The organism is Gilliamella sp. ESL0405, assembly GCF_019469205.1.
Lineage (GTDB): Bacteria > Pseudomonadota > Gammaproteobacteria > Enterobacterales > Orbaceae > Gilliamella.
Genome location: NZ_CP048265.1, coordinates 230687 through 288357, shown reverse-complemented (window position 1 = coordinate 288357; position 57671 = coordinate 230687). Strand labels below are relative to the sequence as shown.

The 57671-nt window shown below is 37.5% G+C and carries 52 protein-coding genes (1 of these 52 cut by a window edge); 22 read left to right on the top strand and 30 right to left on the bottom strand.

From position 1 onward, the window contains the following. Positions 1–27: the 5' portion of a GNAT family N-acetyltransferase gene (locus GYM74_RS01355; RefSeq protein WP_220218713.1), read on the bottom strand. Its footprint begins 1023 nt before the window's first position; only the first 27 of its 1050 coding nucleotides appear in the window; it begins with the start codon at positions 25–27; the stop codon falls past the left edge of the window. Between the two features lie 69 nt (positions 28–96). Next, on the bottom strand, positions 97–1506 hold the full coding sequence (locus GYM74_RS01350) for an aspartate aminotransferase family protein (protein ID WP_220218712.1): 1410 nt from the start codon (positions 1504–1506) through the stop codon (positions 97–99). A 156-nt stretch (positions 1507–1662) separates the two neighbouring features. Between GYM74_RS01350 and GYM74_RS01345 the strand changes: the two genes are divergently transcribed. The 8 genes from GYM74_RS01345 (at position 1663) to GYM74_RS01310 (ending at position 11243) form a co-directional block, all read left to right on the top strand. Beyond that, a complete protein-coding gene (locus tag GYM74_RS01345; RefSeq protein ID WP_220218711.1) occupies positions 1663–2427 on the top strand; it encodes a MipA/OmpV family protein in 765 nt (254 codons plus the stop codon). Positions 2428–2552: 125 nt separating this feature from the next. Then, complete coding sequence (locus tag GYM74_RS01340) at positions 2553–3461, top strand: recombination-associated protein RdgC (RefSeq protein WP_220218710.1); 909 nt, start codon at positions 2553–2555, stop codon at positions 3459–3461. A 151-nt stretch (positions 3462–3612) separates the two neighbouring features. Then, complete coding sequence (gene ompA, locus GYM74_RS01335; protein WP_220218709.1) at positions 3613–4713, top strand: porin OmpA; 1101 nt, start codon at positions 3613–3615, stop codon at positions 4711–4713. A gap of 160 nt (positions 4714–4873) precedes the next feature. Next, positions 4874–6229, top strand: coding sequence for a chromosomal replication initiator protein DnaA (gene dnaA, locus GYM74_RS01330; RefSeq protein WP_220218708.1), 1356 nt, complete (start codon positions 4874–4876; stop codon positions 6227–6229). Between the two features lie 14 nt (positions 6230–6243). Beyond that, on the top strand, positions 6244–7347 hold the full coding sequence (dnaN, locus tag GYM74_RS01325; RefSeq protein ID WP_220218707.1) for a DNA polymerase III subunit beta: 1104 nt from the start codon (positions 6244–6246) through the stop codon (positions 7345–7347). Positions 7348–7397: 50 nt separating this feature from the next. Beyond that, a complete protein-coding gene (gene recF / locus GYM74_RS01320; RefSeq protein WP_220218706.1) occupies positions 7398–8471 on the top strand; it encodes a DNA replication/repair protein RecF in 1074 nt (357 codons plus the stop codon). A gap of 42 nt (positions 8472–8513) precedes the next feature. Further along, positions 8514–10925 (top strand): DNA topoisomerase (ATP-hydrolyzing) subunit B, encoded by a 2412-nt coding sequence (gene gyrB, locus GYM74_RS01315; RefSeq protein ID WP_220218705.1) that lies wholly within the window; start codon positions 8514–8516, stop codon positions 10923–10925. A gap of 153 nt (positions 10926–11078) precedes the next feature. Continuing rightward, positions 11079–11243 carry a hypothetical protein gene (locus tag GYM74_RS01310; RefSeq protein ID WP_220218704.1) on the top strand — a complete coding sequence of 55 codons (165 nt, stop codon included), beginning with the start codon at positions 11079–11081 and terminating at the stop codon, positions 11241–11243. A 103-nt stretch (positions 11244–11346) separates the two neighbouring features. Here GYM74_RS01310 and GYM74_RS01305 read toward each other — a convergent pair whose 3' ends face one another. The 9 genes from GYM74_RS01305 to gss all read right to left on the bottom strand — a co-directional run bounded on the left by GYM74_RS01305 (position 11347) and on the right by gss (position 23981). Further along, entirely contained in the window at positions 11347–11832 is a 486-nt protein-coding gene (locus tag GYM74_RS01305) for a hypothetical protein (RefSeq protein WP_220218703.1), read from the bottom strand. 2 nt (positions 11833–11834) lie between these two features. Further along, positions 11835–12524, bottom strand: coding sequence for a hypothetical protein (locus GYM74_RS01300; RefSeq protein WP_220218702.1), 690 nt, complete (start codon positions 12522–12524; stop codon positions 11835–11837). Next, entirely contained in the window at positions 12521–14140 is a 1620-nt protein-coding gene (locus tag GYM74_RS01295; protein ID WP_220218701.1) for an SUMF1/EgtB/PvdO family nonheme iron enzyme, read from the bottom strand. The genes GYM74_RS01300 and GYM74_RS01295 overlap by 4 nt, the downstream gene beginning before the upstream one ends. Continuing rightward, positions 14097–15320 carry an ABC transporter permease gene (locus GYM74_RS01290; RefSeq protein WP_220218700.1) on the bottom strand — a complete coding sequence of 408 codons (1224 nt, stop codon included), beginning with the start codon at positions 15318–15320 and terminating at the stop codon, positions 14097–14099. The genes GYM74_RS01295 and GYM74_RS01290 overlap by 44 nt, the downstream gene beginning before the upstream one ends. A gap of 2 nt (positions 15321–15322) precedes the next feature. Continuing rightward, entirely contained in the window at positions 15323–16039 is a 717-nt protein-coding gene (locus tag GYM74_RS01285; RefSeq protein ID WP_220218699.1) for an ABC transporter ATP-binding protein, read from the bottom strand. Between the two features lie 2 nt (positions 16040–16041). Next, positions 16042–17997 carry a vWA domain-containing protein gene (locus tag GYM74_RS01280; RefSeq protein WP_220218698.1) on the bottom strand — a complete coding sequence of 652 codons (1956 nt, stop codon included), beginning with the start codon at positions 17995–17997 and terminating at the stop codon, positions 16042–16044. A 12-nt stretch (positions 17998–18009) separates the two neighbouring features. Beyond that, positions 18010–21012 (bottom strand): hypothetical protein, encoded by a 3003-nt coding sequence (locus GYM74_RS01275; protein WP_220218697.1) that lies wholly within the window; start codon positions 21010–21012, stop codon positions 18010–18012. A gap of 111 nt (positions 21013–21123) precedes the next feature. Next, complete coding sequence (locus tag GYM74_RS01270; RefSeq protein WP_220218696.1) at positions 21124–21948, bottom strand: virulence factor SrfC family protein; 825 nt, start codon at positions 21946–21948, stop codon at positions 21124–21126. Positions 21949–22085: 137 nt separating this feature from the next. Next, entirely contained in the window at positions 22086–23981 is a 1896-nt protein-coding gene (gss, locus tag GYM74_RS01265; protein ID WP_220218695.1) for a bifunctional glutathionylspermidine amidase/synthase, read from the bottom strand. 198 nt (positions 23982–24179) lie between these two features. Between gss and ybeD the strand changes: the two genes are divergently transcribed. Both ybeD and GYM74_RS01255 read left to right on the top strand, forming a co-directional pair. Further along, positions 24180–24449, top strand: coding sequence for a DUF493 family protein YbeD (ybeD, locus tag GYM74_RS01260; RefSeq protein WP_294954205.1), 270 nt, complete (start codon positions 24180–24182; stop codon positions 24447–24449). 66 nt (positions 24450–24515) lie between these two features. Further along, positions 24516–25793 (top strand): bifunctional O-acetylhomoserine aminocarboxypropyltransferase/cysteine synthase, encoded by a 1278-nt coding sequence (locus tag GYM74_RS01255; RefSeq protein ID WP_220218693.1) that lies wholly within the window; start codon positions 24516–24518, stop codon positions 25791–25793. A 59-nt stretch (positions 25794–25852) separates the two neighbouring features. On the opposite strand, the gene adk is transcribed toward GYM74_RS01255, so the two are convergent. The 11 genes from adk to putP form a co-directional block, all read right to left on the bottom strand. Then, a complete protein-coding gene (gene adk / locus GYM74_RS01250; protein ID WP_220218692.1) occupies positions 25853–26497 on the bottom strand; it encodes an adenylate kinase in 645 nt (214 codons plus the stop codon). Between the two features lie 38 nt (positions 26498–26535). Then, on the bottom strand, positions 26536–26787 hold the full coding sequence (locus tag GYM74_RS01245) for a zinc-ribbon domain-containing protein (protein WP_220218691.1): 252 nt from the start codon (positions 26785–26787) through the stop codon (positions 26536–26538). 3 nt (positions 26788–26790) lie between these two features. Continuing rightward, positions 26791–28257 (bottom strand): ribosome biogenesis GTPase Der, encoded by a 1467-nt coding sequence (gene der, locus GYM74_RS01240; protein ID WP_220218690.1) that lies wholly within the window; start codon positions 28255–28257, stop codon positions 26791–26793. Positions 28258–28275: 18 nt separating this feature from the next. Further along, complete coding sequence (bamB, locus tag GYM74_RS01235; protein WP_220218689.1) at positions 28276–29448, bottom strand: outer membrane protein assembly factor BamB; 1173 nt, start codon at positions 29446–29448, stop codon at positions 28276–28278. Between the two features lie 46 nt (positions 29449–29494). After that, positions 29495–30199: a tetratricopeptide repeat protein gene (locus tag GYM74_RS01230; RefSeq protein ID WP_220218688.1), complete on the bottom strand. Its 705-nt coding sequence runs from the start codon at positions 30197–30199 to the stop codon at positions 29495–29497. 23 nt (positions 30200–30222) lie between these two features. Next, complete coding sequence (gene hisS, locus GYM74_RS01225) at positions 30223–31500, bottom strand: histidine--tRNA ligase (RefSeq protein WP_220218687.1); 1278 nt, start codon at positions 31498–31500, stop codon at positions 30223–30225. A gap of 24 nt (positions 31501–31524) precedes the next feature. Continuing rightward, positions 31525–32634, bottom strand: coding sequence for a flavodoxin-dependent (E)-4-hydroxy-3-methylbut-2-enyl-diphosphate synthase (gene ispG / locus GYM74_RS01220; protein WP_220218686.1), 1110 nt, complete (start codon positions 32632–32634; stop codon positions 31525–31527). An 86-nt stretch (positions 32635–32720) separates the two neighbouring features. Continuing rightward, on the bottom strand, positions 32721–33161 hold the full coding sequence (locus GYM74_RS01215; RefSeq protein WP_220218685.1) for a RodZ family helix-turn-helix domain-containing protein: 441 nt from the start codon (positions 33159–33161) through the stop codon (positions 32721–32723). Between the two features lie 59 nt (positions 33162–33220). After that, the gene (pdxY, locus tag GYM74_RS01210; RefSeq protein ID WP_220218684.1) at positions 33221–34087 is read right to left on the bottom strand and encodes a pyridoxal kinase PdxY; all 867 of its coding nucleotides are present in this window, start codon (positions 34085–34087) and stop codon (positions 33221–33223) included. Between the two features lie 4 nt (positions 34088–34091). Then, positions 34092–35363, bottom strand: coding sequence for a tyrosine--tRNA ligase (gene tyrS / locus GYM74_RS01205; RefSeq protein ID WP_220218683.1), 1272 nt, complete (start codon positions 35361–35363; stop codon positions 34092–34094). Positions 35364–35413: 50 nt separating this feature from the next. Then, positions 35414–36907, bottom strand: a complete 1494-nt coding sequence (gene putP / locus GYM74_RS01200) for a sodium/proline symporter PutP (protein WP_366518715.1) — start codon at positions 36905–36907, stop codon at positions 35414–35416. Between the two features lie 259 nt (positions 36908–37166). On the opposite strand from putP, the gene nth reads away from it, so the two are divergent. Both nth and smrB read left to right on the top strand, forming a co-directional pair. Beyond that, on the top strand, positions 37167–37805 hold the full coding sequence (nth, locus tag GYM74_RS01195) for an endonuclease III (protein WP_255556188.1): 639 nt from the start codon (positions 37167–37169) through the stop codon (positions 37803–37805). Between the two features lie 6 nt (positions 37806–37811). Further along, the gene (gene smrB, locus GYM74_RS01190) at positions 37812–38342 is read left to right on the top strand and encodes an endonuclease SmrB (RefSeq protein WP_220218681.1); all 531 of its coding nucleotides are present in this window, start codon (positions 37812–37814) and stop codon (positions 38340–38342) included. A 573-nt stretch (positions 38343–38915) separates the two neighbouring features. Here smrB and cgtA read toward each other — a convergent pair. From cgtA to rplU, 4 genes are all read right to left on the bottom strand, one after another. Continuing rightward, entirely contained in the window at positions 38916–40085 is a 1170-nt protein-coding gene (gene cgtA / locus GYM74_RS01185) for an Obg family GTPase CgtA (protein WP_220218680.1), read from the bottom strand. Then, positions 40085–41050, bottom strand: coding sequence for a DMT family transporter (locus tag GYM74_RS01180; protein ID WP_220218679.1), 966 nt, complete (start codon positions 41048–41050; stop codon positions 40085–40087). The genes cgtA and GYM74_RS01180 overlap by 1 nt, the downstream gene beginning before the upstream one ends. A gap of 86 nt (positions 41051–41136) precedes the next feature. Next, entirely contained in the window at positions 41137–41397 is a 261-nt protein-coding gene (gene rpmA / locus GYM74_RS01175) for a 50S ribosomal protein L27 (protein ID WP_025314437.1), read from the bottom strand. 15 nt (positions 41398–41412) lie between these two features. After that, positions 41413–41721, bottom strand: coding sequence for a 50S ribosomal protein L21 (gene rplU / locus GYM74_RS01170; protein ID WP_220218678.1), 309 nt, complete (start codon positions 41719–41721; stop codon positions 41413–41415). Between the two features lie 214 nt (positions 41722–41935). Here rplU and narX point away from each other — a divergent pair, with 214 nt between their 5' ends. Continuing rightward, positions 41936–43759 (top strand): nitrate/nitrite two-component system sensor histidine kinase NarX, encoded by a 1824-nt coding sequence (gene narX / locus GYM74_RS01165; RefSeq protein ID WP_220218677.1) that lies wholly within the window; start codon positions 41936–41938, stop codon positions 43757–43759. A gap of 4 nt (positions 43760–43763) precedes the next feature. Further along, complete coding sequence (narL, locus tag GYM74_RS01160) at positions 43764–44417, top strand: two-component system response regulator NarL (protein ID WP_220218676.1); 654 nt, start codon at positions 43764–43766, stop codon at positions 44415–44417. A 142-nt stretch (positions 44418–44559) separates the two neighbouring features. Here the strand turns inward: narL and cysG are convergent, their stop codons facing one another. The 4 genes from cysG to nirB are packed head-to-tail and all read right to left on the bottom strand — an operon-like array spanning position 44560 to position 49605. Continuing rightward, on the bottom strand, positions 44560–45933 hold the full coding sequence (gene cysG / locus GYM74_RS01155) for a siroheme synthase CysG (RefSeq protein ID WP_220218675.1): 1374 nt from the start codon (positions 45931–45933) through the stop codon (positions 44560–44562). Positions 45934–45943: 10 nt separating this feature from the next. Next, positions 45944–46717, bottom strand: coding sequence for a nitrite transporter NirC (gene nirC, locus GYM74_RS01150; protein ID WP_220218674.1), 774 nt, complete (start codon positions 46715–46717; stop codon positions 45944–45946). A gap of 25 nt (positions 46718–46742) precedes the next feature. After that, positions 46743–47078: a nitrite reductase small subunit NirD gene (nirD, locus tag GYM74_RS01145; protein ID WP_220218673.1), complete on the bottom strand. Its 336-nt coding sequence runs from the start codon at positions 47076–47078 to the stop codon at positions 46743–46745. A 1-nt stretch (position 47079) separates the two neighbouring features. Next, complete coding sequence (nirB, locus tag GYM74_RS01140; RefSeq protein ID WP_220218672.1) at positions 47080–49605, bottom strand: nitrite reductase large subunit NirB; 2526 nt, start codon at positions 49603–49605, stop codon at positions 47080–47082. Positions 49606–50164: 559 nt separating this feature from the next. On the opposite strand from nirB, the gene GYM74_RS01135 reads away from it, so the two are divergent. The 8 genes from GYM74_RS01135 (at position 50165) to GYM74_RS01100 (ending at position 57665) form a co-directional block, all read left to right on the top strand. After that, complete coding sequence (locus GYM74_RS01135; protein WP_220218671.1) at positions 50165–50662, top strand: MarR family winged helix-turn-helix transcriptional regulator; 498 nt, start codon at positions 50165–50167, stop codon at positions 50660–50662. 76 nt (positions 50663–50738) lie between these two features. Further along, complete coding sequence (locus GYM74_RS01130; RefSeq protein ID WP_220218670.1) at positions 50739–51851, top strand: HlyD family secretion protein; 1113 nt, start codon at positions 50739–50741, stop codon at positions 51849–51851. Continuing rightward, positions 51848–53017, top strand: coding sequence for an ABC transporter permease (locus tag GYM74_RS01125; RefSeq protein ID WP_220218669.1), 1170 nt, complete (start codon positions 51848–51850; stop codon positions 53015–53017). The genes GYM74_RS01130 and GYM74_RS01125 overlap by 4 nt, the downstream gene beginning before the upstream one ends. Before the next feature lie 431 nt (positions 53018–53448). After that, positions 53449–54231, top strand: coding sequence for a transcriptional repressor AgaR (gene agaR, locus GYM74_RS01120; protein ID WP_220218668.1), 783 nt, complete (start codon positions 53449–53451; stop codon positions 54229–54231). 49 nt (positions 54232–54280) lie between these two features. After that, positions 54281–55447 (top strand): SIS domain-containing protein, encoded by a 1167-nt coding sequence (locus GYM74_RS01115; RefSeq protein WP_220218667.1) that lies wholly within the window; start codon positions 54281–54283, stop codon positions 55445–55447. Positions 55448–55492: 45 nt separating this feature from the next. After that, positions 55493–55981 (top strand): PTS N-acetylgalactosamine transporter subunit IIB, encoded by a 489-nt coding sequence (gene agaV / locus GYM74_RS01110; protein ID WP_220218666.1) that lies wholly within the window; start codon positions 55493–55495, stop codon positions 55979–55981. 15 nt (positions 55982–55996) lie between these two features. After that, the gene (gene agaW, locus GYM74_RS01105) at positions 55997–56779 is read left to right on the top strand and encodes a PTS N-acetylgalactosamine transporter subunit IIC (RefSeq protein ID WP_220218665.1); all 783 of its coding nucleotides are present in this window, start codon (positions 55997–55999) and stop codon (positions 56777–56779) included. Further along, a complete protein-coding gene (locus GYM74_RS01100) occupies positions 56769–57665 on the top strand; it encodes a PTS system mannose/fructose/sorbose family transporter subunit IID (protein ID WP_220218664.1) in 897 nt (298 codons plus the stop codon). The genes agaW and GYM74_RS01100 overlap by 11 nt, the downstream gene beginning before the upstream one ends. Positions 57666–57671: the final 6 nt, after the last annotated feature.

Below are 57671 nucleotides of genomic sequence, written 5' to 3'. Positions count from 1 at the left end.
AGGTTCTAGCTGATTGATATATTTCATATTTTTTAATGATTGGTGTAAATTGTGTTCCCGCCAACGAATGTTGACGGGATGATCAGAATTTAATAATTAAAGTTCTTTTTTCGCTCGTGTAATTAATTGATCAAGTAATTCGATACCTTGATCAATCTCTTGACGGGTAATATGTAGAGACGGTGCAAAAGTGATGACGTTTTTATAATAACCACCAATATCAAGCACTAAGCCCATTTTGTTACCTTTCCAATCAAGATCGCCTGACATACCGATATCAACCATTTTATCAACTAAAGCCTTATTAGCTGTAAAACCATCTTCAGTACAAATTTCAGCACGAAGCGCAAGACCTAAGCCATCAACTTCACCAATTTCTTTATGTTTTTTCTCAAGTGTTTTAAGACCTTCAAGGAAGTAAGCTCCACTCTCCATAACCATTTTTTCGTAATCAGTTTCAGAGGTCATTTTTAACACTTCAAGACCAACTGCCGTACCTAGTGGGTTTGAGGCAAATGTTGAATGCGTTGAACCAACAGGGAAGACTTCTGGATTAATCAACTCTTCACGAGCCCATAAACCACCTAATGGGTTTAGACCATTGGTTAATGCTTTAGCAAACACCACAACATCAGGCTTAACATCGAAATGTTCAATAGACCAAAGTTTACCTGTACGATAAAAGCCCATTTGGATCTCATCAACAACTAATAAGATACCATATTGATCTAAAACTTTTTTGAGTCCTTTAAAGTAGTTACGTGGTGGAACAATATAACCGCCCGTTGCTTGTAAAGGCTCTGCATAAAATGCTGCGTATTCTGCTTGTCCTACTTTCGGATCCCACACACCGTGATACTCTGTTTCAAATAGGCGGGCAAACTCAGCAACTAAGTGTTCGCCATATTCTTCTGCCGTCATACCTTTAGGACGACGGAACGGATAAGGGAATGGTACAAACATTGCACGATCGCCAAAATGGCCATAACGACGACGATAACGGTAACTTGAGGTAATAGAAGATGCCCCTAAAGTACGTCCATGGTAACCACCTTGGAAAGCAAACATTAACGATTTACCGCCAGTTGCATTACGCACAACTTTTAATGAATCTTCAATACATTGTGATCCACCAACGTTAAAATGGACTCGTCCTTGGTAACCAAAACGCTGTTCCATACCTTGGGCTATGGTTTTAGCTAATTCAATTTTAGTTGGGTGTAAATATTGGCTAGCACATTGTGGTAGGGTATCAATTTGCTTTTTAAGAACGTTATTTAAACGCTCATTAGCGTAACCAAAGTTACATGCCGAGTACCACATTTGTAAGTCAAGGTAAGGTTTACCTTCTTTGTCATACATGTAGCTACCTTCACAACCATCAAAAATCTTTGGCGGTTCAACATAGTGTACAGTATCACCAAAAGAACAATATTTTGCTTCGTCGGCAAGTAGTGTTGCATCATCAGGACGACGATTAATCATTTCTAAAGTTGGTTTACTCATAATTTATCTCACTAATCCATATTCAAACACGATAAAATGTGGCATTATTATTCAAGAAAATTGATTGTTACAATGTACATTTAATGTATAGATTGTGTGACGACAAATCACAGCTAACAAAACCATAATAATATTTGATGATAAATAGGTCAGTTTATGAGGATCAATAAATTTACTAACAAACGCTGTGTGATTGCGATATTATCCATCATTACTCTAGGCTACACTCAATTTACCTTTGCTGATCCCACTTCAATTGGTGTCGGTGTTGGTTGGTCAAATTCACCTTATAAAAGTTATAGCGCCAGTTTTTATCCGGTGCCACATATAGATTACGATAATGGTCTATTTTTTATTGATGATTTATCTGCCGGTTTTTATCTTTATAATGAGAATAACCAAAGTATTTCCCTAGGTGCCCGCTATTTATCAAATGAATTTAAACCACATGATTCAGATAATCATCGACTCAAACAACTTGATACTCGACATACAACCGTACTGGCTGAAATTGAATACTCGATCGTAACCGATTGGGGAGGCTTTTCGACCAGTATTGGGGCTGATGTGCTTAATGAAAGTAATAGCATTTTGTTTAATGCTGATTATACCGTACCTTATATACAAGGCGATTTAATTATCGCACCTACCATTGGTGTCAGTTGGGCTAATAGTAAACATAATAATTATTACTATGGTGTGTCGAATAAAGAGTCGCTCCGATCAGGTTTACATCATTTTAGTGCGAACAGCTCTTTTACACCTTATCTGGAAGTAGTAGCACAATATACATTAACCGATAATATTGCCACTTTTGGCGGCGTCCATATTGAAAAATTAACCGGTGATGCAGCAGATAGCCCAATGGTTGACAATAGTATCTTAACTTCAGTTTATATGGGGTTATCTTATAAATTTTAATCATTTTATTTTAGTTTTATTTAACTTTAACAATAAAATGATAACGACTTAATTTTTGATAAACCTTTATTTGAAACGCTTCATGTTAAAATGAATTTCACCCAAAATTTAGGAAATAGTTAAATATGCTTTGGTTTAAAAATGCCATTATTTACCAGCTTAATAGTGATAGTTTGCTTGATAAAGCTGTCATTGAAAAGGCGCTTAAATCCGCACCTTTCACGCCATGTGGCAACTTAGATACCTCTAAAACTGGTTGGGTGTCTCCTTATAATGATAATAATAATGAAGATTATATTGTTGATATGCAGGGGCATTTACTACTACGGATTAAAAAAGAGTCTAAGATTCTACCCGCTCCGGTAATCAAACAAGCATTATTAGAAAAAATTGATAAACAAGAACAAGCGTTAAGTCGAAAATTAACCAAAAACGAAAAAGCAACATTAAAAGATGAAGTGATGATTGACTTAATGCCCAGAGCATTTAGCAAATATAATCATTATTGGCTTTGGATTGATACGCATAATAAACGAATCATTATCGACTGTAGTAGTTTCAAGCAAGCAGAAGATATTCTAGCCATTTTGCGTAAACAATTAGGGGCGTTGGCACTAACACCACTATCTATTGATACCCCTCTTGAGCAAGTAATGACAACTTGGGTTAAAGAAAAACTCAACTTCGCTCCATTTTTATTAGGCGATCAAGCCGAATTAAAAGATCCGCTGGAAGGAAACGGCATTATCAGTTGTAAAAATCAAGATATTACCAGTGATGAAATGTTTGTTCACTTTGAATCGGGAAAATGGATATCTAAAATCAAAATCATTGATGAACGAGGCGTTAATTTTATCGTTAATAGTGATTTAACTTTGAAGCGAATCAAATTTGACTCAGCTATTTTAGATGAAAATGAAGATATCGGATCTGATGAAATGGATAAACGACTCGAAGCTGATTTTTTCATTATGGCTAATACGTTAGCAAATACAATTAACGATTTTTATATTACAATTAATCAAATAATTTAACGATAAGATAATATCTTTTTAACACATTAGTATCTTTTGTTATGGATTTGTATATTATATGTGCTATAATCGATATTAGATTATGTGTATCATAATTAAATAAAAACAAATTAAACAACGTCTATTACAACATAATAAGTTGAGGCAAAAAATGAAAAAAACAACTCTAGCTCTAGCAATTGCTGTTGCAAGTTTAACTGCTACTGCAGCTAATGCAGCATATGAAGATAACACTTTTTATACAGGTGCTAAATTAGGTTGGTCAGAACTTTACAGATTAGATGCGAACAAAGTTCGTGCATTTGATGATACTGGTATCAAAACTTCTAACCGCAGCAATGTTGCTGGTGGTGCATTCCTTGGTTTCCAAGCTAACCCATACTTAGCATTTGAATTAGGTTACGACTGGTTAGGTTCTGCTAAATATAAAAGATCTTACAACCGTACAGGTAATGGCCATGCTGCTGGTAACAGCAAAATCAATGCACAAGGCGTATCTTTAACTGGTAAATTAAGCTACCCATTATCATTCATCTCTGATGATTTTGATATCTACGGTCGTGCAGGTGCAATGGTAACTATCGCTAAATGGAAAAATGGCGGCGATGTTAAAGATGTTTATGGTCGTGGCGGTACAAAAACTGACGTATCTCCAGTTTATGCGTTAGGTCTTGACTATCGTCTTGATGAAAACTTCTCTACTCGTTTAGAGTACCAATATGTTCAACATATTCATACTAAAACTGACGCATCGCCAGACGCTGGTACTGTTAGCTTAGGTATTACTTACCGTTTAGCTTCTCCTGCTGTTGCGGCACCAGTTGAAATCAAAACTGAAGTAAATCGTTATGTATTAAATGAAGACGTTCTATTTGCTTACGCTAAAGCTGACTTAAAAGCAGAAGGTCGTCAAGCATTAGATAATCTATTAGCTACTTTAGTGAAAATTAATCCATCTCAAAGTGCTATCGTTGTAATTGGTCACACTGACCGTATCGGTTCAGAACATTACAACCAAAAATTATCTGAACAACGCGCTCACTCTGTAATGAAATATTTAGTTGCTAGAGGCGTTCCTGCAGAGATCATCAGTGCACGTGGTATGGGTAAATCTCAACCAGTTACTGGAACTAAATGTAATGCACTTCGTGGCGCTGAATTAAAAGCATGTTTAGCACCAGATCGTCGTGTTGAAATCGAAGTTAAAGCACGTAACGTTCAAGAAGTTCAAGTAACTAATACAACAAATTAATTTTTGTTTATTTCTCAAAAACCCGGTTTTCACCGGGTTTTTTGTTCCGCTATTGTTGTTAGCAACTAAATAATATCTTACCTTTGATCTATAATTTATCCACAAAACAGATTATAATTATTACCAACGTTGTTAGTAATATAAAGTTAAAGGAGTTACTGTGCCTACCGCTATTTGGCAAGATTGTCTTTCTCAATTACAAGAAGAGCTTCCTACAACGGAATTCAACTTATGGATACGCCCGTTGCAAGCGGAAATGGTCGATGACAAACTTTATATTTATGCACCTAATAGATTTGTATTAGATTGGGTAAAAAATAAATACCTATCTGCTATTTCTCAACTATTAAATAAACTTTTTGATAATGATTCACTAAAATTATATCTTGAAGTTGGATCGACTTTATCTTTAGAGAAAAAATCTCAACAAAGCAAACCTAAAACCGATATTGTTCCGGCATGGAAAACAACGAAAGAAACGAACAATCACACTTATCATTCCGGTATTAACCATAAGCATACTTTTAGTAGCTTTGTAGAAGGTAAATCAAACCAACTTGCCGTTGCGGCAGCCAAACAGGTTGCTGAAAATCCGGGGAAAGCTTATAACCCGCTATTTTTATATGGTTCAACCGGTTTAGGAAAAACCCATTTATTGCATGCAGTTGGTAATCAAATCATGGATGAAAAAATGAATGCCAAAGTTGTTTACATGCATTCAGAACGTTTCGTTCAAGATATGGTAAAAGCATTGCAAAATAATGCTATTGAAGAGTTTAAAAATTATTACCGTTCAGTTGATGCTTTACTCATTGATGATATTCAATTCTTTGCTAATAAAGAACGTTCTCAGGAAGAATTTTTTCATACCTTTAATTCATTATTAGAAGGTAATCAACAAATTATTTTAACATCTGACCGTTACCCGAAAGAAATTAATGGCGTTGAAGATCGTTTAAAATCACGCTTTGGCTGGGGATTAACTATTGCCATTGAACCGCCAGAACTTGAAACTCGCGTTGCTATTTTAATGAAAAAAGCAGAAGAGAATAAAATAAAATTACCTGAAGAAGTGGCTTTTTTTATAGCTAAACGATTACGTTCTAACGTGCGTGAATTAGAAGGCGCGCTTAACCGGGTCATTGCGAATGCAAATTTTACTGGTAAATCAATTACCATTGATTTTGTAAAAGATGCTTTAAAAGATTTACTTGCCTTGCAAGAAAAATTGATTACTATTGAAAATATTCAAAAAACGGTGGCTGAGTATTATAAAATCAAAGTTTCAGATTTATTATCTAAACGCCGTTCTCGCTCAGTTGCCAGACCTAGACAAGTGGCAATGGCTCTTGCTAAAGAATTAACCAATAAAAGCCTCCCTGAAATTGGAGATGGATTTGGTGGAAGAGATCATACCACGGTACTACATGCATGCCGTAAAATTGCCGATTTAAAAGAAGAAAGCAATGATATTAAAGAGGATTACTCCAATTTAATTCGAACATTATCAACTTAACAAGAATAAACACTATGAAATTTATTATAGAACGAGAAAAACTGATTAAGCCATTGCAACTTGTTAGTGCACCACTAAGCAGTCGACCAACATTACCCATTTTGGGCAATTTATTACTACAAGTCAGTGACAATACATTATCAATGACAGGTACTGACCTTGAAATAGAGATGATAGCGCATTTACCGTTAACACAAGCATGTGAACCGGGTGCAACAACAGTGCCAGCAAGAAAGTTTCTCGATATCTGTCGTAATCTTCCCAATGATGCTCAGATTTCGATCAGCGTTGATGATAATCGATTAATAATCCAGTCTGGTCGGAGTAAATTTTCTTTAGCAACTTTGCCGGCGAGTGATTTTCCAAATTTAGAAAATTGGCAAAGTGATGTTGATATTTCTGTTCCACAAAAAACGATAAAACGTCTTATCGATGCTGTTCAATTTTCAATGGCAAATCAAGATGTGCGATATTATTTAAATGGAATGCTATTTGAAATTGAAGACGGGTTATTAAAATCTGTTGCCACCGATGGTCACCGATTAGCAGTTTGTGCACAACCTGTTGGGCAAAATATTACTGAAACTTGCTCGGTGATATTACCTCGAAAAGGGGTTATTGAACTGGCGAAATTGGTAAGTGATAGCGACGATCCGATTAATATGCAAATTGGTAACAATAATCTGCGTGTCAATCTTGGTGATTTTACTTTTACCTCTAAGCTGATTGACGGTAGATTTCCTGATTATAAACGTGTATTGCCACGTAACCCTGATAAGCCACTAGAAGTATCCTGTGATGAGCTGAGAAATGCATTGTCTCGTGTAGCAATTTTATCCAACGAGAAATTCCGTGGGATCCGATTATATGTACACAATAATCAAATAAAAATTACTGCTAATAATCCGGAGCAAGAGGAAGCTGAAGAAGTCATTGATGTAAAATATGAGTCCTCAGAGCTTGAAATTGGCTTCAATGTGACCTATTTATTAGATATATTAAATACTTTGAAATGTGATAGCGTACAACTGCTATTCACCGATGCAACATCAAGCGTGCAAATTGAAGATATTAATAATCAATCTGCAACTTATGTTGTGATGCCAATGCGCTTATAACATACGCCTATTCAACTTCCGGCTTCGGCCGGAGATTGTATTTTAACCCTATGACTCTTGCACAAATTAATATTCACCATTTCCGTAACATTAGCCACGCTCAATTATCTTTATCTCGCCATTTTAACTATGTGGTTGGTGATAATGGTAGTGGTAAAACTAGCCTACTTGAAGCGATTTACATGTTAGGTCATGGACGTGCATTTAGGCATATACAATCAAATCGAATTATACAACACGAACAACCAGAGCTGGTGTTATATAGCCAATTAGAATCATTAAATCAGCAATGTCGTACAATAGGATTGGCAAAAGCTCGTAACAATGAAAACAAGATAAAAATTGATGGCGATGAAGGCTTTCGGTTAACTGATTTAGCAAAATTATTACCCATTCAGCTCATTACGCCGGAAGGTTTTGATTTGTTAACAGGCGGCCCTAAATATCGACGTTCATTTCTTGATTGGGGGTGTTTTCATCATTATCCGGAGTTTGTCCAGCTTTGGAATAATTTGAAACGTCTGTTTAAACAACGTAATGCATTATTAAAACAATCCCAAAACTATAATCAACTGTTACCTTGGGATAAACAATTAGTCCCCATCGCTGAAAAAATAAGTGAAATTCGAGCTGACTATGCTGAAAATATTTTTCCTGAAATTATAAAAACAACGAAAGACTTTCTACCTGAGTATGAACTTAACTGTTCATACTATCAAGGTTGGGAGTATGGTGTAGATTATGCAGAGATATTACAAAGACAATTTGAACGAGATAAATTGCTTAATTATACATCGCTAGGTCCACATAAAGCCGATATCAAATTACGTGTTGATAATATACCGGTTGAAGATCTTCTATCACGAGGCCAATTAAAATTGTTAATGTGTGCCTTACGTTTGTCACAAGGTGAGTATTACACTAAACAAACAAACCAATCATGTATTTACCTGATTGATGACTTTGCTTCCGAACTGGATAAAAATAAACGTAACTTATTGGCAAAACGTTTAAAATCAGCCCATTCACAAGTTTTTATCACGGCTGTCAGTGAAGAGCAAATTAGCCACATGATTGATGAAAATGATAAGATTTTTCACATAAAATCTGGTATAATTTCATAAATATACGAAATGATAAAAGAAATTAAATAGGTCGAGAAATCCATGTCTAACTCTTATGATTCATCTAGCATTAAAGTGCTTAAAGGACTTGATGCAGTCCGAAAACGTCCTGGTATGTATATTGGAGACACCGATGATGGAACAGGCCTTCATCATATGGTTTTTGAAGTAGTTGATAACGCCATTGACGAAGCATTAGCAGGATATTGTAACCATATCGAAGTAATCATTCATCCCGATAACTCTGTGTCGGTACGTGATGATGGGCGTGGTATTCCTACCGGAATACATGAAGAAGAAGGAATTTCTGCTGCCGAAGTGATTATGACCGTGTTACATGCAGGCGGTAAATTTGATGATAATTCCTATAAAGTATCTGGTGGCTTGCATGGCGTTGGTGTTTCAGTGGTAAATGCACTATCAGATAAATTAGAACTCGTGATTTACCGTGAAGGAAAAATTCATAAACAAACCTATCATTTAGGTGTTCCGCAAGAACCCCTTAAAGTCATAGGTGAGACAACTGAATCGGGTACATACGTTCGTTTCTGGCCAAGTCCACAGACATTTACCAATATTGAATTTGTCTATGAGCATTTAGCGAAACGGCTGCGTGAACTTTCATTCTTAAATTCCGGTGTTTCAATTAAACTGATTGATGAACGCACAGGTAAAAGCGAACATTACCACTATGAAGGTGGTATTCAAGCTTTTGTTGAATACTTGAATAAGAATAAAAACCCGATTCATCCCAAAATTTTCTATTTTAGTACTGAAAAAGACGGGATTGGCGTTGAAATTGCCTTGCAGTGGAATGATGGTTATCAAGAAAATATCTACTGCTTTACCAATAATATTCCACAACGAGATGGCGGTACGCATTTAGCTGGTTTTCGTGGTGCAATGACACGTACCTTAAATAACTATATGGAAAGTGAAGGATATAGTAAAAAAGCTAAAATCAGTGCAACCGGTGACGATGCTCGTGAAGGTTTGATTGCGGTAGTATCGGTAAAAGTACCTGATCCTAAGTTTTCATCACAAACCAAAGATAAACTCGTTTCATCTGAAGTTAAATCAGCGGTTGAATCTGTTATGGGTGAAAAACTGTCTGAGTATCTGCTGGAAAACCCAACTGATGCTAAAATTGTTGTTGGTAAGATCATCGATGCAGCAAGAGCCCGTGAAGCGGCACGAAAAGCACGTGAAATGACACGCCGTAAAGGTGCATTAGATTTAGGTGGTTTACCGGGTAAACTTGCTGATTGCCAAGAAAAAGACCCTGCCTTATCTGAACTGTATCTGGTGGAAGGGGACTCTGCGGGCGGCTCGGCAAAACAGGGGCGTAACCGCAAAAACCAAGCGATTTTACCGTTAAAAGGAAAAATCCTAAATGTAGAAAAAGCCCGTTTTGATAAGATGCTCTCTTCTCAGGAAGTGGCAACCTTAATCACGGCATTAGGCTGTGGAATTGGTCGTGATGAATATAATCCGGATAAAATGCGTTATCACAGTATCATCATCATGACTGATGCCGACGTTGACGGATCACATATCCGAACACTACTGTTAACATTCTTCTATCGTCAAATGCCAGAAATTATCGAACGTGGGTATGTATATATTGCTCAACCACCACTATATAAAGTGAAAAAAGGTAAGCAAGAACAATATATTAAAGATGATGATGCCATGACGCAATTCCAAATTGCTTTGGCGCTTGAAGATGCATCATTGCATGTTAATGATCATGCGCCGGCATTGGCAGGAGAAGCATTAGAAAGACTGATTGCTGAATATCAAAAAGTTGAAAAATTAATCACCAAAATGGAACGTCGTTATCCTAAAGCATTACTTGCTGAATTGGTGTATCAAGATGTATTAGACGAAAACATTTTGCAGGATCAGCAAAAAGCTGAACATTGGGTAACAACCATTGTTGAAAAGTTAACAAATAAAGAGCAACACGGTAGTAGTTATTCGTACTCAGTGCAGTACAATGATAAAACACAACTATATGTGCCAATCATTAAAGTCAGAACACACGGTGTTGATACTAACTATGCGCTCGATCAAGTCTTCATTCATAGTAATGAATATCGTAATATCTGCCATTTAGGTAAGCAACTAAAAGATTTACTTGAAGATAGTGCATTTATTCAAAGAGGCGAACGCAAACAACCTGTTAGCTCTTTTGAAGAAGCTGTAGATTGGCTAATCAAAGAATCGCGTCGAGGATTAACTATCCAACGTTATAAAGGTCTGGGTGAAATGAATCCGGAACAATTATGGGAAACGACAATGGATCCGACCAGCCGTCGCATGTTGCAAGTCACCATAAAAGATGCGATAGAAGCGGATCAGTTGTTTACCACCTTAATGGGTGATGAAGTTGAACCTCGTCGAATGTTTATTGAAGAAAATGCATTAAAAGCGGCTAATTTAGACTTCTAAAAGCATTTCAATACAGCATTTAACAACAAAAAACCAGACTTAATGTCTGGTTTTTTTATTATTAAAATCTCAGATAATTTTATTGCCCAAAATTCGACAATAATCCTAGATACCTATAATTTTCTTATATATTGAAAGTTTCTACTGGCAAACATGCCTACTAGTTTACAACGTGGCAAGGCTGATTTTGGCGCTTTTAGGATAATACCATGGCAATATATTGATAATAACCAATATATTGCCATGTTTAAGATAGGAAAAGCTCATTCAGTTAAATATGGTTTGAATAATAGTAACAAGAAAATATTAATCGAATAAAAACACTTTGTTTCCCATTATGATGATCTTTATTTCTTATTATTCACTCATTGATCATAGTTAACTTCCCGTTTTTACTTCACTAATTTATCAAACTAAATCATTATATATTTAATGCTTTTTGTAATTGTTGAAGTTTTTTATGTAATTTTTCCAACTCAATTTGCTTTTCAAGTTCTGAGCCATATGAACTATTCACTTTTTTAATGAGTTGCTGTTCAATATCGTTAACTTGAGCTTGCAAATCATCACGACCTTTTGCCTTTTGTTTCACTTCATCAGTTAACTGAGATACCTCAGTTTCCAGTTTTTGCTGTAGTGACCGTCTTTGTTTTATCGTTAATGAAGTATCATTTTTCTGTTTCTCAATAATGGCATAAATCTGTCTAAACTGTCGATTAGCTCTTTTTTCATTCTCTAGAATTTGCACTTTTCGATCAACTCGAGCTTGATAATTGCCCGAATTATGACAACCCATTTTATGGAAAAAACTAATGTCTTCATTAGTTGGATCACATTGTTCAACTGTAGTTGAACAACCAGTTAAAAATATAAACGGACAAAGTAATAACAGATATCTTTTTTTCATAATTAACTTACCTTAACTGCTGAGCGCTGTTTAGACACAATATTTATTTGATTTTCAAGTACTGCAATTTGTTTATTTAATTGATTGATTTGTTTATCTAGTTGAGAGACATTGACACCAGCTTGTTTTTCTTCAGAAGATACTGTCACCCAATCTCTTTCGATTTTTTTCATACGTTGTAACTTATCGTTTAGATAAGTAATATTGGCATCAATTTGGGTCAAATCATTTTCAGCCTGTTTTTTATTTACCGTATCGTTTTTAATTTGATTTCTTAATGCGTTAAGTGTCATCAAATTCTTGTCTAACACTGCTTTAGCTACTTGTGTCACAGCTTGCACCTCGTAAGTATCTTTCTGAATATCTTGAATATAGATATCAAGACGCGCTTCAGTATTAGCATAGTCTGCGCGTTTAGAGTCAAGATAATAATTTACGCCCATCGCTAAACCACAACTTACAGCCGCAGAAGCGACACAAGTACCAGCTCTACCACCTAGTAACAAACAACCAACACCACCTATACCTGCACCGACTGCACAAGCTTGCCATGCAGATTTACTAAAAAATTTAGCTGTATGGCTTTTAGTCAATGCGGGATCAACATTTCGAGTATTTACACCACCAACACCTTGACATCCAGCTAAAACAAGAGATACACATAAACTAAGGACTACTAAAATTTTATTCATCGTTTGTTTCCTTTTATTTCATTACAAGTTTGTAGCCAAGCTGTTCGCTCAACTTTTCCTGATTCAATATATTCGTTGATGTGTTTGAAATAGAGCGCCAAGTAGTCGCTCATATTTGCTTTTCCACTATTCTCAAGAATAAATTGAGTCGATTTGGATTGATCGTTGATTGTTTTTTTCTCGTAGTTCGAGGCTGTGTTAACAATGGTGTCGGAATAGTATTTCAAGATAAAATCCCGAGCACTTTTGGACTCATCAACAACCTGTTTTAAATTTTCCAACTTCACTTTTGAACACATATTATCGTCATTCAAAGTATTAGTCTCGTTTGCATCACAAACTTCATTGACCATTGTTTCATAGAGATTATTATTATATTCGTACTTACTATGTAAATCAGATACATTGGCACATAAAAAGGCTCCGAGTTGCAAAGCAGATTGAATAGAGCGATCACGTTGCTCATCACGGGCTTGATTAGCACTCCTTAAAAGTATATTGAGTTGATTTAATTCTTGTTTAGTTTTCTCATCCTCAACTTGTTTAGTGATTTTTTCAAGCTCATTAACTACATTGCCATTTTGGTTATTATTTGTTTCGTTACCTAGCTCGTTCCATTCTTTTTCAAGCTCTTTGATTTTTTCATTCGAACTCATCACATTTGTGGTATAGACTAAACGGATCCCAACATCCTTACTTTTATAGGCAGTTTTATCATCATAAAAAGGTTTCTCAATACGAAAATAACTGGTAATTGATGATTCCGGTGTCAAATAGCTACCACCACGAACAATAATGCCACCTTGCTGACCATGATAACGATCCAATTTATTCATTTTAAATGAATCAAACATCATTTCGTGTACATTACCTAAGATATCATAAAGATCTAAAGGGTTAGGCTCAAGCCGACCTATAAGCTGTAATTTCCCATTGGCTGACTTAGATCCGGAAAACCAGGCATAACTTTCAACATTACTGGTCATCGGGAATCGTGATTCACGAAATTCTGATTCCGTCACTTTCGCTCCTCCCCGTGCTGCATATTCCCACTCGGTGTTACTAGGTAAACGGACATAGCCGTTAGGTAAACCCTTTTCATTCAACTTAGCAGCGTTTTCAATCAACCAGCGATTATATTTATCGGTAAAAGCGACTGCATCAAACCAGCTAATATCTGTAATAGGAAAAGAAAGATTGATCTTAGGTTTTGGGCAGGTATCATTCATTACCGATTGATATTGTAATGCGGTAATCTCATACTTACCTATTAAATAATAACGCTCTTTACCAGAATCTGAAAAACTGCCCGCAATATAGTTTGGTGTTGCATACTCAGCAAAACCAAGCTCTTTTTGATTACTGCCCAAAATAATTTTGACATCATCTAACGGCTTGTTTGTTGGTGTAAATACCTTTTTCATTACCAAACTACCGTCACAAGGCATTGGTAAAATAACATCATCTTTTGCTGGTTTAGGATTATAGAATTTTTCATCCCAAGCTTGAGCGTAACCGAAGGATGGAAATAAGCTAATTGCAGCCAAACCCCAACTAGCTAATCTGAGACTGTTAGGCTTCACGTAAGCTTTCTGCTGGTTGAATTTTAACAGCACGACGCCCTCCTATAACCACAACGGTACTTGAAATGAGTAAAGTCAATAAAAATGCAAAAATAAAATGGTAAAATTGTAATTGACTCACAACAGATTGTGAAACCAAATTTTCACCTAAAACTAAATTGAACGCATAATTTCCTGCCATAAAAAGTATGCAGGACAGAATAAAAGCTAAACAACTAAGCATCATAGCTTGATTGAGTAGATAAAGCATAATATCTCGGGAGCGAAAACCAAGTAATCGCATAAAAGCAATATCTTTACGCTTCCGTTCAATATTGGATAAAAACGAACCGGTAAATGATAAAACACATCCAAATACGGCTGTCATTGCAATCACACTAAAAATAAAATTAAGTACGCGATCAATTGCTTGCATATTTTCAATTGCTTTAGCTTGAGTGCGAGTATCAATATTCTTTTCTCGTAATTTAAATGCTAATGGTGCAACATTCTCAAGTGCTTTAGCATATATTCGGGCACGAGCAAAGGAAGTATGAGAGGGAGGGTTAATATTTCCTTTAGATGTTATAAAAACATTACTTACATAACCATCATAATAATTTTCCATTTCTATTAGTAAATCTAATGTAACAAATGCGGCTGCTCGGCTGTAATTAATTTCGGGAATAATACCAATAACCTCTAATTCTGCAATGCCTTTCTCCAGCTTCCCGTCTAGCTGTCGGGTAATTACCATTTTCACACGATTCCCAACGTCTACCTGCATTTTTTCGGCAGATAATGAACTCAATAAAATTTGATTTTTGTGATTGAGTAACGGTAAATTTTCGGTTATTGGATCGCCCTTCGCAGTGGGAATAACTTCTGCATTATTAACAAAATGACTGGCATCTTTCATTAAGTCTGCTTGTGTATTTAATGAACGTGTCAATGGAATCACAAAAGCGGTCTCTGGTTGTTGCTCTATCCATTTAAACATTTCATCATCGAGTTGTAAATTACCCACAATTTTTACTTCTAAATTTTGCGGATCATTAAGTAATTGTTGTCTAAGTTGTGAAACAATGCCATATTTTAAACTAAATAGTAATAGTAACGGTGTGATGACCGATATTACCGACGCAATAATACAAAATGAAACTTTTTTGTCGTACCATAAGTCTGCCAAGGATAAACGAGCGATAAAAAGCCATTTTGAAAACGTTTTAATCATTTTTACGCCCTATCCTGTAATGGCAGAAAAACGGATGATTGCGGGGAAGTTAACTTAGCTGATAAAGTATAAAGCCCTTTATTTGCTATTCGTTTCCAATCATGCGTAACAATCATTGCTGCAATATTATCTTGCAAAGCCTGTTCAATAATTAATTCAAAAAGCAAATTAGCATTATAAGGATCTAACGCTGACGTTGGTTCATCTGCCAGTAATAACGCCGGTTTATGAATAATAGAACGAATAAAAGAAGCACGTTGTCTTTCACCAATAGAGAGCTGATTAGGATACTTATTGATTAAATGTGCAATATTAAGCTTCTGCACTAAGTAATCAAAGCGTTGGTTATCAACGTTTTTTTGTAATAACTTAAAGGACATTAATATATTGTCACGAACAGTCAAAAATGGCAGCAATCCACCTGTTTGCAACATAAAACCTAAATAGTGAGCTCGTATATCGGCTAATTGCTCCCATTTATCATGCTTAATTAATTTAGCAATATCAATATCATTATCCCCTACCAGCAGGTTGTAGCAACCCACTTCGGCAGGTTTTAGAATCATACCCACCATTTCAAGTAAGGTGCTTTTTCCAGCACCACTATCACCCTGAATAACCACAACTTGACCCGCGTTTACTCTCAGTTGTGGCAGGCAAACACTAAAAAAGGATTTGCCGGTTGTTCTTGAAATGGACAATTGATTAATGACTAACATTTTTACGGTAACATTTCTAATGGAATAGGATAAACATTTTCACGCGGATCACTTCCTTCGGATAATGAGATCCAGCGATCGACATCGGCATTACATTTTTGATAATAACGAATCTTACTGTTTAAATTCCGGATAAATTTTTCTTGTTCAAGCCCACTCATACTTTTCCAAGCATCTTGATCAAGTCCTGTTACGTCACTTTTATAAGGAATATTATCCAAATATTCACCTAATAAACCTAAATCAGCAATTTTAGTCACAGAATCAGATTTTAACTTACTTGGATCTTGCCCCATAGCCGCTGCAACAGAACGAAGTTGGGAAAACATATCATCGGCAGAAATCAAACCATCATTGGCGGCATTAGCAATCTTGCTAACAACATCACTTAAATCACTTAGTTGCGATTTGGTTAACAAAATGCGTGGCTCTGCTGTCGGAATGGTTGGTTTAACAAAGTCTTTATCAGCAATCCAAGCCTTGAAAACTGTTGGGGCTTTAGCGCCTTTAGTATCCCCAAGATATGCAAGCTGCATGGCTTTACTTAATAATAAAGCATCTTTGATCATATCAGCATTTTCATCTTTTGAATTCAATGCGCTTCCAACGGAAACCTCACCTTTATAAGCAAGTTTCACTTGTGTGGATAATGCTTCGGCTAATAAATCAACCTTCTGACCAAATTGTTGTACATTACCAGCATTAACCGGATAATAGAGTGATTTATGGATGAAATCGTTAAAAGTTAAATCAGAGTATTGCGCTTTAGCAATAGGATGATCTTTTATACCATTTGCTGTTTTGAGATGTAAAGCATAGATAGCAACACCTTTATGTTGCGCTTCAAGTCGCAATTGAGCGGCATCCATTTTCGTACTTGATAGTTTATCGTCGCCTGGAATAGCGCTAGCATCAGTAATTAAAATTATATAACGGGCGCTAAAGTTATCCCAATTAATCTCATTTAAAGCTTGATTTATACCTGCAAAGGCATCTTCGGCAAAATAAGCCGTTGAAACTTTAGCTTGTTTAAGTGAGGCGCTTGCTTTTAGAAAGCTATCTTTACTCTTAACTTGATTAGGATCGACAAAAATTTTAGAAACAAATTCAAGTTTTTTGGAAGTTTTTAAACTCGATCTAAAAGAAACCAGACCGAATTTAACTTGATCTTGTAAATGTTCTTTTTCAATTTTCTTATAAACTCGCTTAACCGCTTCTCTAGTGCGAGAAATATAGGGATCCATTGAAATCGTTGAATCTATCACAAATACAATTGCCGCATTAAAAGGGGTTTGATTGCTAGCTTTATCATTAGATTGAGAATTTGATGATCCTTTTTTAACTAGCTCATCTTGTTTGCTCAGTGAAGCAACTTCTAATACTCGTTCATAAAACCCTTGCCCATTCATCACTTCCTCACCTTGTAAAATCGGTAATAAATAGAAGTTACTTTTGAAATCGACATACTCTTTAGGCTCTTGTGCAAGCACTTGTGATACTGATTTATTACTTTTGAGTGCATCACGAATAGGTTTTAATAGCGTTTCGGGATTTTCAGCATCGACAATTTTAGTTAGATCTGCTTTATCTTTAAAAAATAATAAAGGTTCACGATCAACCGGATTAGTAAATACTAAAGTCATTTGCATATTCCAATCGATAGCACATGAATCATTAATCCAACCGATTGTTTTACCGAATGAATCCGGACCTACTTTTAGCCATTTCTGATTATTTTCATATTTACGCTCATAAACATAGTAACGCGAAAAAGCCGGAACAGATTTACCTTTAGAATCGGTGGAATTACTCTTTAATTGGCAGCTTGGCGTACTTAACACACGCTGATACAAGGTTGTTTTACCAGCCTGTTTAAGTGGCTCTGCTGCAAATCCCAATAGAGGAAAACACGTTAAACCTATTGTAAAAAAGAGTTTGGAAATATCTATTTTATTCATTTTTGCTCCTTACTATTTCTGCAATTGAGATAAACGATCTTTAACAAACTCGCTATTTGGATCATTAATTAAAGATGTTTCATACCAATAAATGGCTGCTTCTTTATCGGCTTTGAAGCATTTATTCGCTTTATAAAATTTTTCGTCATACTCTTTTGCATACAGCAGAGCAATTTTAGTATTTTTTTGCGCCTTATTTGCATATAAGCGCTGCGCGATATTACATTTTCCTGCATTTTTAGCTTCAGTAATTATCTCAATAATTGCATCTATATCGGGTTTAGTCTGTAAACATTGTTGAATAAACGTTAAATCATCACTTATTGCATTTTTTAAACTACATTTACTGCTGATTTTGGAATCCGGTTCTACCGGTTTCGTCGGTGCCGTTGGCGTTGATGCTACTGGTTTCATCGGATCTACCGGTTTTGTCGGTGCCGTTGGCGTTGACGCTACTGGTTTTGTCGGCTCTACCGAATTCGTCGGTGCCGTTGGCGTTGACGCTACTGGTTTTGTCGGCTCTACCGAATTCGTCGGTGCCGTTGACGTTGACGCTACTGGTTTCGTCGGCTCTACCGGTTTCGTCGGTGCCGTTGGCGTTGACGCTACTGGTTTCGTCGGCTCTACCGGTTTCGTCGGTGCCGTTGACGTTGACGCTACTGGTTTTGTCGGCTCTACCGAATTCGTCGGTGCCGTTGGCGTTGACTCTACTGGTTTCGTCGGCTCTACCGGTTTCGTCGGTGTCGTTGGCGTTGACGCTACTGGTTTCGTCGGCTCTACCGGTTTCGTCGGTGCCGTTGGCGTTGACGCTACTGGTTTCGTCGGCTCTGGTTTCGTATCAGACTCTACCGGTTTCTTCTGCTCTACTTTTGGCTCTGGCTTCGTATCAGATCCTGCCGGTTTCTTCTGCTCTACTTTTGGCTCCGGCTTTATTGATACCGTCGGCTCTGGCTTCGTATCAGATCCTGCCGGTTTCTTCTGCTCTACTTTTGGCTCTGGTTTTATTGATGCCGTCGGCTCTGGCTTCGTATCAGATCCTGCCGGTTTTTTCTGCTCTACTTTTGGCTCTGGTTTTACCGAGGCCGTCGGCTCTGGCTTCGTATCCGACTCTACCGGCTTTTTCTGCTCTACTTTTGGCTCCGGTTTTACTGATGCCGTCGGCTCTGGCTTCGCATCCGACTCTACCGGTTTCTTCTGCTCTACTTTTGGCTCCGGTTTTACTAATGCCGCCTGCTCTGGCTTCGCATCAGATTCTACCGGCTTTTTCTGCTCAACTTTTGGCTCCGGTTTTACCGATGCCGCCTGCTCTGGCTTCGTATCAGACTCTACCGGTTTCTTCTGATCTACTTTTGGCTCTGGTTTTACCGATGCCGTCGGCTCTGGCTTCGTATCAGATTCTACCGGCTTTTTCTGCTCTACTTTTGGCTCCGGTTTTACCGATGCCGTCGGCTCTGGCTTGGCATCCGACTCTACCGGTTTTTTCTGCTCTACTTTTGGCTCCGGTTTCACTGATGCAGTCGGCTCTGGCTTCGGTTCAGGCTCTACCGGCTTTTTCTGCTCTACTTTTGGCTCCGGTTTTACCGACGCCGTCGGCTCTGGCTTCGTATCAGACTCTGCCGGCTTTTTCTGCTCTACTTTTGGCTCCGGTTTTACTAATGCCGCAGGCTCTGGCTTCGCATCAGACTCTACCGGCTTTTTCTGCTCTACTTTTGGCTCCGGTTTTACTAATGCCGCCTGCTCTGGCTTCGCATCAGACTCTACCGGCTTCTTCTGCTCTACTTTTGGCTCCGGTTTTACTAATGCCGCAGGCTCTGGCTTCGCATCAGACTCTACCGGTTTCTTCTGCTCTACCTTTGGCTCCGGTTTTACTAATGCCGCAGGCTCTGGCTTCGCATCAGACTCTACCGGCTTTTTCTGCTCTACTTTTGGCTCCGGTTTTACTGATGCCGCCTGCTCTGGCTTCGCATCAGACTCTACCGGTTTCTTCTGCTCTACCTTTGGCTCCGGTTTTACTAATGCCGCAGGCTCTGGCTTCGCATCAGACTCTACCGGCTTTTTCTGCTCTACTTTTACCTCAGGTTTCACTGATGCAGTCGGCTCTGGCTTCGTATCAGACTCTGCCGGCTTTTTCTGCTCTACTTTTGGCTCAGGTTTCACTGATGCAGTCGGCTCTGGCTTCGTATCAGACTCTGCCGGCTTTTTCTGCTCTACTTTTGGCTCCGGTTTTACCGACGCCGTCGGCTCTGGCTTCGCATCAGATTCTACCGGCTTCTTCTGCTCTACTTTTGGCTCTGGTTTTACCGACTCTTGTTGTGTTTGCAACGTTTGCTCTGTTTCATTTTTGAAGATCATAAAATACCATGTTGCAAAAGCGGCACCACCAAACATCATAAGAATAAAAAATAGAATAAAAATTATTCCCAAACGGCTTTTTTTCTTAACAGTCTTTAAGTTCTGTTCTTTCTTTTCTTCAGTTTTTTGTGGATCTTGTACCGTTTCGCCTTCAGATGTAGACTCGTCGTGTTCAGCAACTGTTTCATTTTGAGAATCAATATTCGGCTCTTCAATGAATGCTGATTCATTTTCACTAGCCGATTCTTTTACAGACTCTGACGCTTGTTGCATGTCTACTTGCTCATCGTCGGGTAATGTATCTTGCATACTCGATGCTGTTGAAGGACTGACTGTTTCTGAAAAATTGATTACACCGCCACAAACACAATTTACATTTTGTTTATCACGGATTTGCATTGAAAATTGAATCTGACCTTCTTGGGATAATAATGAATCAATCAACCATTCATCAATTTGACCTATTAATTGTTCATTATCTAGTGTGATCTTTTCAATTGTATGCCAACACTCTTCTGGGCCCCATTGATTGTGTTCCAATAGATAATAGTTATCCTGAGCTCGTTGTATTAGTATCTCAACATCAGAACTACCAATCCATTCATGTACTAAAAACTTAATACTATCGGGGTTATCTCCAATTAATTCAATGCGTAATGCCATGATATCCTCTACCTTATACTCAAAAATTTATGAGCTTTATTTATTTAATTTATGAAGTAGAAAAATGCCTTTCGCTCAAAAGACGTTGTTACTTCAATTTTATTATTTATTTTAAAGAATATGATACTGCTCGAAACAATTCACAATTTTACCTGATTGGTGATTGTTTTCTTGATTGATTTCGCAATCTCTATAATGTGCTATGTTTGTATTCACAAATGTAATAAGCCGATTTAATATTGCATTCTGAGGATAATTTCTAGTTATATTGTTTGATCCTGTTAATGAATGCGTTACTTGAATATTAAATTCACCGTTTGGTGAAGAAAAAATCGGTTTATTATTATTTAATCTTTTTATAAATTTATCACTTGCTCGATTTTTAACAAAAACATACCAAACAATAAAATCTGCTAATAAAGTATGGGCAGTACCAGCTTGTCTGAACGCCATATCGTCACGTTTACGACTTGTATAATTGTTTTTGAAAAGCCCAAGGGTTAAATTTGCTTGGATCTTCAGACTACCAATAGCAGTAATGAGTTGTTTCACTATAAAAGAAAGCGATTTTATAAACTTTGAGTGGGTTGATAATCGGGTGGAGGGTTTGACTGTTAGCGATGATTTAGATTGAGAAAAGAATTTAGAATCTACTTTTAATCTTAATTTATTGAGGATATTAAGAGCGGTTTTTAGTTTTTCACTGACCGAACTGCAAGCAATATCGTTGTTACTTGCATCAGAAGGTGTGTACCAATCAATCCTATTGGCTATAGCATTTTTTTGCAAAATAGCTAAATCATTGGCATATTGCTTACCAATTTTTAGTTTAAATATTTCACAATTTTGCACGCCAACAAGATAGAAGGCTGTTCTATCATGTTCTAGCTTTTTGAAACATTTGATATCACTACTTCTGAGCAATGCACTTGCCATATGTTCCTTTCTATTCCCTATGTATTATTTCTTATTAATTTTTTAATAATTATATTATTATTGATTATTATATTATTTTATATATTAAAGCTAAGTTTAACAGAAAATACTATTAATGTAATCGATATCATCAATTTTTAATTATTCTTTTTGGCAACTTGTTTTAAAAATTCCTCATCGGTTAATACTCGTAATGGTTGCATATCACTTTCACCTCGTATCACTAAAGAAGGATCGGAGCGCAAGCAGGCGCCACCATAATGTCCTCCAACAGTGAAGGTACAAACCTGTAGATAGCGATCATCAACTTTTGGTAAGCACCATAGTTCTTGATAAATATTCTCTTGCTTAGCAAATTTACCAACCGTTTTATCAAGGATTTGCTCTTTACTGCTAACTAATTCAATATCACTACCTCGGCGACCAGCAATTGGCTTAATAGCATAACCTTTTTTAATTAGATCATCATTGAGCTCAAACGTTGATTCTAACAAGTAACGATGATGAGGAAATAAAGACCATAACACAGGTAATATCGCTTTATTACTTGGGATCACAGTCCATAAAGGTTCAAAAACAGATACTTCGGGACGTAACAAAACATCAATTAGTCTCACAGCATTTTCAGGATGCCAAGTACGAATAGGCAATCCGGCAACTTGTGCTTCACTTTCTTGACGCAGTTGCTCTAAAACAGTTTCCCATGCCCATGTTTTCCATACGCAAGTAACTTGACGATCTTCATCATCAACCAATCTACCTTGTTTATCCCATTTTAAACCAGTAAGGCCACGTAAAATTTTACTCTCAAAACCAGCTTGCGTTAGCGCTTTTTGCATAAATAATGCATGATAATTCTCTTCACTATCATTATCTTGCATGATATGAACAAAGGCTTGAGCATCACTATGTTTCCAACAGTTTGCTAAAGAATTGAGCAAGCCAGCACTTGGATTCACACCAACATTTAGTTCAGCTTGTATTGCCCAATTTTGTAATATTTGCCCGGCTTCAGTATGGCACGATGCAGAGTCTGCATTATATTCATAAACTTTAAAACCTCGTTCATCCATACAAAAATCTAAACGACCGGTTATCATTTGATAACGCCGTTGTTGCCAAGAGAGTCTTAACCTTGGCCAGAGAATTTCCGGTACATTAAAATTGAGTAATAATTTATCATCTTTTAAAACTTTATCAGTAGCATGTAAATACATTAAATGCAGTTCATTGGTTGCGCGAATAAGTTCTTGCTCAGCACTTTCTGAAATAGTGAAGTAACGATAATGGTCATCATGGCTAATAGCATGCCCGGCAGCTAGCACATATGCACTCTCGAGCGGGTCAAGCTCATTTAACCACTTCTTATCAAATTGACCTTTGTTTTTAATATGTACACTATGAATAGCAAGTAATGGCGCTGGAACATTAGGTTGAGGTAAACTGTGTTGGTTTTTTTCGGTTTGAATCATCCACCCTAAAATAGTGGTATCGTCAAAGGTGTCATGAATATAATAACCTTGATCGTTAACGGTCATCTTTAATTCACGTGTCCATTGTTGGCCAATTGGTAAACGTGTGTGAATTACATTTTGTTCAGCAATGCGGATTTTATCTTCGAACACTTCAGTAATAATGGCAACATGTCCTGTTCTATCAAACACGCCACCATCATCCCATATAAGCAAAGAGCCAGCTTCTGGCATTTTTTTGCTACCGTTAGCAAATGCTTGCAAAGGTAAGATGGCTTCATTGATAACTTGGCGAAGAAAACGCAAGGAGAAAATTTCGTGAGCCATACCTACATCGGTAAACACAATACCATAATTGAGAAATAAAAACCGTCTGGCAAATTCAACACATTGCCACTTGTATCCCATATATTCGTGACCGGAATAACTACGAAATGAGGCATCATTAGGGTATTGGCAAGGATCTAATGTTTCATAATCAGATGAATAAATCGCAACGCCACCAGGCGCATAACCTAATAATGTTCCAAAAGGCTCTTTAATAGTAGACTGGGATGACATATTTTTTGACCTTTTTAATTGAAAGCAAGCCACAGTTAGCAAGCTGTGTTAGAATTTTATTATCATAGATCAAATTATAACCTTTAAAAAGAAATGTTTATTTCTCATCACTTGAAGAATAATAAAGAGGCTATATTTGAGCTATTATAATTAGTAATACCAATTAAAACAGTTAGATTAAATGAGAATAATAAAATGATGCAACAAAAGACCAAATTAAATGAATTATTAGAATTTCCATGCTCTTTTACTTATAAAGTCATGGGAGAAGCAAAACCTGAACTTGTTGATAAAGTAGTGAGTGTGATTCAAAAACATGCTCCCGGTGATTATACGCCCTCAATAAAACCAAGTAGTAAAGGTAATTATCATTCAGTTTCTATTACTATTAATGCAACACATATTGATCAAGTCGAGAATTTATATAAAGAATTAGGTGAAATTGATATTGTGAGAATGGTTTTATAACGCTTTACATTTTTATCATTTTTTGCACAAAATAGAGCCTTATTGTTTTACTTTTGAGGCTCTACCATGAAACCAGAAACGATCGCTCTTCACGCAGGCTATACGCCAGAACCAACAACCCATGCTGTTGCGGTACCAATTTATCAAACAACCTCTTATGCTTTTGATGATACTCAGCATGGTGCTGATTTATTTGATTTAAAAGTTGCGGGGAATATTTACACACGAATTACCAATCCCACGAATGCTGTACTTGAAGCTCGCATAGCCGCCCTTGAAGGAGGCATTGGCGCACTAGCTGTCGCATCGGGCATGGCTGCCATTACTTATGCCATTCAAGCGATCACTTTTGCGGGTGAAAATATTGTATCGGTTTCTAAATTATACGGTGGAACCTATAATTTACTGGCACACACTTTACCTAATTTTGGTATTACCACAAAATTCGCACCACATGATGATCTTCAAGCACTAGAACAACAGATTGATGATAAAACAAAAGCCATATATTGCGAAAGTATCGGTAATCCAGCGGGTAATCTTGTTGACTTAGCAGCACTTGCAGATATTGCACACCGTCATGGGATCCCTTTGATTGTTGATAATACTGTCGCCAGTCCGGCGCTTTGCCGTCCGTTTGAATTTGGTGCTGATATTGTTGTCCATTCATTAACTAAATATATCGGTGGGCACGGTAATAGCCTTGGTGGCATGATAGTGGATTCAGGTAAGTTTCCATGGAAAAAATACAGTGATAGATACCCGATGCTTAATCAACCTGATCCATCTTATCATGGGGTCGCTTATACCGAAACTTTTGGTGATGCAGCTTATATTGCTCGATGCCGAGTGATACCATTACGAAATATGGGGGCGGCACTTTCACCATTTAATACATTTTTATTGTTGCAAGGGCTTGAAACGCTTTCTTTACGTATGGAGCGCCATTGCCAAAATAGCCTCAAAGTTGCACAGTATCTCCAATCTCATCCACAAGTTGAATGGGTCAATTATGCCGGTTTGAGTGATCATGCTGAACATGCCTTAGCACTAAAACAGATGGATAATGGACTACCAGCAGGTATTTTATCTTTTGGTATTAAAGGGGGTAAGCAAGCCGGAGCTAAATTTATTGATGCATTGAAGTTAATTATTCGCTTAGTCAATATTGGCGACACCCGATCATTAGCCTGTCATCCGGCATCTACTACACATCGTCAACTTAACGATGAAGAGCTACATAAAGCTGGCGTAAGCCAAGAGATGATTCGTTTGTCTATTGGCATCGAACACATCGATGATATTATTGCCGATCTAGCGCAAGCTCTTACTGCCGCGAAATAATTAAAAGCACAAAAAAAGCGAAATAGTCTATCCTATCTCGCTTTTTTAATTAAAACTAATTAACCTAAAATTTTAATTAATTCGTTGGTTACATCAGCCACCGGTTGAGTACCATCTACACGGAAATATTTGGTACGCCCCTCTTTAGCTTCATGTTGATAGTAGTTAATAAGTGGTTTAGTTAAATCATGATATTCAACTAAACGTTTACGTACAATCTCTTCATCATCATCTTTTCGGGTGGTTAATGGTTCACCAGTGATATCATCAATATCTTCAACTTTTGGTGGGTTGTGACGCACATGGTAAACACGACCTGAAGGCGCATGAATTCGACGCCCGCTCATTCTATCGATGATAACTGAATCCGGTACATCAAATTCCAGCACATAATCAACATTAATACCGGCAGCTTTCATAGCGTCAGCTTGTGGTACAGTACGCGGGAAACCATCTAATAAAAAGCCATTTACACAATCACTTTCAGCAATGCGCTCTTTTACTAATGCAATAACAAGTTCATCGGTAACAAGCTTACCGGCATCCATTAGCTCTTTTGCTTGTAATCCCAGTGGAGTTCCTGCTTTTACTGCTGCACGTAGCATATCCCCGGTTGAAATTTGTGGAATGCCATATTTTTTCATAATAAATTGTGCTTGGGTTCCTTTCCCTGCCCCTGGTGCTCCTAATAAAATAATTCGCATAAACTAACCTCGTATGGCTTTAATAAAAATAGATTGTTCTATTCTGGTAAATAATGAAATATCACCTTACTGCTGGATATTAAACCGTCAGTAGGACAAATGTAATTGATTGCGCCACAGCCTTTAATCATTTGTAGATTTTGTTGGCAAATTGGACATATATACTGTTCAAGATAGTGCGTCTTACAACTAGGACAATCATAATGCTGAGGTGATAATACACTCATTTTATTATGACATTTTGGACAAAACCCTTCTTTTCCACTATCAACTGTGACTTTTTTTGGCATAAATTATTTACGACCTCTAACATGTTTCATTAATCGACGTCGTTTGCGTTGTTGCGACGCTGTTAGGCTATTTTTACGCCCTTCAAATGGGTTGGCACCTTCTTTAAACTGAATACGAATTGGCGACCCCATAATTTTTAATGAACGTCTAAAATAATTCATTAAGTAGCGCTTATAGGAATCCGGTAAATCTTCAACTTGATTACCATGGATCACAACAATTGGCGGATTATAGCCACCAGCATGCGCATATTTCAACTTAACTCGACGACCTCGAACTAAAGGAGGTTGATGATCGTCTTGCGCCATTTGCATAATTTTAGTTAAAAGTGCAGTATTGACACGACGAGTTGCACAATCGTATGCCTCTTGAATTGAATCAAATAAATTCCCTACACCGGAACCATGAAGCGCAGAAATAAAGTGTACTCGGGCAAAGTCAATAAAATCTAACCTATCATCTAAAGTTGCTTTGACCTGCTCTTTAATATCTTGTGACAAACCGTCCCACTTATTCACTGCTATAACAAGTGAGCGCCCACTATTAATAATGAATCCAAGCAATGATAAGTCTTGATCAGATACCCCTTCTCTGGCATCTATAACCAAAATAACGACATTGGCATCTTCAATAGCTTGTAAAGTTTTGATGACTGAAAACTTTTCAACCGTTTCCGTCACTTTACCTCGCTTACGTACACCCGCCGTATCAATCATGATGTACTCACGTTCATCCCGAGTCATTGGTATATAAATACTGTCTCGAGTGGTGCCGGGCATGTCGTATACGACAACCCTTTCTTCACCAAGTATACGATTGGTTAGTGTTGACTTACCAACGTTTGGTCGCCCAACAATCGCCACTTTAATTGGTTGATCAATTAGCGATTGAGTTTCATCGTTGAGCTCATCATCAGAGAAAGATTCATCATCAAATGGCTCATGACTTGCAAACTCATCATCTTGTTCATTTGCAAATTGGAAAATAGGATCTAAAGCGGTTTCAATTAGGACACTTACACCACGACCATGACTGGCAGCTATTGGATGAATTTCACCTAATCCTAAACCATAAAAATCAGAAATAGCGGTATCGGCATCAATGCCATCAATTTTATTAGCGACTAAAAAAGTTGCTTTGTCACGTGAACGGAGATGCTTAGCAATAGCATGATCAGCAGGCATTGCACCAGCTCTGGCATCAACTAAGAAAAGAACAATATCAGCTTCTTCGATCGCTTGCAGGGATTGTTCAGCCATAAAGCTTTCAACCCCATCTTCTGTGCCATCAATACCACCAGTATCAATGACAATATATTCATGACCTTTGATTTCAGCACGGCCATATTTACGGTCGCGTGTTAATCCTGGGAAATCAGCGACTAATGCGTCTCGAGTTCGAGTTAAGCGATTAAATAAAGTCGACTTTCCAACATTCGGACGCCCAACTAGTGCTACTACAGGTACCATGTTTATTCTCTAATAACCTTAATTTTTTGTGAAAGCGTAGATATCACCATTTTTTGCTTGAACAATTATTTTATTATCAACAACTAATGGTCGGGATATTAACCCACTACTACTCACTTGTGTTTTAGCGACAACTTCACCATTTTCTTTATTTAACCAATACAGGTAACCTTCAAAATCACCTACAACAATATTATCTTGGTAAATAACCGGATCAGTCAATTGACGGTGTGAAAGTGCTGACTGAGTCCATAATACCGAGCCACCATCTTTAGAGACAGCTTGAATATTATCATCTTGGTCAACAACAAATAATTCTTGAGAGTCTACCACAAAGCTATGCGTCGATCCTAACTGTTTGCGCCAAACAACTTGTCCATTACTTAAATCAAGCGCAGCAACATATCCATTATAACCAATTGCATAGACCAGACTACCTTCAACTACTGGGGTAGAATCAACATCATTTAATTTTGCAATTTCTGTCGATCCTGTTGGATTTGATATACGTTGTTGCCAAATCAATTCTCCGTCATTGACATAATAGGCATTAACACGTCCATTATCATCACCAAAAATTGCCGCACCATGTGCAATTGTCGGTGTTGAATTTCCTCTTAAGGTTAATAATGGAACTTCAAGTAACACATCCCATAATTCATCACCAGTATTACGATCGAAAGCTTGTAACATGCCATTTGCAGTATGGACGATTAATTTATCATCGGTAGATACCGGGCGAGCAAGAACTTCACCTTTAGCCGCTTTTTCCCATACTACTTTACCATTACTACGATCTAGAGCATAAACAACGGCACGTTCACTACCCACATAAACATATTTATCATCTGCACTCACACCACCAGAAAATAAGGCTGTTTTGCTACTGAAAAAAGAACTTTGCGATAAATTGACATCCCATAACGTATTGCCACTGGTTAAATCAATCGCTTTAACTTGTCCACTGCGGCTAGCAGCGTAAACAACATTATCATAGTTTATAGGACCTAATAATGAATAGATTTGAGTATTGCCAGATGTACTGTTTCGCCATACTTGTGGTATAGAAAATTGATTATTTACTGCTGGTGAAGGTGAGACTTGTACAACTTCTTCTTCTCCACCAAACAAAGAACATCCAGCAAGTGAAAACATAAAAACACTAATAAAAAGATATTTTGATAACTTCATTGTATAGACCCTTATACCAGGATGAATTAATTCTTGTTTTGTTCAGTTATTTATTTTCTGTCTGAGCCGCCTGTTCGGCTTTCTCTTTAGCTGCCTGTGCCTCTTGTTCAGCTTGTTGTTTTGTTTTTAGAAATTCAACTTGATTTAACTTCATTTTAATACTTTGCTCAAGCCCTGGCATTGGTGATGAAGTTAACGCCACATTATAAGCGGCAATCGCATTAGTGTAATCGGCCATTTTTACCAATATATCACCACGAATATCATTAACAACTGGCGCCCAACTCTCTTCAGTGACTTGATTTAATGTTGTTAAACTTTGTTGATATTGCTCAAGTTGATACTCTAATCGTGCAATACGGATATTAATAATTGAAGCAATTGTTTCAGAATCATTTTTCTTTAATGCATCAAGTAATAATGCTTTGGCACCCGAATAGTCTTTAAGTACTTCAACATAAAATTTGGCGGCCTGCAAATTAGCAAACACACTAAAAACAGTGGTGTTATCTTTAGCAAATGCGACTAATTCATTCACTGACTCAGGTTTAGTATTATCTAAATTAGCAACTAATTGTTCATACTTGTCAGATGATTGCGTTATTTTTTCTAAATTGTAAGATTGCCAGTATTGCCAGCCATAAAAGGCTAAAAGTCCAATAACAATAATTGCAACTATCAATTTCCACGTTTTAGCAAGAAACTCTTTTATCTCTGAAAGCTGCTCTTCACTCGATAATTGATGACTCACATTTTTCTCCTATTTCCCTTACTTTACAGTATCGCCATACAAGTCGGAACAATATCGTTTTGTGCTACTTCAACTTGTTCGCCTGTTTGTAAATTTTTAATTGTCACTGACTGGTTAGCGATTTCATTTTCACCAATAATGACTGCTATTTTAGCACCTAATTTATCTGCTTTGGCAAATTGTTTCTTAAAATTACTACTACCATAATTTGTAACGATGCGTCTTTCCGGTAATCCGTCACGTAATTGCTCAGCAACACATTGCGCAGCAGATATGGTATTTTCATCACCAGACGATATCATATAAATATCAATCGAATTATCTCGATTTAATGACGGATTAACTGCTTGAACCAGTAGAACCAAACGCTCAAGCCCCATAGCAAAACCAACTGCGGGCGTTGGCTGTCCACCGAGCTGGCTAACAAGTCCGTCATAACGACCACCACCGCAAACCGTACCTTGTGCACCTAAACTACTGGTGACCCATTCAAACACGGTACGATTATAATAGTCCAAGCCACGAACTAATCTTTGATTAATATTATATTTTATGCCTGCATTATCCAGTAACCGGCATAAGCCTTCAAAATGTTGTTTAGACTCTTTGTCTAGATAATCAAACAGTTTCGGCGCTTGATTAAGAAGCTCTTGCACAACCGGATTTTTGGAATCCAGAACACGTAATGGATTAGTATACATTCTACGCAGACAGTCTTCATCCAATTTATCTTTATGTTGTTCAAGGAAGTTAACTAACGCATTTCGGTAATTCGCTCTTGCTTCAACTGAACCAATTGAATTAAGCTCAAGTGAAGTATGATTTTCAATACCTAACGCTTTCCAAAAACGTGCCGTTAATAAGATAAGCTCGGCATCAATATTAGGTCCTTCAAGTCCAAAAACTTCCACACCAAATTGATGAAACTGTCGATAACGACCTTTTTGCGGTTTTTCATAACGAAATGCCGGACCTAAATACCAAAGACGCTGCTCTTGATTATAAAATAGACCATGTTCAATACCGGCACGTACGCAACCAGCAGTAATCTCTGGGCGCAAAGTAATACTTTCATCATTACGATCATTGAAAGTATACATCTCTTTTTCGACAATATCGGTCACTTCGCCGACAGCGCGTTTAAATAGTGCAGTATCTTCAACAATTGGCGTTCTAATTTCGTTATAACCATAACTGTTTAAAACACCTTTTACAATTTTCTCTATTTGTTGCCAACTGGCACTATCACTAGGGAGTAAATCGTTCATTCCCCGTATAGATTGGATTTTTTTCTCTGTCATTTATTTATTCGCTATCTAATAAAATTATAGTTCAGTTGCTGCAATTCTGTTTTTTAATAGTGATGCTTTTGCTCGTATTTTGGCTTCTAACTCATCGATCATTTGCTCGTTATCGATACGACCAATACGAACGCCGTCTTCATAAAAACCACTTTTATTATGACCACCAGCAACACCCATAGTCGAAGCTAATGCTTCGCCCGGACCATTGACCACACAACCAATAATTGATACATCCATTGGCGTAATAATATCTTCTAAACGTTGCTCTAGAATATTTACCGTATTAATGACATCAAACTCTTGCCTTGAACAGGTTGGACAAGCAATAAAATTAATACCACGAGAGCGGATACGTAACGATTTTAAAATATCAAAACCAACTTTTACTTCTTCGGTTGGATCCGCTGCTAACGAAACACGCAACGTATCACCAATGCCTTGAGCTAACAACAACCCTAATCCTATTGCAGATTTTACCGCACCACTGCGCACACCACCAGCTTCAGTTATCCCTAAATGTAATGGTTGCTTGATCTGTTTTGCAAGCAAGCGATATGAATCAACCGCAGTAAAAACATCTGATGCTTTAACACTTACTTTAAACTGATCAAAGTTTAATTTGTCCAGTATCTCAACATGGCGCATAGCTGACTCAACAATAGCTTGCGGTGTTGGCTCACCATATTTTTCTTGAATATCTTTTTCTAATGAGCCCGAATTTACCCCAATACGTATTGGGATATTTTTATCTTTAGCACAATCAACAACCGTTCGAATCCTTGATTCATTACCGATATTTCCGGGATTAATCCTTAAACAATCAACCCCATATTCAGCTACTTTTAAAGCAATACGATAATCAAAATGTATATCGGCAATAAGTGGTACTTTTGCTTGTTGTTTTATAAATTTGAATGCTTCAGCTGCATCCATTGTCGGTATTGAAACACGAACAATATCAACACCAACACGCTCAAGCGCTTGAATTTGAGCAACTGTTTTTTCAACATCAGTTGTACGCGTATTGGTCATGGACTGAACAGCAATAGGCGCACCGCCACCAATAGGAACATTGCCGACATAAATTCGGGTTGATTCTCTTCTGTTAATTGGTGAATCGTGATGACTCATAACCTGCCTAATCATATTACAAAATAACTAGCTGGCAATCTTAACAAGAATTACAGCAAATGTCTGTATGAGATTAAGAAAATTTGCTAACTGTTAACACGATCTGATGTTGGTGGGGAAATATAATGGCTAACTTCAACAAGATTACTTTTATCTTGCTTAGTCACAAAATAAAGTGTGGCACCTAAGGCACATAAGAAAATAAATAAGAAGGCAAATAGAACTTTACTACTACCTTTTGTTTTTTTATCTTTCGGAACAAGCTCAGCAATCTTCTGAGATGAATACTGTTTTTTCAAATCTTCAAGATAAGGTTGATACTCTTCATTTGGCAAACCAACAATTTCAGCATAAGCACGAATATAACCTTTAACAAAAACAAAAGGGGCATGAACAAGCTGGTCGTTTTCAATTTCTGATACAACCGCCTTACGTACATGAAGTTTATTGGCAATATCTTCTTGAGTTAATCCTAAATTATCTCTTGAATTGGAAAGAATCTTACCCAATGAAATATTGTCTTCCATTAATCCCCTCGTTTAATACTGTATCCGTAAATTTTCTATATTTTTACATATTTACAAAATTAATCAATTCTTTTCGCTTTGAACCATTGATTTGGTGTTTCAATTTCATTTTGGGCAGCCACTAATTGTAATTCATACGCCTCTCGTTTCAACGTTTCTAGCATAACTGCGTATACAGCTGATGTAGTATGTTCTAAAGCTTCAACCAGTGATTTTCCAAGCAAAATATTGGCTAAAAACAAGCCACTTGTCATATCACCGACACCAACTGGTTGTCTTTCACCAAAATCAACTAATGGGCGTTCAATATGCCATGCTTCTTGCTCAGTCACTAAAAGCATTTCAAAACGATCTTTACGATAACCGGCTCGACTTAAGTGTTTTACTAAAATAGCTTTCGGCCCTTTTTTACAAAGTTCACGACAGGCAACAATCGCTTCATCAACATTTTTGATTTGCTGCTTACCATTTAGCTCCTCAAGCTCTAATATATTAGGCGCCATCATATCGGCCATTGGTAAAGCGCTATTACATAAAAATTCAGCGACCCCCGGGGCGACAAAACAGCCTTTTTCAGGGTGCCCCATAACAGGATCACATAGATAAAGTGCATTAGGGTTAACTGCTTTTACTTTTTTTACAATTTCAATAATTGCATTACCCTGCTCGGGCGATCCCATATAACCACTTAGGATCGCATCACAATGCTTTAATTCATCAATTGCATTAATTCCATCAACAATCTCAGTTAGATGAGATGCAGGCATTACCGTTCCAGTCCATTGACGATATTGAGTATGATTAGAAAATTGTACTGTATTTAAAGGCCAAACATTCACGCCCAATCGACGCATCGGGAAGACGGCGGCACTATTTCCAGCATGACCAAATACCACATGTGACTGAATCGATAATATATTTTTCATAAAATTAATTCCAAATTAATAAGCAGTAATATTTCTTACCACGACGAAGTAAAGTATAACGGTTAAAAAGTTTATCACTATCAGCGAATCGATAATCCGTTGTTGCATTACGCTCACCATTAATCGAAATAGCATTTGATTCAATCATTGTTCTTGCTTGACCTCTGGACGGGGCAAACTCAGCATTAACAATTGCTTGTTGTAAATCAATTTCATCACTCACCGCTAAAGTTGGCATACCGTCTTGCGCTAATTGTTCAAAATCAGCCTCGGACAAGTCGGTCAATTTACCGGAAAATAGACTTTCGGTGATTCGTTTAGCAGCAATAAGCCCTTCTTCCCCATGAACTAAACGGGTAACTTGTTCGGCAAGTACATATTGAGCTCTTGGTGCAACGCCACTATTTTTATCTTCTTGTTCTAATGCATCTATTTCATTCAATGGCATGAAAGTAAAGAATTTCAAGAATCGATAAACATCAGCATCAGCAGTATTAATCCAAAATTGATAGAATTTATAAGGACTGGTTTTCTTAGGATCAAGCCATACCGCACCACTTTCAGTTTTACCGAATTTAGTCCCGTCAGACTTAGTAATCAACGGTACAGTTAAACCATAAACTTGTTTTTGATGTAATCGTCGGGTTAAATCAATACCTGCGGTAATATTCCCCCACTGGTCAGAACCACCGATTTGCAAAACAACATTTTGCGATTGATTTAAACAAGCAAAATCATAAGCTTGCAGTAAGCTATAAGAAAATTCTGTAAATGAAATACCCACTTCGTCACGGTCAATTCGTTGCTTAACTGATTCTTTATTAATCATCGCATTAACCGAAAAATATTTGCCAATATCACGCAAAAAAGCCAGTACATTCATGCCACTAAACCAATCATAGTTGTTAGCTACAATTGCGGCATTTTCACCACAATTAAAATCTAAAAATGGCGAGACTTGTTGTTTGATTTTCTCACTCCACTCAACAACTGTTTGTTCGGTATTGAGTTTTCGTTCAACAGCTTTAAAGCTAGGATCGCCAATCAAACCAGTTGCGCCACCAACTAGAGCCACAGGCTTATGCCCGGCTAGTTGAAAACGTTTTAAACAAAGTAATGGAACTAAATGACCAAGATGCAAACTATCAGCCGTTGGATCAAAACCACAATAAAGCGCAATAGGATTTTGTTCGACTTGTTCTATTAGTGCTTTTTCATCAGTAAGCTGAGCAATCAGTCCACGCTCTTGTAGTTGTTTGATCACATTTTTTGTCATGATTTTTACCTATTAAATTTTGTTACAATGATATTCTACTAAAGTAAGATTTACTCAGTTTTGTTATGATAACGTTTATACGCTTGTTTAAAATGATCTTCCACTATTTCGTTAGGTTTTTTATCACATAAACTAAAAATCACAATAGCGATTGAAGCAAATAAAAATCCGGGAATAAGTGAATAGAGATTGAACCAATTAAAATTGATCCATAGTAAAACGGTTATCGCACCAACCACCATGCCAGCTAGTGCACCATTTCGGGTCATACGAGACCAAAATACTGAAAAAACCACAATAGGTCCAAAAGCCGCACCAAAGCCAGCCCAAGCATGGCTTACTAAATCAAGTACACTATTGTTAGGATTAATCGCCAGTAAAATCGCAATAACAGAAACAATTAATACCATAATGCGACCAACCCAAACCAATTCACGTTGCTTAGCTTGTGGTCTAAAAAATGCACGATAAAAATCTTCCGTTAAAGCACTTGAGCAAACTAAGAGTTGGCAACTTAAGGTGCTCATCACTGCGGCTAAAATAGCAGCAAGTAAGATGCCTGCAATCCAAGGGTTAAACAGTAGTTTAGATAACTCAATAAAAATTCGTTCATGCTTACCATTATTAATTAAATAAGCCAGATCAGGATTATTAGCAAAAAAGGCAATACCAAAAAATCCAACCGTTATTGCACCAGCTAAACATAAAATCATCCATGTCATACTGATTCGACGAGCATTTTTCATCACCTCATGCGAATCTGCCGCCATAAATCTAGCTAAAATATGTGGTTGCCCAAAATAGCCTAACCCCCAACCTAATAATGAAACAATAGCAACAAAATCCATATGGGCAAATATGTTAGTATAATCAGGATTAAGCGATTTGATATTAGCCATTGCATCGGTAAATCCACCGGCATTGACCATAACCATAATCGGCGTCAGAATAAGTGCAAACATCATCAAACTAGCTTGAATGGTATCTGTCCAGCTAACAGCTAAAAAACCACCGATAAACGTATAAGCTATGGTAGCGCCGGCTCCAGCTAACATTGCCCAGCCGTAACTCATACCAAAGGTACTTTCGAACAATTTTGCACCAGCAACCACGCCAGAAGCGCAATAGATAGTAAAAAAGATAAGAATAATGACCGCCGAAATAATCCGTAACAACGTACTTTTATCATCAAATCGACGAGCAAAATAATCAGGTAAAGTTAAAGAGTTGTGATTGATCTCAGTAAAAACTCGTAGCCGACCGGCAATAAGTAGCCAATTAAGGTACGCCCCAATAATTAGACCTATTGCAATCCAACTTTGCGAAATACCAAATAAAAAAACGGCACCCGGCAGTCCCATTAATAACCAACCACTCATGTCGGAAGCACCGGCAGAAAGCGCTGTCACAACACTACCAATACGACGTCCACCCAATATATAATCACCAAAGTTTCGCGTTGCACGAAACGCAAAAAAACCAATCGCAATCATTCCTAAAATGTACACAGCAAAGGTGACAATCATTGGTAACGACATTTTTATAACAAACCTTGTATTTATGAAATTAAAAAATGGTTGACTAGCTTATCACAAAAACCCCTTGCTAAAAAGCAGACAATCAAGAGATGTTCAACAACAAAAAAGGAAAAATCACCTTAATCAAATCACTACACAGCGCTTCTATAAATACGCACGATATTTTTGATAGAATATATCAATATAAAAACTCAGTTTAATCTAAAGATAATACCAAAATTAAAGTATATAATAATAAATAATCTTTCTTATATATAATTATTACGTGAAACAATCAACTCGCATTCAGATTTTAGAAAAGTTAAAACAACACATTAAAGATCCAACAACCGAACTGGTATATCAAACCCCTTTTGAATTACTTATTGCGGTTGTGCTTTCAGCGCAAGCAACCGATGTGAGCGTTAATAAAGCGACTAAGCCTTTATTTGCTGTTGCTAACACACCTGAACAAATTTTAGCACTTGGGGTTGAGAAGCTTAAACAGTACATACGCACAATTGGACTGTATAATAGCAAGGCAGAAAACATTATTAAAACCTGTCAGATATTAATTGAAAGATATCAAAGCGAAGTACCGGAGAATTTTAATGCGCTTATTTCGCTACCCGGTGTAGGCAGAAAAACCGCTAACGTAGTTTTAAACACGGCTTTTGGTTGGCCAACTATAGCGGTTGATACCCATATCTTTCGGGTAAGTAATCGTACTGGTTTTGCGCCCGGAAAAACCGTTGAAGCTGTTGAAGAAAAATTATTAAAAGTTGTCCCCGAAAAATATAAAATTAACTGTCACCACTGGTTAATTTTGCATGGGCGTTATACCTGCATTGCCCGAAAACCTCGTTGCGGGGCTTGTGTTATTGAAGATTTATGTGAATTTAAACAAAAAGTTTACCCTGAGTGATAACCAATGTCTGATAAATTTAATTTAAGTGATGAAGACCTAAGCTTGTTTAAAAGTAGTATTGGTAATACAAAAAAAATAAAACAAGACACCGTGATTCATAAACCACAAAAACGCACCCAAAAAGTGATTGAAACACAAAAACAGCAATTAGCAAAAATAAATGCTGAGTTTTATTTTTCTGATAATTATCAGCCACTGTTACAACAAGATCCTATTCGCTACAGTCGTGAAAATGCTGATCCTTATGAGATTAAACAATTACGTCGGGGATTTTATGAGCCAGAATTCTTTTTAGATCTGCATGGACTAACTCAGAAAGAGGCGAAAAAAGAAATAGCCGCACTCATTGCGGCCTGTTTACGCGAAAAAGCACAATGTGCTTGTATTATGTATGGGCATGGCAAAAATATTTTGAAAAAACAGACTCCGATGTGGTTAGCACAACATCCTAACATTATCTGTTTTCATCAAGCACCGAAAGAATTTGGTGGGAGTGCCGCATTACTCATTTTATTTGATGTTATCAATGAGTAGAAATAAACCTGAATAGTATCAACCTTATCATATAAAGCTTTACTGAACCAAATCATGTTTATCTGTGTAATTCATGTCTTTTTATTATCAATGTGCTGAAATCGATACTATTTTGGTGAAGGTAAGAGATTATATTGAAGCCTACCATACGAATAAATAAAGATATGTTTAGATTGAAGCTGTTTGCGCTTTGCTTGAAGTAAGTAGATCACTTTATAGTAGGCATAATAAATAAAGTGCGATTAACTCACCATACATAATAAAAAAGCCAGCATAGTTGGCTAGGCTGGCAAACATTGGAAGCAATGTGAGCAATGTCATACTTTTTCAGAAGTCTTTCAACTCTCTAACAAAGTACAATTGAATGATAATCATTCTCATTAATAAAAGCAAGTAGTTTTTTTGATTTTTTCCAAATAAAGAAGATAGACCGGTCTAATTAAACGGCATGGAAATACTAACTAATTGATTCTATGAAAATAAATTAAGATAAGTGCAGGGTAAGTTACCCTGCATTGTAGAAATTATTATTTTTATTTAACAAATGAGATAGCCGCGATAAATACCGCTTTATTATTTTTGGTAAATGAATTCAACGCCTTCTTCGTCGCTTTCATCCCAGTCATCGAAATCATCATCGTCATCATCAAAAGCATCATCCATAGCCTGTTGATGATAATCATCCCACATAAATTCCACTTTTTCTGCTGCCGTTTCTGCTTCTTCTGCTTCACGAGGATGCGCATTCATGTAATCCATGAGATCCCAACATAAAGCTTTTACACCTTCATGATTAACCGCTGAAATCACATAATATTTATCATTCCAATCGAGTGCTTTTGCAATTTCCGCTGCACGTTTGGCGCTTTCTTCTTCACCCAATACATCCATTTTATTAAATACTAACCAGCGTGGTTTATTGGCTAATTTTTCACTATATTGGTGAAGTTCTTGAATAATAACTTTAGCATTTTCAATTGGATCTGATTTATCAATTGGAGCAATATCAATTAGATGAACTAAAACCCTACAGCGTTCTAAGTGTTTTAAAAAACGAATACCAAGCCCAGCGCCGTCTGATGCACCTTCAATTAAGCCGGGAATATCAGCAACCACAAAACTTTGCTCGTTATCCATTCTCACCACACCTAAACTCGGCACTAACGTGGTAAAAGGATAATCGGCAACTTTCGGCTTAGCGGCCGATACGGAACGAATAAAGGTAGATTTACCCGCATTTGGTAATCCTAACATTCCTACATCAGCAAGTAATAACAGTTCTAATAATACATCACGTTTTTCACCGGGAGTACCGTCGGTTTTTTGTCTAGGTGCTCGATTAACCGATGATTTAAACCGTGCATTGCCAAGCCCATGGAAACCACCTTTAGCAACTAAAACCTTTTGTTGGTGATGCGTTAAATCACCAATGATCTCACCAGTATATTTGTCAGTGATCCTTGTTCCAACCGGAACTTTAACAGTAATATCTTTACCACGCTTACCAGTACAATCTGAGCCTTGCCCATTTTGACCACGCTCTGCACGATAGTTTTTTTCAAACTGAAAATCAACTAATGTGTTGAGATTCTCATCTGCGATAAAAAATACATCACCACCATCGCCACCGTCACCACCATCTGGACCACCTTTTGGAATATACTTTTCACGACGAAAACCGACACAACCATTTCCGCCATCACCGGCTTCAACTCGGATTGATGCTTCATCAACAAATTTCATTATTTATCCTCTTTGTTGCGGTTAATTAGCAAACCTTTTCTAGGGTGCCATATATAATGCCCAATAGTTGCAAACATAGCACCAGCTACAACCGATAATGCGCCAATATAACCTAAAATATTTAAATATTGCATTGCAAACTTTTCCGGCCAAATTAAGGCAAACAAATCCGAAAAGATTAACGCAAACAGTGGTGTTAATGTTGTTATCGCACTCACTTGCGCCGCCTGCCAACGCTCCATTGCCATCACTAATGCACCATAAGCAATAATGGTATTTAAACCACAAAATACAATAGCAAATAGCTGAGTAGCATCAGCATTAGCCAATTTGGTTGGAGAGGTGAACGGTAATAGACCGACCGTACAGATCAAATAAATCAACCATAATAACTGTTCTGCCCGTAATTTTCGCAATAATACTTTTTGCGCAAGCGCATAACATGCCCAAGAGACCGAAGCAAGCAACCCTAGCCAAACACCAATGCCATAGGTAGACATGTTTGAAAACAGATCTGCAATATTTTTATTAAAAAATAGTACTAACCCAATTAATAATACCAAAATCCCAATGATCTGGGTTGGTCTTAATCTTTCTTTAAAAACAAAAGCACTTGAAATCATAAATACCACAATGCCCATTTGCCCCACAACTTGAGCCGTTGTCGCAGAAAGGTACTGAACTGCACTGGCAAATAAAGCAAAATTGCCGAGCAAACCAAATCCGGCAATCATCAATAAGACAAAACGACGACGTTTTTTAAACATCGCTAAATTAGGGAACTGTTTTTTATATGCCAGCCATATTGTGATACCAACAGCTGAAATAGCCAATCTCGACCATGCTAAGGTTAACGGATCGACAACCACTAAAGCATATTTCATTGCAATTGGCACAATGCCCCACATAACAGCGGTTAACATTGCTAATGCAAAACCTAATTTGACATTTTGTGGTGTTATCATAATGGGTAATATTATATAAAATTCAAGAAATGAAAAAAGCCCCACAATAACTGTGAGGCTTCTATAAACTTTTGAACCGCTTTTAATTAGCTGTTAGCAATTACACTAACATAACGACGGTTTTTTGGTCCTTTAACTTCGAATTTTACTTGTCCATCGATTAAGGCAAATAGTGTATGGTCACGACCACAACCTACGTTTGTGCCTGGGTGGAATTGAGTTCCACGTTGACGAACTAAGATATTTCCAGCAAGAACTTCTTGACTACCATAACGTTTAACACCTAAACGTTTACTTTGGGAATCACGACCATTACGTGATGAACCACCAGCCTTCTTATGTGCCATTGTTCGATACTCCTATTAAGCGATTGCAGTGATCTTCACATCAGTGAACCACTGACGGTGACCTTGTTGTTTACGATAGTGTTTACGACGACGGAATTTAACGATTTTCACTTTGTCACCACGACCGTGTTCAACAATCTCTGCTTTAATTGTTGCACCTTCAACAAACGGAGCACCAACTTTGATGTCTTCACCATTTGCTACCATTAAAACTTTATCGAAAACGATTTCAGAACCAGTTTCGACTTCAATTTTTTCCAAGCGAACGACTTGTCCTTCGCTGACTCGGTGTTGTTTGCCACCACTTTGGAAAACTGCGTACATACTCAACTCCGCAATAAAAAACAGACCATTACTTGATTGTACATATTTGTCTGCATTGATTAATCTTATAGGGCGTGAATTTTACGCAAAATTTATTCTTGTTGCAAGCTCTGTTTACTAAAAGATCGCAAAAAGTTATAAAAAAGATCTGAGACATACCGTTTTAGCGTTACAATATGATAAATCATTATTTACTTGGTAATTTATTTATAAGATGTCAAGCGGCAAAATACCCAAAAAAAAGACCAATTATCACGCCTCGACAATTAATCGCTTCTCATTATGGATGTTTTTTCTCGGGATAATTGCGTTAATCGCATTATCCATCTCCATTCAAGTTGCTAATGATACCAAAGGTAGTGCTTACCTAATTAATCAATTAGGGCTAATTCGCATGAAAAGCTATCAGCTATTATCGATGATCCCATTAAGCCAACAAGATAATTATCGCTTAGATATATTTAATGATATTACCAGCGAAAAACAACACTCGACTCTTTTTAAACAATATCACTTATCAAGTGAATTTGAACAGTTACAACACAAATGGGCAAGCTCAATAAAACCCAAAATACATCAAGCCCAACAAATGGATGCAATCAGAGAGGATATTGAACAATTTGTCCTACAAACTAATGAGTTAGTAAATAAAATAGATCAGAAAACTGAAAATCAAATTCAATATATTTTCCGCTTACAACAACTGTTTATCATTATTATAGCGATATTTCTTATCGCACAATGTTACTATTTACGCCGTTATCTTCTCAACCCTTGGCGTAAACTTATTAATATGGCCGAAGCCATTTCCAAACACAATTTCAGTGAACGTTTTACTATTAGATCAAGAAAAAACGAATTTGATTTATTGGGCTTAGCATTAAACAATATGTCTGAGCAAATTGAATCCCAATACTTATTACTCGAAGAGCGAGTAGCCGAAAAAACAGCCGAATTACAACAAACCAATAAAATCATTTCGTTTCAATATCAAGCAACCAAACAACTCCACACATCAGAACCATTATGTGAACGTTTTTTAATCATACTGCGCCAATTAGAAGAGTTAGTTCCACTTACCCAATTCCAGATTCGCTTTTATGAATCAAAAGACCCTGAACACTATCAACAGATCAGTTATGATAATGAGCAAAAATTGCCTTATTGCCAAAATCCCCATTGCCATGCTTGCTTAATTCCTTCGAAACCTTATCCAAAAAATGGTTTTCAACGTTATTGGTACCTACAAGATAATGGAGAAAAGCTCGGCGTTTTATTTGCCAGTCAACCACTAGAGGTAACCCTAAGTGACGAGCAAGAAAATCTAATTACCGGGTTAATTGAGCAGATGACAACAGCCATAATGCTCGATAGGCAGATAGAACAACAAAAACAGTATCTATTAATGAAAGAGCGCTCAGCAATGGCTAGAGAATTACATGACTCGATAGCTCAATCCCTTTCTTGTCTAAAAATACACCTAAGTTGTTTACAAATGCAATCGGATCTGACTTCACAAAATAGCATTGATCTATTGGCTACCATGCGTAAAGAGGTCAATATCACCTATTCGCAATTAAGAGAGTTGATCACCTCTTTCCGGTTACGCCTTAACCAGACAGGCTTTTATGCCAGTTTAATGGAGTTAATAGAAGAATTTAATCAAAAGCTAAAATTTAATATTCAACTCAAATATCAATTGCCGCTCAACATTATCCAAAGTAAACATGCTTTTCATTTATTGCAATTTCTTCGTGAAGCACTCAATAATGTCTACAAACATGCAAAAGCGACGCAAGTCATCATTGATTTCACAATTGATGACAATCAAATTATTACCTTAAGCATTGCTGATAACGGCATCGGTATACAAAACAATGTAAAACAAGACAACCATTATGGTATGGTGATAATGCGTGATAGAGCTGAAATACTTAATGGCAATTTGATCATCAATAGTCAACCACAACAAGGTACGCAAGTTATGATAAAATTTAAAGCCAACAACACCATTCCATTTAAGATAATAGAAGAGTAACCAAATGGAGCAGATAAAAAGTTCAATACTGCTAATTGACGATCACCCTATGTTAAGAAATGGCGTAAAGCAATTAATTAATACTGTTAACCACTTTGAAGTTGTAGGTGAAACAGGATTAGGTACTGAAGGGATTAAATTAGCGGAAAAACTTGAACCGGAAATTATTTTATTAGATATCAATATTCATGGTATGAGTGGTTTAGAAATTTTACGTTATTTACGTGAAAAAAACATCTCAAGCCGGATCATCATGTTTACCGTATCAGATGACAAAGAAGATATTATATCCGCCCTTAAAAATGGTGCTGACGGCTATTTATTGAAAGATATGGAGCCAGAAGACTTTCTCAACGCTTTAAAAGATATTGCGGAGGGAAAAGTTATTATGGATGAAGCCATTTCGCACATAATTATCAATTATATGCGCCAAAGCACAAAGCCACAGACCAAACAAATTCATGATGTAAAGTTACTCACACCAAGAGAACATGAGATATTTAATCTGCTGGTGCAAGGTCTATCTAACAAATTGATCGCAAAAGATTTGGATATAGTGGAAAGTACCGTAAAAGTTCATGTAAAAAGTATTTTTAAGAAATTAAATTTCAAATCACGCATGGAAATGACCGTATGGTATTTACAGAGCAAAGAGTAATGCATTAATTAAAGATAATTGATTATACTGAACTCAATTGAAGTTTTTAAAGGCCGTTGCCTATTAAATGATGCTATTAAACGGCTAACGTTTAGATAACCGGCAAGACCACTATTTTGTAAAGTAGCCTTGCCGGCTTAAATCAATGATTTGAAAACCAATTGAGTTTTTCTCGCAGCGCAACAACTGGCCCGACAATGATTAAACTTGGACTACGGGCTTGTAAAGCCAACGAGGCTAAATCACAAAGCAAACCGGCTACCACTTTCTGTTTGGTGCTGGTACCTTCCTCAACAATTGCTACCGGCGTTTGCTCATTCATGCCATGCTGAATTAATTGCTGACTAATATTTTGCGCTTGTGAAAGTCCCATATAAAAGACTAACGTCTGCTTTTCCGCCGCTAAACTTTGCCAATCAAGATGACTACCATCTTTTAAATGTCCGGTAATTAAACGAACACTATGTGCATAATTACGGTGAGTCAATGGAATACCGCTATAAGCTGAACATCCAGAGGCAGCGGTAATACCGGGCACGACAGAAAATGGAATATTTGCATTAAATAAGGTTTCAAGTTCTTCCCCACCACGACCAAAGATAAACGGATCGCCCCCTTTTAACCGAACCACCCGCAAACCTTTTTGCGCTTGTTCTAATAAGATCTGATTGATCTGTTCTTGAGGAACGCAGTGATACCCTGCCCGCTTACCCACAAATATCCGTTGAGCATCACGCCTTGCCAGATTCATTATCTCATCGGAGACTAAACGGTCATAAACAATAATATCAGCTTGTTGGATCTGCTGTAATCCTTTTAATGTCAATAACCCTGCATCACCCGGACCTGCACCGACTAAAACAACTTCGCCCCGATCATCAAGCGAAAGTTCAAATAGCTCGTTGGTTAACTTTTCAACCTGCTGTGAATCATTATTGGCAATGGCTTGCGCTAACCGATCATGAGTAAAAAGCTTCTCCCAAAAGCGGCGACGCTCAGTCAGTGTTTTATAAGTCTGTTTGGCTTTATTACGTAAATAACCTGCATATTGCGCTAATTTACCTAAATGCTGGGGTAAAATCGATTCAAGTTTTTCTCGTAATAAACGAGCTAAAACCGGTGCATGCCCGGCAGAAGATACGGCAACCATAATCGGCGAACGATCAATAATAGAAGGCATAATAAAGCTGGCATCTTTCGGTGAATCAACTACATTACAAAAGATACGGCGATTTTCCGCCGCTAAACTGACCGCTTGATTTGTCTGCTGACAATTTGTTGCAGCTATAACCAACCATTTATTATCCAGCAATTGGGCATTGAATTCGCCTTGCTCAAGTACCAACTGATTCTGTTTTTGCCAGCATAAAAATTGCTCATTAAATTCAAGCGCATTAACCGTTAACTTTGCACCCGCTTCAAGTAATAGCCGAGCTTTTCGCTCGGCAATTTCACCACCACCAACTAACAGACATTCACGGTTTTCTAACTTACAAAATAGTGGTAAATAATCCATAATGGCGCTGTTATCCTTTTGGTCGCTCTGTTTTAGGCGTTGAATACCAGTATCCTAATCCCATAAAGACCGCACCGGAAACAATATTACCCAGCGAGACCCAAAGTAAATTATGACCGATACCCACTAAATTATAAGCTTCACTATGATCACCAAACCATGAAAGTGAAAACAACGTCATATTGGCAACGGAATGTTCATAACCACAAGCAATAAAAGCAAGTAAACACCACCAAATGGCAATAAATTTGGCTGACCCTTCAACACGATTTGCCATCCAAATGGCTAAACACACTAACCAGTTACACAAAATGCCACGAAAAAATAGCGCACTTGCCGGTGCCATTGTTTTAGCCAGTGCAGCGCTATGCACTAAGCTGGTATTGACTGATAATAATGGTGTTGAGGCATAAAAATATAATGCGGCTACAAAAATAGATCCCAATAAATTAGCTAACCACGTCTGCGGTAAAACAAGCCACATTTGCTTATTTGTGATCTTTTTACATTTAACACCAAAAGTTAAAAACATGGTGTGACCAGTAAACAACTCTGACCCAGCGATAACAACTAAAGTTAAGGCGATACCAAATGTTGCACCCATAACTAACGGTCTTAACGAAGGATCGAGCAAATTGCCTAATGTGAAAATTAAAATAATGCCAAGACCAACATAAGCGCCCGCCATAGCAGAACTTAACCAAAACCCAAATGGATTAGTTTTGGCTAAACGAACAATACGTGCTGCATTAGTAGCACATTTATTAATTGTTTCGGTATACATAACTATCTAAACCTTTAAAACTGTTTTAACAAAACGATTTAACTTCAACAAAACCGTCTGCATTCACTTTGACTTGATAATGTGCAATTGAGTATTTAGCATCATCGATGCAATAGCCATCTTTCAAACGAAAACGCTGTTTTTTTAATGGGCTTGCAACATACAACTCATTTTCATGCTGTCCAATAATGCCTCGCGATAATACACTTGCTTCGGCAAAAGGATCGATATTACTGATAGCATAAAGTTCAGCGGTATCATAAGGGCGAAAAATGGCCACATGCTCATTGCCAACCAGTGCACACACCCCTGTTTCAGGTAAAATGTCATCAAGTTTACAAATGGTTATCCATTGACTCATATTATTGCTCCTCTAACATTGCTTTACGTTCTGCTGCTGTCGCCGGGCGATGTTGTTCTCGTTCTGCGATAAATTGCACGTTATCATCACGCTGATTACTATTAATAAAATGGCTAAATCGTTGTTGATTCTCTTGATGCTCAACGGTCTGTTTCCATTCACAAACCGTTAACTTGCGTAATCGTGTCATCTCTTTTTCAAGCTCGTCATTAATGCCAAGCTTATTATCAATAATGACACTTCGTAAATAATCAATTCCGCCGTCTAAATTCTCCAGCCACACAGATGTTCGCTGTAATTTATCCGCAGTACGAATATAGAATATAATAAAACGGTCAAGATATTGAATTAAAGTTTGCTTATCCAAATCAGCGGCAAGCAAATCAGCATGTCGTGGCTTCATACCGCCGTTACCACAGACATAAAGATTCCAACCCTTCTCCGTTGCGATAACACCAATATCTTTACCTTGCGCTTCAGCGCATTCACGGGTACAGCCGGAAACACCAAGTTTAAATTTATGCGGTGCACGGATACCTTTATAGCGATTTTCCAGTTCAACACCCAAACCGACACTATCACCTACACCATAGCGACACCAAGTGCTACCAACACACGTTTTAGCCATTCTAAGTGCTTTAGCATAAGCATAACCACTTTCAAAACCGGCATCGATTAACTCTTTCCAAATAGCTGGCAAATCATCTTTTTGGGCGCCAAACAGTCCAATACGCTGTGAGCCAGTTATTTTTGAATAGAGATGATATTTTTTGGCAATTTGACCAACAGCAATCAAGCCTTCTGGTGTGATTTCACCACCGGCACTACGAGGAATAACCGAATAAGTTCCATTTTTTTGAATATTACCCAAAAAGATATCATTACTATCTTGCAACGGGATTAAATTTTGTTTGAGGATATAATCATTCCAACAAGAAGCCAGTAGTGAACCAATGGTTGGCTTACACACTTCGCAACCATAACCACTACCATGTTTTTTAATCACTTCATTGAACGATTTTAACCCTTCAACACGAATCAAATGGTATAACTCTTGACGTGAATATTTGAAATGCTCACATAAAGCATGACTGACTTCGATACCTTGTTTAGCTAATTCTGAGTTTAATAGCTGAGTCACTAATGGAATACAACCACCGCAACCTGTACCAGCTTTAGTTTCAGCCTTGATTGCCGCAACCGTATGACAACCAGCATGAATCGCATCGATAATTTTTGCTTTGGTGACATCAAAACATGAGCAAATTTGTGCCGTATCTGGCAATGCCTCAACCCCCATGGCAGGTTTAGCCCCTGCATGAGCAGGTAAAATTAAGGTATCGGGATGCTCAGGAAGATCCATTTCATTTAACATTAACTGTAATAAATTACTGTAATCTGCCGTATCACCGACTAACACCGCACCCAATAATCTTTTATTATCACCGCTAACCACCAGCTTTTTATAAACAGGTGCATTTTCATCTAAGTACACATAACTTCGGCTGTCAGGTGTTTTACCTTTAGCATCACCAATGCTACCAACATCAACACCCATTAATTTCAATTTAGCGCTCATATCAGCACCATTAAATTGGCTTTGCTCACCGATTAAATGGGCAAGTGCGACACCAGCCATTTTATAGCCGGGCGCCACTAAACCAAACACCTTACCTTGCCAGCATGCGCACTCACCAATAGCGTAAATATCCGGATCTGAGGTTTGGCAATTATCATTAACAACAATGCCGCCTCGTTGACCAATCTCAAGCTGACAATCTTTAGCCAGTTGATCATTTGGTCTGATGCCGGTTGAAAACACGATAAAATCGACTTCCAGTGCAGAGCCATCAGCAAATTGCATAATCTTACCGGACGGCGTATGCACAATTTCTTGTGTATTTTTACAGGTATGAACGCCAACGCCCATTTCCTCGATTTTACGACGTAGTTGCTCACCACCCATAACATCCAGTTGTTCAGCCATTAATACCGGCGCAAATTCAACAACATGCGTTGCAACACCTAAATTTTTAAGCGCTCCGGCAGCCTCTAGCCCAAGTAAGCCCCCACCAACAACGGCGCCCGACTTACTACGCTTAGCACATTCGGCGATAGCATCAAGGTCTTCTATTGTTCGATAAACAAAACAATCACAACCATTTGCCCCTTCAATAGGTGGAACCCAAGGATAAGATCCCGTTGCAATAATTAACTTATCATAAGAAACAATACGACCGGTTTGTGAGTGAACCTCTTTACGTTGACGATTAATTAAGATAGCGCGCTCATTAAGTAGTACATTGATATTGTTTTCTTCATAAAGTCCAGCTCGAACAAGTGAAAGTGCTTCAGCGGTATAGTCAGAAAAATAAGAAGAAAGATGCACACGGTCATAAGCAAGGCGAGGCTCTTCACAAAAGATAGTAATATTGAACTGATCAGACAACGATTTACCAACTAACTCCTCGATAAAGCGGTGCCCAACCATCCCATTACCAATGATAACGAGATTGGTTTTACTCATACAAATGCTCCAATTTTATTTTAATTCAATTATTTAATTTATTACTGATAGCTATTGTATGTGACTTTGACAAGAATATAATTACCCTCAAGGATTACCACTTTAGTAGTAATCCACAGAACAATATTTAAAACAAAGAATTACAGATAACTGCTTCATGACTTTATCGAATTTGGTTAGGTTGATATTGCACTCGATTTTGTTATCAATAATCACCAATCAAAAAATCAGCATTAATATACTTACTAAGTACTACTTGTCATGAAAGATAACAGTCTATGATTTAAGCATGATCAGATTAAAAAATTGCTGGTTTAACGGTGAAGAAAGTTCCCGGCTATTAATTAAATATAGTTAACAGAAAAGATGACCAAAATAGCAAAGTAAGCACTTAATCACGTTACAAGTGATGTCATAAAAACCTTAATTATCAATACAATCGTTAATAAATTATCAGGAGATTGATTAACACCGTTTTAAGTTAAAAAACAACAAATTTTGTTGCCAATTGAGATTAAAATAGTATAATTAGCCGACTAAATAAATTGAGTAGTGATAATTGAATTACAAGTCTAGAGTACTTCCGTCTCGTGAAACCTTAGCACGAGCTCAAAGATTTAATGATGAAATTGTCGATGTTTCAGGCGTCGATCTCGTTTTGAGCTTGATTACCACAGCTGATTTAATACGATCTAATATTTATGCACAACTTGCTAAAGATTATGATGTTTCTGAAGGCAAGTTTGCCTTATTAATGTCACTGTTTTCCGAAGGTGAAACTTGTGCAAGCGATCTTGCATTACGTATAGGAGTGACACCAGCAACTGTATCGGTAATGGTTAAACGAATGCTAGCAGCAACCAACCCACTTATATCCATGACAAAAAATGATGAAGATGGTCGGTCACGTTTAATTACATTAACACAAGCAGGCATAACATTAATTCAAAATGCATTACCCAATCACCTAAAATCGATTCGTGCTTTTGCTCAGGTTTTAAATCCACAAGAACAAGAATCTTTAATATTGATGTTACGTAAATTATTACGAAAATAACTGACTTTATTAGCATAAAGTCATCTTACTTTACTTAAATACTTAGCTGACTAAATAAATGGAAAATAAGCTATATATGAAAAAAAATATCAAAATCCCAGTTATATTTTTATTAATATTAACTTTTGCATCATTCTTAATCTTTTTAGGCTCACGAAACGACGCTGTAACTGTTGCCAAAAGCATCAAATCTGGCGTATTAACTGCTGATGAGATTAACATTGCCTTTCAAAATGTGGGCGGAAAACTCATTAAACGTTACGTGCAAGAGTCACAAATAGTGAAAAAGGGTGATCTTTTAATGCAACTCGAAGATGTCGATACAAAATTAGCTATTAACCGTCTTCAAGCACAAGTTGACAGCCAAAAGGCAATGGTTGCCCAAGAGCAAGCCGCCATTGAAATCACCGAAAATGAAACTAACCTAAATGAGTTATCAACATGGCGTAAAATTGAAGAGGTTAAAGCCAATTTAGAAGCGGCAAAATCGACAGAAAATTTAAATCGCATTGAGTATAACCGTTACATGCAAATGCGTAAGGGCGGTAACACATCGCAATCGCAACTCGATAATGTCAGCAATGCTTATACCGCATCAAAAATGCAAGTGTTGCAAATTAAAAGCCAGCTATCAACACTGATGATTGGTGCAACACCGGAGCAAGTCAGCCAGTTTGAACAAACACAAGATGCAACCGGTATGACTTTACAATCAATCACCATTGCCAGACAAAAACTGCAAAATCGCCAAAATCAGTTAGCTCAACTCAAAGCACAACTGGCTCAAGCTGAAACAGAATTAGAACAGCTACAAATCAATTATAAACGTCTTACTTTAACTGCTCCGGAAGACGGTAAAGTTTTAAAACTGATGTTTGAAGATGGCGAAATGGTACCAAATGGTGCGCCAGCGGTATTGTTAGAAACCGATCGAAAATATATCGACATTTATGTTAACGAAAAAATGGTCAACGATTATCAGCCCGGCACCATGGTAAAAGCCAATGTTATTGCACTTGATAAAGAAGTAAAAGGTAAAGTTCGTTTTGCAACTGCCGCACCGTCTTTCGCTGACCTCCGTATGACACGGGAACGAGGGCAAGCGGATTTAACTTCTTACCAAGTCAGAATTTATATGGAATCTATTCCACATCTATTAACCGGAATGACACTTGAGGTCGATCAATGATGCAAAACATCATTAAATCTATTCTTGAAGAGCTTGACGCAATGTTGTCAGGCCATTTTATACCTTACTATAAAGTTGCCATTGGCTTAGCGGCAATTGTTGCGCTGGTTTTCTCAATAGTACTGAGTCACGGCGCTGTATTTGAAGGCAAAATTGCCGTTATTGATCTTGACGGTTCGAACTATTCAACCGAACTAATTAGTAAAGTGAATACTTCGCCTTACATTGAAGTTTCCGAAGTTATTCGCTCACCGGTAAACCCAATTACCTTAGTTTCGCATGATCGTAATTTAGGCGTGTTATACATTCCTAAAGGTTTAGAAAAAAGCCTTAAACGAGGTGATCAAACTGTTCGTTTAGGTTATTTTGCCGATGATACTAATGACGCGCAAAACGCTAAAGTATTACAAAGCCTTAATGAATATATCCCAGAATTAGGTGCCGAACTGAGTGTCGGTAAAGTTGCTGCATTAGGATTAGGACGTGAAGCTACTGAAGCGACCTTATCGCCAATGCAACTTAAAACACGGTATATGTTTAACCCAGCCAGTTCATCAACAATATCAACTATCATCTACTTTGTGTACTTTTTCTCATCACTGACTTATGGATTAACTTCACTGATGATTGTTGGTCGACTAAAAGTTACCGGCATGTGGGAAATGGCATTAGAACGAGGGTTTGTATCACTTTTAGCTAGAACGATCCCCTACGCACTTTTTTATACAACAGGATTAACCTTAATTACCGCAGTGCTGGTGATTTTTGGGCAATTGCGTTTTGACGGCAACTATTTTGCATTTGTTCCGAGTATCTTTATGACCGGACTGGCTTTCGGTTGGCTAGGCTTACTCCTATCTTGGACAACCAATAACCCGGGCGAAGGTGCCAGCCGGATGATTTTCCTAGTACCACCAGGATTTATTATGGGCGGTTCAACCATGGCGGTCGGCATAATGCCAATTTGGACTTACTATGTCAGCCATGCATTTCCTTTAGTCTGGTTATTTCGATTCTTCCGCGATTTTGCCATGCGAGGGCGATCATTGGTTGATATGCTAGCAACTTATGGTATGTACATTATCTATTTAACTGTGATTGCTTTTGTCGTGATGTTAGTGGTTGAACGGGTAAAAAAACCAGCAGAGCAAGCGCAATTAAATTAATCTATTCAAACATAAGTTATTGAAACACCCTAGGGTTTCAATAACTTTCTTTTTTTTCGCTGTTTTCTTTTTGGTTTTTACACTAAAAATAGCTTCAATATTTGGGTAAACAGCTCAAAGCCTTTAAGTTTATTGGGTATTAATTGCTCATTTTGTGATGTTCATCACACTTCAAAATGAAATTAGCCTTATTTTTATCATTCTAAAATATTTTTCTTATCGTCACTAATTTTGCCTTAATTGATTGAATTATCGAAGCAATATTACCTTTCCTTGCCGCTAAAGGGCACCTTCCCCCCTTTCAATTCATTTCAAACGAAAGCATTTTCTGTTCTTTTTTAACAAAATGAGTTTTGTGACTTATTTATCGTTTTTCGATCCTTTTCGTATGTTTAAATCGAATAACACAATGAAAACAAATTAAGAATTATATGAATAATGAAATAATTAACGCATTACAACGACGAGAAAAAATTATTCACCTCCTCGGTAAAAAAAACACAGTAACAGTTAACAAACTCAGTAAATTATTTAACGTTTCAACTGTCACCATTCGCAATGACCTGCGTTACTTAGAGCAAAAAGGTTGTGTATTACGCTCCTACGGTGGCGCAATGCTAAACAAAACTTTTGCTTTCGATCGCCCTTTATTGGATAAAAGCCGCATTAATTCAACTATTAAAAACAAAATCGCTCAAAAAGCGGCAGCAATGGTGCACGACGGCGATCGAATTATCCTCGACTCAGGCTCAACGACAGCGGCGATGGTGCCCTATTTACGCCAAAAACAAAATCTTATTGTCTTTACTAATGCCATTAATATTGCCTACGACTTATCAACTAATACCGATATTGAAGTAATTATTGCCGGCGGCAATATTCGCAAAAATGCTTACTCCATTTCAGGACCTACCGTTGAACAGCAATTAAAAATGTACCACTTCAATAAACTCTTTTTAGGTGTTGACGGATTTGATTTAAGCGCCGGCATTACCACACCTAATTTTGGTGAAGCATCGGTTAACCGTGTCATGTGTCAGGTTTCGGGGCAAATTATCGCTGTCACCGACTCAAGCAAATTTGGTCGTAAAAGCTTTTGTATGATTGAAAAGATTAACCCAATTGAAACACTGGTCACTGACTCAAAAATCCCCAAAGAATACTTAACGCAATTACATACTTTAGGCATTAATGTTGTTATTGCAGATATATAAACAGGCTCTTTTTTAACCAGATAAACACTTAATAAATAGGATAAAGAACATGCAAAAATATTTAGATTACTCATTAGATTGGCTCACAAAACATGGCGCAGAAAATACCGCTAAAGAGATTTGCCAACAACCCCAAATTTGGCGGGACTTATTAGAAATCATTACCCAACAACACGAGCAGTTAAACGCATTTTTACAGCCATTACTTGCCGATCCCGATCTGGAAATCATTCTAACCGGTGCCGGCTCCTCTGCTTTTGGTGGCGTTGCGCTGGCACCTTGGTTAAGAGAGCATACAAAGCGTAATGTCCGTGCTTATGGCACAACTGAAATTGTTGCTGATCCATTGCAATATTTATCACCGAATAAAAAAACATTAGTGGTATCTTTTGCCCGCTCCGGTAACAGTCCGGAAAGTATCGCAACGGTAAAATTAGCCGATCAATTAGTATCAGATTGCTATCACCTATTTTTAACCTGTAATCCAACCTGCGCACTAACCGATTATGCGCATGAAAAAAACGACCCTAAACGTATATTGCAATTTGTTATGCCTGAAGGATCACATGATTTAGGTTTTGCCATGACGTCAAGTATCAGCAGCATGATGTTAGCCACGTTATTACTACTTGGCGATATTGGCCATGACGATGCTTGTAAGACAATTACAACCATTGCCAACATCTGTGAAGATAAAATTTTAACCTGGCAACCTATTACCAAACAACTTGCACAACAACCACATGAGCGAGTGATTTATGTTGGCAGTAGTTGCTTTACCGGTGTAGCACAAGAATCAGCTTTAAAGATTTTAGAATTAACCGCCGGCAAAATAGCCAGCCGCTTTGATTCAATACTAGGGTTACGCCATGGGCCTAAATTTATGGTTGATTCGAGCAGTTTAGTGGTCTGCTTTTTCTCTAACGATCCTTACATTCGTCAATATGATAACGATTTATTCAATGAGCTAGTACATGACAAGATTGCTATGGATGTGATAGCCCTCAGTGGTCAACCTAGTTCAGACAAACAGATGCAGGTAATCGATTGCCCATTGGCGGATTGTTGGTTGATGTTCCCGTATCTGCTTTTTGCACAAATGTTAGCCTTTGAAAAATCACTAAGGTTTGAATTAACCCCAGATAATCCTTGCCCAACAGGCGAAGTAAATCGGGTTGTAAAAGGCGTACATATTTATCCGTTTAATCAAAAATAAGCAATTTAATCGGTTTAACAAATCAACAAAAGGATATAAAAACATATGAGCACACCTAATATTCTTATGACACGTATTGATAATCGTTTAGTGCATGGTCAAGTTGGTGTGACTTGGGTCAATGCGCTAGGCGCTAATCTACTGTTAGTTGCCAATGACAGCGCAGCGCAAGATCCGGTTCAACAAAGCCTAATGGATATGGTTATCTCACAAGGAATCCAAACCCGATATTTCACCTTACAAAAAACAATCGACATTATTGGCAAAGCCGCAGAACGGCAAAAAATATTTATTGTTTGTAAAACCCCGCAAGACGTATTAACACTGGTTCAAGGTGGAGTACCTATCAAATTTGTCAATGTCGGCAATATGCACTTTTCGGAGGGAAAAAAGCAAATTCACAAAACGGTATCAGTTGATGACGATGATATCGCCGCTTTTAAAGCGCTGACGCAATTAGGCGTCATCTGCGAAATTCGTCGTGTACCTGATGAAACAGGCGAAAACATTACTGATTTACTTAATCTAACTTAAGACAGGGAGCAAACTATGTTATTCGATGCATTGTTAATTGGATTACTCGCCGGTATTGCAGGTGTCGACCTATTTGACGGACTCACTCACTTACACAGACCAATCGTGATTGGTCCATTAGTTGGTCTGATATTAGGCGATATCCAAACCGGCTTATATGTTGGGGGATCACTCGAACTGGTATGGATGGGAATGGTACCTTTAGCCGGCGCTCAACCGCCCAATGTGGTAATCGGTGGCGTGATTGGTACCACTTTTGCCATTTTAACTGATGCCGATCCTAAAGTTGCCATTGGTATTGCCGTACCATTTGCCATTGCGGTACAAGGTTGTATCACCATTTTATTTACTATCTATTCGCCGATGATGCATAAATGTGATCGCTTTGTCGATAAACTCAATTTCAAAGGAATTGAATGGGTTAACTACTTAGGCATGATTATTCTATTTTGTTTCTATTTTATTGTGGCATTTTTGCCGATCTATTTCGGCGCCGATGCGGCAACCGCATTAGTTGAAAAATCCCCTAAATGGCTACTCGACGGCTTAAGCGTTGCTGGCGGAATGATGCCTGCGATCGGTTTTGCCATGTTAATGAAAATAATGATGAAAAAAACATATGTTGCCTACTTTATTCTCGGCTTTTTAGGTGTGACATATCTTAACTTACCGATTTTGGCTATTGCCTTAGGCGCTTTAGCCATTGCCATGATTGATTTTTATAATGGTAGCCGAAATAACAATGACAATACCCCGTCAGAAAACACAAATGCAATGGAGGTGGAAGATGGAATTTAACCATGATGAAGATAAAAAAATGGCCGAAAAAGCAGAAAAACGTATGGCACAAGCATTAGCAACAAGTAAAGGCACGTCCGATACTTACATCGATCAAAGTCAGGATGTGATATTAACTAAAGGTGATATCAATCGTATGGCGTTTCGATCACTAGCACTTCAGGCCTCTTTTAACTACGAACGTATGCAAGCAGGCGGCTGGCTTTATACTATCTTACCGGCGCTGCGCAAAATCCATAAAAATAAAGATGATTTAAAAAACGCCATGCACATGCATATGGAGTTTATTAATGTTCACCCTTTCGATGCCACTTTTTTATCCGGCTTAGTGCTGGCAATGGAACGAGGTAAAGAGAACATTTCAACCATACGAGCGGTAAAAGTAGCCTTAATGGGGCCATTAGGCGGCATTGGTGATGCACTGTTTTGGTTAACATTACTGCCGATATGTGCCGGCATTGGTGCGTCGTTAGCCTTAGAGGGCAGTTTGTTTGGACCCATCATTTTTCTATTAATGTTCAATATCGTCCATTTTGGTTTACGTTTTGGTCTTGCACATTATGGCTATCATGCAGGTACCAGCGCATTGCCTTTATTAAAAACCCATACCAAACGCATTTCACATGCTGCTTCAATTGTTGGTATGACGGTAATTGGCGCATTAGTGGCGTCGTATGTACATCTCACCACACCGTTAGAAATTAACGCAGGTCAAGCCCATATTGCACTGCAAGCTGAAGTGTTAGATAAATTGATGCCAAATCTATTACCACTAGGCTTTACGCTAGCGGTTTACAGCTTGATGAAGCGTAACTTTTCGCCCGTCAAATTAATTGGTTTAACCGTGATTATCGGGGTGGTAGGTAAATTAGTGGGCTTTTTATAAGGGGGA

Bases quoted from the DNA above. Each gene is read 5' to 3' on its own strand.
- GYM74_RS01345 (WP_220218711.1), top strand. From the start codon at position 1,663: ATGAGGATCAATAAATTTACTAACAAACGCTGTGTGATTGCGATATTA.
- agaW (WP_220218665.1), top strand. From the start codon at position 55,997: ATGTTATTCGATGCATTGTTAATTGGATTACTCGCCGGTATTGCAGGT.
- nirD (WP_220218673.1), bottom strand. From the start codon at position 47,078: ATGAGTCAATGGATAACCATTTGTAAACTTGATGACATTTTACCTGAA.
- ybeD (WP_294954205.1), top strand. From the start codon at position 24,180: ATGCAACAAAAGACCAAATTAAATGAATTATTAGAATTTCCATGCTCT.
- GYM74_RS01270 (WP_220218696.1), bottom strand. From the start codon at position 21,948: ATGGCAAGTGCATTGCTCAGAAGTAGTGATATCAAATGTTTCAAAAAG.
- GYM74_RS01100 (WP_220218664.1), top strand. From the start codon at position 56,769: ATGGAATTTAACCATGATGAAGATAAAAAAATGGCCGAAAAAGCAGAA.
- agaV (WP_220218666.1), top strand. From the start codon at position 55,493: ATGAGCACACCTAATATTCTTATGACACGTATTGATAATCGTTTAGTG.
- der (WP_220218690.1), bottom strand. From the start codon at position 28,257: ATGGTACCTGTAGTAGCACTAGTTGGGCGTCCGAATGTTGGAAAGTCG.
- ompA (WP_220218709.1), top strand. From the start codon at position 3,613: ATGAAAAAAACAACTCTAGCTCTAGCAATTGCTGTTGCAAGTTTAACT.
- GYM74_RS01115 (WP_220218667.1), top strand. From the start codon at position 54,281: ATGCAAAAATATTTAGATTACTCATTAGATTGGCTCACAAAACATGGC.
- rplU (WP_220218678.1), bottom strand. From the start codon at position 41,721: ATGTACGCAGTTTTCCAAAGTGGTGGCAAACAACACCGAGTCAGCGAA.
- GYM74_RS01245 (WP_220218691.1), bottom strand. From the start codon at position 26,787: ATGCCAAAAAAAGTCACAGTTGATAGTGGAAAAGAAGGGTTTTGTCCA.
- narL (WP_220218676.1), top strand. From the start codon at position 43,764: ATGGAGCAGATAAAAAGTTCAATACTGCTAATTGACGATCACCCTATG.
- nirB (WP_220218672.1), bottom strand. From the start codon at position 49,605: ATGAGTAAAACCAATCTCGTTATCATTGGTAATGGGATGGTTGGGCAC.
- GYM74_RS01280 (WP_220218698.1), bottom strand. From the start codon at position 17,997: ATGAATAAAATAGATATTTCCAAACTCTTTTTTACAATAGGTTTAACG.
- cgtA (WP_220218680.1), bottom strand. From the start codon at position 40,085: ATGAAATTTGTTGATGAAGCATCAATCCGAGTTGAAGCCGGTGATGGC.
- hisS (WP_220218687.1), bottom strand. From the start codon at position 31,500: ATGACAGAGAAAAAAATCCAATCTATACGGGGAATGAACGATTTACTC.
- agaR (WP_220218668.1), top strand. From the start codon at position 53,449: ATGAATAATGAAATAATTAACGCATTACAACGACGAGAAAAAATTATT.
- gss (WP_220218695.1), bottom strand. From the start codon at position 23,981: ATGTCATCCCAGTCTACTATTAAAGAGCCTTTTGGAACATTATTAGGT.
- narX (WP_220218677.1), top strand. From the start codon at position 41,936: ATGTCAAGCGGCAAAATACCCAAAAAAAAGACCAATTATCACGCCTCG.
- gyrB (WP_220218705.1), top strand. From the start codon at position 8,514: ATGTCTAACTCTTATGATTCATCTAGCATTAAAGTGCTTAAAGGACTT.
- cysG (WP_220218675.1), bottom strand. From the start codon at position 45,933: ATGGATTATTTACCACTATTTTGTAAGTTAGAAAACCGTGAATGTCTG.
- GYM74_RS01300 (WP_220218702.1), bottom strand. From the start codon at position 12,524: ATGAATAAAATTTTAGTAGTCCTTAGTTTATGTGTATCTCTTGTTTTA.
- GYM74_RS01290 (WP_220218700.1), bottom strand. From the start codon at position 15,320: ATGATTAAAACGTTTTCAAAATGGCTTTTTATCGCTCGTTTATCCTTG.
- GYM74_RS01130 (WP_220218670.1), top strand. From the start codon at position 50,739: ATGAAAAAAAATATCAAAATCCCAGTTATATTTTTATTAATATTAACT.
- bamB (WP_220218689.1), bottom strand. From the start codon at position 29,448: ATGAAGTTATCAAAATATCTTTTTATTAGTGTTTTTATGTTTTCACTT.
- pdxY (WP_220218684.1), bottom strand. From the start codon at position 34,087: ATGAAAAATATATTATCGATTCAGTCACATGTGGTATTTGGTCATGCT.
- GYM74_RS01275 (WP_220218697.1), bottom strand. From the start codon at position 21,012: ATGGCATTACGCATTGAATTAATTGGAGATAACCCCGATAGTATTAAG.
- GYM74_RS01340 (WP_220218710.1), top strand. From the start codon at position 2,553: ATGCTTTGGTTTAAAAATGCCATTATTTACCAGCTTAATAGTGATAGT.
- GYM74_RS01125 (WP_220218669.1), top strand. From the start codon at position 51,848: ATGATGCAAAACATCATTAAATCTATTCTTGAAGAGCTTGACGCAATG.
- dnaN (WP_220218707.1), top strand. From the start codon at position 6,244: ATGAAATTTATTATAGAACGAGAAAAACTGATTAAGCCATTGCAACTT.
- ispG (WP_220218686.1), bottom strand. From the start codon at position 32,634: ATGAGTCATCACGATTCACCAATTAACAGAAGAGAATCAACCCGAATT.
- GYM74_RS01180 (WP_220218679.1), bottom strand. From the start codon at position 41,050: ATGATAACACCACAAAATGTCAAATTAGGTTTTGCATTAGCAATGTTA.
- tyrS (WP_220218683.1), bottom strand. From the start codon at position 35,363: ATGACAAAAAATGTGATCAAACAACTACAAGAGCGTGGACTGATTGCT.
- GYM74_RS01305 (WP_220218703.1), bottom strand. From the start codon at position 11,832: ATGAAAAAAAGATATCTGTTATTACTTTGTCCGTTTATATTTTTAACT.
- recF (WP_220218706.1), top strand. From the start codon at position 7,398: ATGACTCTTGCACAAATTAATATTCACCATTTCCGTAACATTAGCCAC.
- GYM74_RS01310 (WP_220218704.1), top strand. From the start codon at position 11,079: ATGCCTACTAGTTTACAACGTGGCAAGGCTGATTTTGGCGCTTTTAGG.
- GYM74_RS01350 (WP_220218712.1), bottom strand. From the start codon at position 1,506: ATGAGTAAACCAACTTTAGAAATGATTAATCGTCGTCCTGATGATGCA.
- GYM74_RS01215 (WP_220218685.1), bottom strand. From the start codon at position 33,161: ATGGAAGACAATATTTCATTGGGTAAGATTCTTTCCAATTCAAGAGAT.
- GYM74_RS01285 (WP_220218699.1), bottom strand. From the start codon at position 16,039: ATGTTAGTCATTAATCAATTGTCCATTTCAAGAACAACCGGCAAATCC.
- adk (WP_220218692.1), bottom strand. From the start codon at position 26,497: ATGCGAATTATTTTATTAGGAGCACCAGGGGCAGGGAAAGGAACCCAA.
- nirC (WP_220218674.1), bottom strand. From the start codon at position 46,717: ATGTATACCGAAACAATTAATAAATGTGCTACTAATGCAGCACGTATT.
- rpmA (WP_025314437.1), bottom strand. From the start codon at position 41,397: ATGGCACATAAGAAGGCTGGTGGTTCATCACGTAATGGTCGTGATTCC.
- GYM74_RS01255 (WP_220218693.1), top strand. From the start codon at position 24,516: ATGAAACCAGAAACGATCGCTCTTCACGCAGGCTATACGCCAGAACCA.
- smrB (WP_220218681.1), top strand. From the start codon at position 37,812: ATGTCTGATAAATTTAATTTAAGTGATGAAGACCTAAGCTTGTTTAAA.